Source organism: Cupriavidus sp. 2KB_3 (assembly GCF_052115685.1).
Lineage (GTDB): Bacteria > Pseudomonadota > Gammaproteobacteria > Burkholderiales > Burkholderiaceae > Cupriavidus > Cupriavidus campinensis.
Map to the genome: position 1 here is coordinate 1 of NZ_JBFRHD010000012.1, position 57671 is coordinate 57671.

The 57671-nt window shown below is 66.0% G+C and carries 49 protein-coding genes, 3 tRNA genes and 1 pseudogene (1 of these 53 running past the window's edge); 16 read left to right on the forward strand and 37 right to left on the reverse strand.

Annotated features, from left to right (window positions below):
* On the forward strand, positions 1-117 hold a 117-nt coding region (locus AB4120_RS14230), incomplete at its 5' end, for an IS3 family transposase (RefSeq protein ID WP_441641843.1).
* A gap of 68 nt (positions 118-185) precedes the next feature.
* Here AB4120_RS14230 and AB4120_RS14235 read toward each other — a convergent pair.
* The 5 genes from AB4120_RS14235 to AB4120_RS14255 form a co-directional block, all read right to left on the reverse strand.
* On the reverse strand, positions 186-872 hold the full coding sequence (locus tag AB4120_RS14235) for a C40 family peptidase (RefSeq protein ID WP_149135687.1): 687 nt from the start codon (positions 870-872) through the stop codon (positions 186-188).
* Between the two features lie 359 nt (positions 873-1231).
* Entirely contained in the window at positions 1232-2881 is a 1650-nt protein-coding gene (locus AB4120_RS14240) for an ABC transporter ATP-binding protein (protein WP_441642454.1), read from the reverse strand.
* Positions 2878-4008: an ABC transporter permease gene (locus tag AB4120_RS14245; protein ID WP_149135685.1), complete on the reverse strand. Its 1131-nt coding sequence runs from the start codon at positions 4006-4008 to the stop codon at positions 2878-2880. The genes AB4120_RS14240 and AB4120_RS14245 overlap by 4 nt, the downstream gene beginning before the upstream one ends.
* Complete coding sequence (locus tag AB4120_RS14250; RefSeq protein WP_092289763.1) at positions 4005-5054, reverse strand: microcin C ABC transporter permease YejB; 1050 nt, start codon at positions 5052-5054, stop codon at positions 4005-4007. The genes AB4120_RS14245 and AB4120_RS14250 overlap by 4 nt, the downstream gene beginning before the upstream one ends.
* A 25-nt stretch (positions 5055-5079) precedes the next feature.
* Positions 5080-6984, reverse strand: a complete 1905-nt coding sequence (locus tag AB4120_RS14255) for an extracellular solute-binding protein (protein WP_149135684.1) — start codon at positions 6982-6984, stop codon at positions 5080-5082.
* A 217-nt stretch (positions 6985-7201) separates the two neighbouring features.
* On the opposite strand from AB4120_RS14255, the gene fabI reads away from it, so the two are divergent.
* The 4 genes from fabI (at position 7202) to AB4120_RS14275 (ending at position 11962) form a co-directional block, all read left to right on the forward strand.
* A complete protein-coding gene (gene fabI, locus AB4120_RS14260; protein WP_149137490.1) occupies positions 7202-7987 on the forward strand; it encodes an enoyl-ACP reductase FabI in 786 nt (261 codons plus the stop codon).
* 160 nt (positions 7988-8147) lie between these two features.
* Positions 8148-9827 (forward strand): ABC-F family ATP-binding cassette domain-containing protein, encoded by a 1680-nt coding sequence (locus AB4120_RS14265; protein ID WP_149137489.1) that lies wholly within the window; start codon positions 8148-8150, stop codon positions 9825-9827.
* A 157-nt stretch (positions 9828-9984) separates the two neighbouring features.
* A complete protein-coding gene (locus AB4120_RS14270; RefSeq protein WP_441642455.1) occupies positions 9985-11640 on the forward strand; it encodes a M30 family zinc metallopeptidase in 1656 nt (551 codons plus the stop codon).
* A 10-nt stretch (positions 11641-11650) separates the two neighbouring features.
* Complete coding sequence (locus AB4120_RS14275; RefSeq protein ID WP_149135683.1) at positions 11651-11962, forward strand: hypothetical protein; 312 nt, start codon at positions 11651-11653, stop codon at positions 11960-11962.
* A 19-nt stretch (positions 11963-11981) separates the two neighbouring features.
* Here AB4120_RS14275 and AB4120_RS14280 read toward each other — a convergent pair.
* Together AB4120_RS14280 and AB4120_RS14285 are read right to left on the reverse strand one after the other, a co-directional pair.
* Positions 11982-12058, reverse strand: a tRNA-Arg gene (locus AB4120_RS14280).
* A 64-nt stretch (positions 12059-12122) separates the two neighbouring features.
* Complete coding sequence (locus AB4120_RS14285; protein WP_441642456.1) at positions 12123-13370, reverse strand: GGDEF domain-containing protein; 1248 nt, start codon at positions 13368-13370, stop codon at positions 12123-12125.
* A 438-nt stretch (positions 13371-13808) separates the two neighbouring features.
* Here AB4120_RS14285 and AB4120_RS14290 point away from each other — a divergent pair.
* The 4 genes from AB4120_RS14290 (at position 13809) to AB4120_RS14305 (ending at position 16237) form a co-directional block, all read left to right on the forward strand.
* Positions 13809-13885 (forward strand) — tRNA-Pro (locus AB4120_RS14290).
* 386 nt (positions 13886-14271) lie between these two features.
* Entirely contained in the window at positions 14272-14493 is a 222-nt protein-coding gene (gene infA, locus AB4120_RS14295; RefSeq protein ID WP_008641674.1) for a translation initiation factor IF-1, read from the forward strand.
* Positions 14494-14672: 179 nt separating this feature from the next.
* Positions 14673-15149 (forward strand): SixA phosphatase family protein, encoded by a 477-nt coding sequence (locus tag AB4120_RS14300; RefSeq protein ID WP_441642457.1) that lies wholly within the window; start codon positions 14673-14675, stop codon positions 15147-15149.
* 236 nt (positions 15150-15385) lie between these two features.
* Positions 15386-16237, forward strand: a complete 852-nt coding sequence (locus AB4120_RS14305; protein WP_441642458.1) for a GNAT family N-acetyltransferase — start codon at positions 15386-15388, stop codon at positions 16235-16237.
* 117 nt (positions 16238-16354) lie between these two features.
* Here AB4120_RS14305 and ppx read toward each other — a convergent pair whose 3' ends face one another.
* On the reverse strand, positions 16355-17887 hold the full coding sequence (gene ppx / locus AB4120_RS14310) for an exopolyphosphatase (protein ID WP_149135665.1): 1533 nt from the start codon (positions 17885-17887) through the stop codon (positions 16355-16357).
* Positions 17888-18019: 132 nt separating this feature from the next.
* Here ppx and ppk1 point away from each other — a divergent pair, with 132 nt between their 5' ends.
* The gene (ppk1, locus tag AB4120_RS14315; RefSeq protein ID WP_149135664.1) at positions 18020-20140 is read left to right on the forward strand and encodes a polyphosphate kinase 1; all 2121 of its coding nucleotides are present in this window, start codon (positions 18020-18022) and stop codon (positions 20138-20140) included.
* 51 nt (positions 20141-20191) lie between these two features.
* Here ppk1 and phoR read toward each other — a convergent pair whose 3' ends face one another.
* The 11 genes from phoR to AB4120_RS14370 form a co-directional block, all read right to left on the reverse strand.
* On the reverse strand, positions 20192-21538 hold the full coding sequence (gene phoR / locus AB4120_RS14320; RefSeq protein WP_149135663.1) for a phosphate regulon sensor histidine kinase PhoR: 1347 nt from the start codon (positions 21536-21538) through the stop codon (positions 20192-20194).
* A 154-nt stretch (positions 21539-21692) separates the two neighbouring features.
* Positions 21693-22400, reverse strand: coding sequence for a phosphate regulon transcriptional regulator PhoB (gene phoB, locus AB4120_RS14325; RefSeq protein WP_130389766.1), 708 nt, complete (start codon positions 22398-22400; stop codon positions 21693-21695).
* 36 nt (positions 22401-22436) lie between these two features.
* Positions 22437-23141: a phosphate signaling complex protein PhoU gene (phoU, locus tag AB4120_RS14330; protein ID WP_144201750.1), complete on the reverse strand. Its 705-nt coding sequence runs from the start codon at positions 23139-23141 to the stop codon at positions 22437-22439.
* 35 nt (positions 23142-23176) lie between these two features.
* The gene (gene pstB / locus AB4120_RS14335; RefSeq protein WP_092289789.1) at positions 23177-23965 is read right to left on the reverse strand and encodes a phosphate ABC transporter ATP-binding protein PstB; all 789 of its coding nucleotides are present in this window, start codon (positions 23963-23965) and stop codon (positions 23177-23179) included.
* A gap of 46 nt (positions 23966-24011) precedes the next feature.
* Positions 24012-24914 (reverse strand): phosphate ABC transporter permease PstA, encoded by a 903-nt coding sequence (gene pstA, locus AB4120_RS14340; protein WP_144201751.1) that lies wholly within the window; start codon positions 24912-24914, stop codon positions 24012-24014.
* Entirely contained in the window at positions 24911-25876 is a 966-nt protein-coding gene (gene pstC, locus AB4120_RS14345) for a phosphate ABC transporter permease PstC (protein ID WP_149135662.1), read from the reverse strand. Before pstC ends, pstA begins: the two co-directional genes overlap by 4 nt.
* Positions 25877-26015: 139 nt before the next feature.
* Positions 26016-27047, reverse strand: coding sequence for a phosphate ABC transporter substrate-binding protein PstS (pstS, locus tag AB4120_RS14350; RefSeq protein WP_441642459.1), 1032 nt, complete (start codon positions 27045-27047; stop codon positions 26016-26018).
* Positions 27048-27256: 209 nt separating this feature from the next.
* A complete protein-coding gene (glmM, locus tag AB4120_RS14355; RefSeq protein WP_149135660.1) occupies positions 27257-28600 on the reverse strand; it encodes a phosphoglucosamine mutase in 1344 nt (447 codons plus the stop codon).
* A gap of 5 nt (positions 28601-28605) precedes the next feature.
* Positions 28606-29484, reverse strand: coding sequence for a dihydropteroate synthase (folP, locus tag AB4120_RS14360; protein WP_149135659.1), 879 nt, complete (start codon positions 29482-29484; stop codon positions 28606-28608).
* A gap of 84 nt (positions 29485-29568) precedes the next feature.
* On the reverse strand, positions 29569-31452 hold the full coding sequence (ftsH, locus tag AB4120_RS14365) for an ATP-dependent zinc metalloprotease FtsH (protein ID WP_149135658.1): 1884 nt from the start codon (positions 31450-31452) through the stop codon (positions 29569-29571).
* A gap of 153 nt (positions 31453-31605) precedes the next feature.
* Positions 31606-32271, reverse strand: coding sequence for an RlmE family RNA methyltransferase (locus AB4120_RS14370; protein ID WP_149137486.1), 666 nt, complete (start codon positions 32269-32271; stop codon positions 31606-31608).
* Positions 32272-32344: 73 nt separating this feature from the next.
* Here AB4120_RS14370 and AB4120_RS14375 point away from each other — a divergent pair, with 73 nt between their 5' ends.
* The gene (locus tag AB4120_RS14375; protein ID WP_149135657.1) at positions 32345-32851 is read left to right on the forward strand and encodes a YhbY family RNA-binding protein; all 507 of its coding nucleotides are present in this window, start codon (positions 32345-32347) and stop codon (positions 32849-32851) included.
* Between the two features lie 56 nt (positions 32852-32907).
* On the opposite strand, the gene AB4120_RS14380 is transcribed toward AB4120_RS14375, so the two are convergent.
* From AB4120_RS14380 to gloB, 16 genes and pseudogenes are all read right to left on the reverse strand, one after another.
* A complete protein-coding gene (locus AB4120_RS14380; RefSeq protein ID WP_144201763.1) occupies positions 32908-33411 on the reverse strand; it encodes a DUF4149 domain-containing protein in 504 nt (167 codons plus the stop codon).
* A 13-nt stretch (positions 33412-33424) separates the two neighbouring features.
* Positions 33425-33901: a transcription elongation factor GreA gene (greA, locus tag AB4120_RS14385; protein WP_144201765.1), complete on the reverse strand. Its 477-nt coding sequence runs from the start codon at positions 33899-33901 to the stop codon at positions 33425-33427.
* Between the two features lie 194 nt (positions 33902-34095).
* Positions 34096-37344, reverse strand: coding sequence for a carbamoyl-phosphate synthase large subunit (gene carB, locus AB4120_RS14390; protein ID WP_149135656.1), 3249 nt, complete (start codon positions 37342-37344; stop codon positions 34096-34098).
* Between the two features lie 78 nt (positions 37345-37422).
* On the reverse strand, positions 37423-38100 hold the full coding sequence (gene leuE, locus AB4120_RS14395; protein ID WP_149135655.1) for a leucine efflux protein LeuE: 678 nt from the start codon (positions 38098-38100) through the stop codon (positions 37423-37425).
* Between the two features lie 37 nt (positions 38101-38137).
* Positions 38138-39274, reverse strand: coding sequence for a glutamine-hydrolyzing carbamoyl-phosphate synthase small subunit (gene carA, locus AB4120_RS14400; protein WP_149135654.1), 1137 nt, complete (start codon positions 39272-39274; stop codon positions 38138-38140).
* A gap of 296 nt (positions 39275-39570) precedes the next feature.
* Entirely contained in the window at positions 39571-39993 is a 423-nt protein-coding gene (locus tag AB4120_RS14405; protein ID WP_149135653.1) for a RidA family protein, read from the reverse strand.
* Positions 39994-40005: 12 nt separating this feature from the next.
* Positions 40006-40431 (reverse strand): acyl-CoA thioesterase, encoded by a 426-nt coding sequence (locus AB4120_RS14410; protein ID WP_149135652.1) that lies wholly within the window; start codon positions 40429-40431, stop codon positions 40006-40008.
* Positions 40428-42128: an AMP-binding protein gene (locus AB4120_RS14415; protein ID WP_149135651.1), complete on the reverse strand. Its 1701-nt coding sequence runs from the start codon at positions 42126-42128 to the stop codon at positions 40428-40430. The genes AB4120_RS14410 and AB4120_RS14415 overlap by 4 nt, the downstream gene beginning before the upstream one ends.
* Before the next feature lie 25 nt (positions 42129-42153).
* The gene (locus AB4120_RS14420; protein WP_149135650.1) at positions 42154-43335 is read right to left on the reverse strand and encodes an acyl-CoA dehydrogenase family protein; all 1182 of its coding nucleotides are present in this window, start codon (positions 43333-43335) and stop codon (positions 42154-42156) included.
* A gap of 24 nt (positions 43336-43359) precedes the next feature.
* The gene (locus tag AB4120_RS14425) at positions 43360-44211 is read right to left on the reverse strand and encodes an enoyl-CoA hydratase family protein (protein WP_149135649.1); all 852 of its coding nucleotides are present in this window, start codon (positions 44209-44211) and stop codon (positions 43360-43362) included.
* Positions 44212-44251: 40 nt separating this feature from the next.
* Positions 44252-45064, reverse strand: coding sequence for an SDR family NAD(P)-dependent oxidoreductase (locus tag AB4120_RS14430; protein WP_149135648.1), 813 nt, complete (start codon positions 45062-45064; stop codon positions 44252-44254).
* A 1-nt stretch (position 45065) separates the two neighbouring features.
* Entirely contained in the window at positions 45066-47444 is a 2379-nt protein-coding gene (locus tag AB4120_RS14435; RefSeq protein WP_149135647.1) for a bifunctional salicylyl-CoA 5-hydroxylase/oxidoreductase, read from the reverse strand.
* Between the two features lie 137 nt (positions 47445-47581).
* Positions 47582-49495 carry a propionate--CoA ligase gene (locus AB4120_RS14440; protein WP_441642537.1) on the reverse strand — a complete coding sequence of 638 codons (1914 nt, stop codon included), beginning with the start codon at positions 49493-49495 and terminating at the stop codon, positions 47582-47584.
* A 92-nt stretch (positions 49496-49587) separates the two neighbouring features.
* Positions 49588-50495: pseudogene (locus tag AB4120_RS14445) on the reverse strand (glycerophosphodiester phosphodiesterase family protein).
* A gap of 73 nt (positions 50496-50568) precedes the next feature.
* Positions 50569-52272, reverse strand: coding sequence for a transglycosylase SLT domain-containing protein (locus AB4120_RS14450; protein WP_149135645.1), 1704 nt, complete (start codon positions 52270-52272; stop codon positions 50569-50571).
* Positions 52273-52459: 187 nt separating this feature from the next.
* Complete coding sequence (gene gloB, locus AB4120_RS14455) at positions 52460-53260, reverse strand: hydroxyacylglutathione hydrolase (protein ID WP_149135644.1); 801 nt, start codon at positions 53258-53260, stop codon at positions 52460-52462.
* A 10-nt stretch (positions 53261-53270) separates the two neighbouring features.
* Here gloB and AB4120_RS14460 point away from each other — a divergent pair, with 10 nt between their 5' ends.
* From AB4120_RS14460 to AB4120_RS14480, 5 genes are all read left to right on the forward strand, one after another.
* Positions 53271-54065: a class I SAM-dependent methyltransferase gene (locus AB4120_RS14460; protein WP_144201792.1), complete on the forward strand. Its 795-nt coding sequence runs from the start codon at positions 53271-53273 to the stop codon at positions 54063-54065.
* Positions 54066-54081: 16 nt separating this feature from the next.
* Positions 54082-54519: a ribonuclease HI gene (rnhA, locus tag AB4120_RS14465; RefSeq protein ID WP_149135643.1), complete on the forward strand. Its 438-nt coding sequence runs from the start codon at positions 54082-54084 to the stop codon at positions 54517-54519.
* A gap of 28 nt (positions 54520-54547) precedes the next feature.
* The gene (dnaQ, locus tag AB4120_RS14470) at positions 54548-55273 is read left to right on the forward strand and encodes a DNA polymerase III subunit epsilon (protein WP_149135642.1); all 726 of its coding nucleotides are present in this window, start codon (positions 54548-54550) and stop codon (positions 55271-55273) included.
* Positions 55274-55388: 115 nt separating this feature from the next.
* A tRNA-Val gene (locus tag AB4120_RS14475) sits at positions 55389-55463 on the forward strand.
* A gap of 123 nt (positions 55464-55586) precedes the next feature.
* Positions 55587-55910, forward strand: a complete 324-nt coding sequence (locus AB4120_RS14480) for a YnfA family protein (RefSeq protein WP_149135632.1) — start codon at positions 55587-55589, stop codon at positions 55908-55910.
* Positions 55911-55917: 7 nt separating this feature from the next.
* Here the strand turns inward: AB4120_RS14480 and AB4120_RS14485 are convergent, their stop codons facing one another.
* Positions 55918-57555: a rhodanese-related sulfurtransferase gene (locus AB4120_RS14485; protein ID WP_149135631.1), complete on the reverse strand. Its 1638-nt coding sequence runs from the start codon at positions 57553-57555 to the stop codon at positions 55918-55920.
* On the reverse strand, positions 57552-57671 hold the end of the coding sequence (locus AB4120_RS14490) for a cysteine dioxygenase (RefSeq protein ID WP_149135630.1). It continues 513 nt past the right edge of the window; only the last 120 of its 633 coding nucleotides appear in the window; its start codon lies beyond the right edge, outside the window; the stop codon is at positions 57552-57554. Before AB4120_RS14490 ends, AB4120_RS14485 begins: the two co-directional genes overlap by 4 nt.

The window sequence follows — 57671 nt, forward strand, 5'->3', positions numbered from 1 at the left end:
CAGTTGCGTCGTGGCATAGCCGAATACATCCGGTACTACAATCACGACCGCATCAAGCTCAAGCTAAAAGGGCTGAGTCCTGTGCAATACAGGACCCAGCCCTTGGCCGCGGCCTAACTTACCCGTCCAACTTTAGGGGGTCAGTTCACCGAGGCAGTCCTTTTTTTGTCTGGCAAGCAGCCGGTTCAGCCGCCGTATAGCGAGCGACCCTGGGCGGCCGGATCGAAGCGCTTGAGCGTCTCGACCATGCTGCCCATGCCGTTGTCGGCGTCGCCGCGCGAGGCATCGTCGATGCGTCGCGCGCCGTTGTAGCGCGTTACCCAGTAGCTGGCGCGCATGTCGTCCACGCGGATCTTGCTGCCGGTGGACGGCGCATGCACGAACTTGTTGTCGCCAATATAGATGCCGACGTGCGAGAACGTATGGCGCATGGTGTTGAAGAACACCAGGTCACCCGGACGCAGTTCGTTGACCGCCACAGTGGTGCCAACCTTGCTGATTTCGACAGAGCGACGCGGCAACACGAAGCCGAAGGTGTCGTTGAACACGTAGCGGACGAAACCGCTGCAGTCCAGGCCGGATTCGGGGCTGTTACCGCCGAAGCGATAACGCACGCCAATCAGGCCCAGCGCGTTCATGACCAGGTCGCCAGCCTTGCTGGCAACGTTGCTGGTGGAGTTCATCACCGACGACAGCAAGCCACGCTTGCCTTCCGGATGGGCATCCGCGCTCAGTTCCGCGCGGGCATCGATCCGGGCGTCCGGGTCCTTGAACACCGTATCCGCCAGCACTCCATTCGACACAGTCGCACCGCATGCAATGGCAATTCCAATAGCGGCGCGCGCCAGGGAATGAAGTACCGTTCGTTGCATTGGTTCTCCTGATAATCGGATTTATCTGACCGGCATGTCAGACATTGCCGGACAAACGCTAGACATCAGGGCGGTATGTACGCAAGACATATGCCAGCGCACGGTGCACGATTCGGATGCGTGATTGACCTTCCCAAAGGTCAGCATGCGACCGACAGACCACCCTCAAAAATAGCCATCGCGGGATGGTAAATGACTGTCATTGTCGTGTCAAAGATGGTTACAAATTCGCCCGAAATCGCAGCCAAATCAATGAGCTAGCGTGAAAAACGTATCTTTTTTCTCGTATTCCGCATAACGGCGATGTGATACATCGCGCTGTCATGCTGGTGCGGCATGCCTGCTGCGATGCACATCACTCAGACGGCCCCCAACTGCGCGGCCGCCATCAGCTTGCGCGTATACGGATGCTGCGGTGCGCCAAGTACCGTATCCGTCTCACCTGCTTCCACCACTTCACCATTTTTCATCACGACCACGCGGTGCGCCATCGCACGAATCACCGCAAGATCATGGCTGATGAACAGATAGCTGAGGTTGTACTTGTGCTGGAGCTGGGAAAGCAGCGCCAGCACCTGCTGCTGGATCGAGACGTCAAGTGCAGAAGTCGGCTCATCGAGCACCAACACCTGCGGCTTCAGGATCAACACACGGGCAATCGCAATACGTTGCCGCTGGCCGCCCGAGAACTCGTGCGGATAGCGGCCCAGCGCCGTGCGGTCCATCCCCACCTCGCGCAGGGCCTCGATCACGCGCTCGCGCATCGCCTCGGGCGACAGCCCCGGCTGATGCAGGGCGAGGCCCTCCCCGACGATCTGCTCGATGGTCATTCTGGGCGACAGCGAGCCGAACGGGTCCTGGAATACCACCTGCATGCGCGACCGCAGCGCACTGCGCTCCTTGTGCGTGCATGCGTCGAACGCACGCCCCAGGAAGCGGATGGCCCCGCTGCTCTTGCGCTGGAGCGCCAGCACGGCGTGGGCCAGCGTGGTCTTGCCGGAGCCAGATTCGCCGACGATACCGACCGTCTCGCCCTCGCGCAGTTGCAGGTTCACGTCCTTCACGGCCACGAACTGCTCCTTCGAGAACCAGCCGGCAAACCCGGCGCGTTTCTTGGCATAGCTGACGCAGAGCGCATCGGTCTCCAGCAGCACCGGGGCCAGTGGCACCAGCGGCAGCACCTCGCGGCGCGGGCGGCTATCGATCAGCTTGCGCGTGTACGGATGGCGCGGATTGGCGAACACCTCGGCCGTCTCGCCGGACTCCACCAGCACGCCCTTCTCCATCACCCCCACCCGCTGCGCGAACGCGCGCACCAGGTTCAGGTCATGGGTGATCAGCATCACCGCCATGCCGAACTCGGCCTGGAGGTCGCGCAGCAGATCCAGGATCTGGGCGCGGATGGTCACGTCGAGCGCCGTGGTCGGCTCGTCGGCCAGCAGCAGCTTGGGCCGGCAGGCCAGGGCCATGGCGATCATCGCACGCTGGCGCTGGCCGCCCGACAACTGGTGCGGGAAGCTGTTGAACCGGTTGGCGGCGTCGCTGATGCCGGTCCGCTCGAGCAGCGCGATGGCACGGTCGCGCGCGGCGCGGCGGTCCAGGCCCTCGTGCAGCGCCAGCGTCTCCACGATCTGGTTGCCGATGGTGTAGAGCGGGTTCAGGGCCGTCATCGGCTCCTGGAAAATCATGGCGATCTCGGACCCTCGGATGCGCCGCATCTCGCGGTCGGACACGCGCAGCAGGTCCTGGCCCTCGAAGCGGATGGCACCCTGGTAGTGGGCGTCGCCAACCAGCCGCAGCATGGCCAGCGCGGTCACGGTCTTGCCCGAACCGGACTCGCCGACCAGCGCGTAGCGCTCGCCGGCACGCAGGTCGAAGCTGACCTCGCGCACGGCGCGCGTGGCGTGCTCGCCCTCGCCGAAGGTCACGGACAGCCGGTCCACACACATCAATTGCGTACCGGGCGCCAGCGGGGCCACGGCATCGGGGAACGTTGCAGCGAGGCTCATTGCACGGCCTCCGCGGCAGGGCTTCCCGCAGGTGCTTTAGGCTCCACACGACCACGCAGCTGGGCCAGCCCCAGACGTGTATCGAACGCATCGCGCAGCGCATCGCCCATGAAGGTCAGCAGCAACAGCGTGATAACGAGCACCGCGAACGTGGACAGCGAAATCCACCAGGCATCAAGGTTGCCCTTGCCTTGCGCCAGCAGCTCGCCCAGGCTCGGCGTCGTCGGCGGCACGCCCAGGCCCAGGAAATCGAGGCTGGTCAGCGCCAGGATGGCCGCGCTCATCCGGAACGGCAGGAAGGTAATCACCGGTGTCAGGCTGTTGGGCAGGATATGGCGCCACATGATCTGGACATTGGACAGGCCCAGCGCGCGTGCTGCCTTCACATAGTCGAGCGAGCGGTTGCGGTAGAACTCGGCCCGCACGTAGTCGGACAGCCCCATCCAGCCGAACAGCGACAGCAGGATGATCAGCAGCGCCAAACTTGGCTCGAAGATCGACGCGAAGATGATCAGCAGGTACAGCTCGGGCATCGAACTCCAGATCTCGATGGCGCGCTGCGAGAACAGGTCGAAACGCCCGCCAAAAAAGCCCATCAACGCGCCGGTGAGCGTGCCAACTAGTACACCGATGATCGTCAGCGCCATGCCGAACAGCACGGACACGCGGAAACCGTAGATCAGCCGCGCCAGCACGTCACGGCCGCGATCGTCGGTGCCAAGCCAGTTCTCGGACGACGGCGGCGCCGGATTCGGCTCCTTGGCGAAGTAGTTCAGCGAATCGTAGGAATACTGATTCACAGGAAAAATCGCGAAATTGCCATGCGTGGTGATCCGGTCGCGGATGAAGGGATCGAGGTAGTCGGTACGGGTCGGGAAGTCGCCGTCGAACGTGGTTTCCGGGTAGACCTTGACGATCGGGAAGTAGTATTCGCCCTTGTAGCGCACCACCAGCGGGCGGTCGCTCGACAGCACCTCGGCGCACAGGCTCAGGACGAAGATCACCACGAACAGGATCAGGCTCCAGTAGCCCAGCCGGTTGCGGCGGAAGCGTTGCCAAGCGCGCTGGCGCGGCGACGGCGAGTGTGGCAGCCCGTTGGGCACCGCACCGTGGGAGAGAATGCTCATCGGTGCATGCCCTCGAAGTGAATGCGCGGGTCGACCATTACGTAGCAGACATCCGAAATCAGGCGCGTGACGAGCCCGATCAGCGTGAACAGGTAGAGCGTGCCGAGCACGACTGGGTAGTCGCGGCGCAACACGGCTTCATAGGACAACAGGCCCAGCCCGTCGAGCGAAAACAGCGTCTCGATCAGCAGCGAACCGGTGAAGAACGCGCCGATGAACGCCGCCGGGAAGCCGGTGACGAGCGGGATCAGCGCGTTGCGGAACACGTGCTTCCAGAGCACGCGCCGCTCCGCGAGGCCCTTGGCCCGTGCAGTCAGCACGTACTGCTTGCGGATTTCCTCCAGGAACGCGTTCTTGGTCAGCATGGTGATGACGGCGAAGCTGCCCACCACCGACGCCGTGATCGGCAGCACCAGGTGCCAGAGGTAGTCCATCACCTTGCCCATCAGCGTGAGCTGGTCCCAGTTGTCTGAGGTCAGCCCGCGCAGCGGGAACCACTGGACGAACGTGCCGCCACCGAACAGCACCAGCAGCAGCACCCCGAGCACGAAGCCCGGAATCGCGTAGCCCACCAGCACGATCATGCTGCTGATGACATCGAAACGACTGCCCGCCCGGATCGCCTTCGAGATCCCGAGCGGGACCGATATCAGATAAGTCAGAAAAAACGTCCAGAGCCCGAGGCTGATCGACACCGGCAGTTTCGACTTCACCAGCTCCCAGACGCTGCGGTGCTGGAAGTAGCTCTGGCCCAGGTCGAACTGGGCGAAGCGCTTCAGCATCATGAAATAGCGCTCGATCGGCGGCTTGTCGAAGCCGTAGAGCGCCTGGATTTCCTTGATCTTGTCCGGGTCCACGCCGCGCCGGCCGCGGTATTCCGCCCCGCCGCCGCTGGCCTCCCCGCCGCCGCCACGGCCCTTGAGTTCGAGCATCATCTGCTCCACCGGGCCGCCCGGCACGAACTGGATCACGACGAAAGTCAGCGTGATGACCCCGATCAGGGTCGGAATCATCAGCAGGATGCGTTTGAGCAGGTAGGCAATCATGCGCGTCCGGGTTCCGTCAGTGCCGTCATTGGGTCTTCGGCGTCAGATCGTTCCGCCACCAGTTGGAGAGGATCCAGCCCTCCGCCGTATAGAAGTACGGCAGCCGGGTCGGGTAGGACATGGTCTTGCGATAGGCCACGCGATGCGAGGCACTGTACCAGTTTGGCACGATGTAGTACCCGTGCATCAGCACGCGGTCCAGCGCGCGGCCGGCCGTGACGAGTTCGTCGCGGGTGTGCGCGTGCAGCACGTGATCTACCAGCTTGTCGATGGCCGGCGATTTCACGCCGAACAGGTTGTCCGAGCCAGGCGTGGTCGCGGCCTCGGTCGTGAAGCGGTCGCGCAGCTCGTTGCCGGGGCTTTGCGAGTCCGGGAAGCGGATCGACACCATGTCGAAGTCGAAATCCTCCAGACGCTTCTGATACAGGGCGAAGTCGGTGGTGCGCTGGTGCACCTCGATGCCGAGCTTCTCCAGATTGCGCACATAGGTGGTGATCACCCGGCTCATCGCCCCGCCGTCATCGAGGAATTCGAACACCAGCGGCTCGCGCTTGGCGTTGCGCAGCGCGCCGTCCTCGTAGGTCCAGCCGGCCTGGGCCAGCAGGCGGCGGGCTTCGCGCAGGTTGTCGCGCAGCGAGCGCGGCGCGTTGGTGGTAGGCTGCACCACATCGAGGCCGAACACCTCCGCCGGCAACTGGGCGCGCAGCGGTTCCAGCAGCGCCAGCTCGCCCGGGCCGGGGCGGCTGTCGAACGTAGCGCTGGCGGCCAGCTCGCTATTCGAGAACCAGCTGTCCAGCCGCTTGTACGCGCCATAGAACAACTGGCGGTTCAGCCATTCGAAGTCCAGCGCCAGGATCAGCGCGCGGCGGACGCGCACGTCCTGAAACACCGGTTTGCGCAGGTTCATCACGAAACCCTGCATGCCGGCGCCGTTGCGGTGCGGGAACTCGGTCTTGATCAGCTCGCCGTTGCGAAAGTGCGTGCCGACATAGCTTTTCGCCCAGTTTTTCGAGCGATACTCGACGATGGCATCGAACTCGCCGGCCTTGAACGCCTCCAGTTTGGCCGTCTCGTCCTTATAGAGTCGGTAGACCACGCGGCCGAAGTTGAACGTGCCGCGCCGCACGGCCAGATCCTTGCCCCAATAGCTCGGATTCCGCTTGAAAATGATGCCGCGGCCGGCGTCGTAGCGTTCGATGACGTAGGGGCCGCTGGTGATGGGTTCCTCGAAGGTCAGCTTGTCGAACGACACCTTGGCGGTCCATTTCTTCGAGAACACGGGCAGAGAGCCGACGATCAGCGGCAATTCCGTGTTGCGCTGCTTGAAGTCGAAGCGCACGGTGCGCTCGCCGGTCACGACCACGGCCTTCACGTCGGTACACATGCTGCGGTAGCCAGGGCTGGCCGACTTGCTCATCAGCATGTCGTACGAGTACTTGACGTCCGAGGCCGTGACCGGATCGCCATTGGTGAAGCGCGCCTCGGGCCGGATGTGGAAGGTGACGGACAGCGCGTCGGGCGCCACGGTAACGTCATCGGCCAGCAGGCCATAGGCGCTGGCGGTTTCGTCCGCGCTGCTGATCAGCAGCGACTCGAACATCAGCGCGTTCAAGCCGGGCGCCGCGGTGCCCTTGAGCGTGAACGGATTGAACTTGTCGAAGCTCGTGCGTCGGTCGGGGTTGGCCAGCGTCAGCGTGCCGCCCTGGGGGGCATCGGGGTTGACGTAGTCGAATTGCTTGAAATCGGCCGGATACTTGAGGTCGCCATGCAGGGCAAATCCGTGCGCGGCATGCGCCAATGCGGGAAAACCCGAAGCCAGTACGAACATCCACAGCGCCAATGGCGCCAGCCCCCGCACCTTCTGCAGCAACGCGCCACGACGAAAGCACTGCCCTGCCGCCTGAAGCGGCCAACGTGCGCGAATAGGCATCCCGTTGCAGACCTCCACTCTGACCTGGACATGCCCGGCGTCTTGTGGCCGGGCGAAGTTGTGCGACAATTTTACATGCGTCCGGGTGGCCTCCAGCCATCCGGACATTCCCTCTACGCGGCGCAACAAACTGCGGGGAACTTTACCCGTCGTGCACCGGCCCCGGGGGCCGAGCATGAAACATGCCCGCCCCACCCTCACATATCTTGGAGAACTTATGGGATTTCTGGCAGGTAAGCGGATCCTGATCACCGGCTTGCTGTCCAACCGCTCGATCGCCTATGGCATCGCCTCCGCATGCAAGCGCGAGGGCGCCGAGCTGGCCTTCACTTATGTCGGCGAACGTTTCAAGGACCGCATCAGCGACTTCGCCAAGGAATTCGGCTCCGACATGATCTATGAGTGCGACGTGGGCAGCGATGAGCAGATTACCGCGACTTTCGCCGCTCTGGGGCAGCGCTGGGAAAAATTCGACGGATTGGTGCATTCGATCGGCTTCGCGCCGCGCGAAGCCATCGCCGGCAATTTCCTGGACGGGCTGTCGCGCGAAGGCTTCCGCATCGCGCATGACATCTCGGCCTACAGCTTCCCCGCACTGGCCAAGGCCGCGCTGCCCCTGCTGTCCGACAAGGCATCGCTGCTCACGCTGACCTACCTCGGCGCCGAACGCGTGGTTCCGAACTACAACACAATGGGCCTGGCCAAGGCGTCGCTCGAGGCAAGCGTGCGCTACCTGGCCGAGGCTGTGGGCGAGCGCGGGATCCGCGCCAACGGCATTTCGGCCGGCCCGATCAAGACGCTGGCCGCGTCCGGCATCAAAGACTTCGGCAAGCTTCTCAAGCATTTCGAGGAAGCCGCGCCGCTGCGCCGCAACGTGACGATCGATGAAGTGGGCAACGTGGCCGCCTTCCTGCTGTCTGATCTGTCCAGCGGCGTGACGGGCGAGATCACCTATGTCGACGGTGGCTTCAATATCGTCGGCGCGGGGGGCGTGGGGGAGTAATCCCGGCAACGGCCTGCAGCCATGGAGAGCGCCCCAGCCGGGGCGCTTTTTTTTCGTTCCTTCGTCGATTGCCTCCCGCCGTCTTTGCTGCGCCGCAACAAAAACGGGCCCCAGGTGTCCGGTCGGCTATCATGGCGATCCTCCCCGAAGTAGCTCCCCCATGATTTCCGTTCGTAATGTCACGCTGCGTCGCGGCGTCAACGTCGTGCTCGACCGCGCGTCCGTCACCTTCAACCCCGGCGAGAAGATAGGTCTCGTCGGCCGCAATGGCGCCGGCAAGTCGTCCTTTTTCGCCCTTCTCAACGGCACGCTGCACGAAGATAGCGGCGAGTTTTCGATTCCCGCCGCATGGAAGATGGGCCAGGTCGCGCAGGACATGCCGGAGACCGAGCAAAGCGCTACCGATTTCGTCGTCGAGGGTGACACCGTGCTGTTGGCCGCGCAGGCCGAAGTTGCCGCCGCCGAGGCCAGCGACGACGGCATGCGGATGGCGCACGCCTACATGGCCCTGCACGACGCTGGTGCACACGATGCCCCAGCACGTGCCCAGGCGCTGATCCTGGGCCTTGGCTTCGGTGCTGCGCAGCTTAGCCAGCCGGTCAACAGTTTCTCCGGCGGCTGGCGCATGCGGCTGCAACTGGCGCGCGCGCTCATGTGCCCGTCCGACCTGCTGCTGCTCGACGAACCCACCAATCACCTTGACCTCGACGCACTGGTCTGGCTGGAAGCCTGGCTCAAGCGCTATCAGGGGACCATGGTCGTGATCAGCCACGACCGGGAGTTCCTCGACGCCGTGACGCAGGTGACGGTGCACGTCGACAATGCCAAGCTGGTGCGTTACGGCGGTAACTACAGCAAGTTCGAAGACATGCGCGCCGAGCAGCTCGTGCTGCAGCAGGCCGCGGTGGCGAGGCAGGCAGACAAGATCGCCCACCTGCAGAAGTTCATCGACCGCTTCAAGGCCAAGGCCTCGAAGGCGAAGCAGGCGCAGAGCCGGGTCAAGGCGCTTGAACGCATGGAGAAGATCGCACCGGTGCTTGCCGATGCGGAGTTCAACTTCGAGTTCAAGGAGCCACTCAACGTCCCGAACCCACTGCTGTCGATGCTGGACGCAAGCTTCGGCTACCCGGCGCCGGCCGACGCGCTGCCGGGCACGCCGCCCACGGTCATCGTAAAGGGCATCAACCGTTCCGTGCTGGCCGGGCAGCGCATCGGCATTCTCGGCGCCAACGGCCAAGGCAAGTCCACGCTGGTGAAGACGGTGGCGCACGCGCTGGCGCCTGTCGCCGGCGAAATCAGCGAAGGCAAGGGCCTGAATATCGGCTACTTCGCGCAGCAGGAACTCGATGTGCTGCGCCCGCTCGACACGCCAATGGAGCACATGATCCGCCTGGCCAGAGACACGCCGCCGCACATGCGCGCGCCCGGCCAGAGTGGCACCGAACAATCCCTGCGCACCTTCCTCGGCACCTTCAATTTCAGTGGCGACATGGTTCATCAGGCAGTCAGCACGATGAGCGGCGGCGAAAAGGCGCGGCTCGTGTTGTGCATGATCGTGTGGCAGCGCCCCAACCTGCTGCTGCTCGACGAGCCGACCAACCACCTCGACCTGGCCACGCGCGAAGCGCTAGGCATGGCACTCAATGAATTCGAAGGCACGGTGCTGCTGGTCAGTCACGACCGGGCCCTGCTACGCGCCGTCTGCGATGAATTCTGGCTGGTCACCAAGGGCGGCGTCGAGCCCTTCGACGGCGATCTGGACGATTACCAGCAGTTCCTGCGCGACGAAGCCCGTCGCATGCGCGAGCAAGCTGCCGCGGCGCCGACGGTCATCGCCTGAGATACCCTTCATCGGACTGCAATCTTTCGCGGGGACCAGTGTGGACGCCGTTCAGATAGAACAATTGCGAATCTCTCCGGGCAACTGATCCAGATCAATCGCCCGGTAGGCGGTCCATGGAAAAAGATTCCTTTCCAACTTGAAGAGGAAAGGAATCATGATGAAGAAGCTGGTCCTGGCGTGCTGCATCGTTGGCGGGCTTGCCGGGTGCGGCGGCGATGGCGGGTCCGACCATCCCGCTGCGGCGCCCATCCCACCCACCCCACCTGCCCCGGCTTCTCCCCAGCCTTCGGCTGACCTGCTGTCGGTCGCTTGCACCGACTGTGGCACCGTCGACGCCAATACGTATGCCGGCACCAACGTGGGGGTCTGGCGGCATGTGAACGCCAGCGCCACCCCGGTCGATGTGCCGATCAACATCCGGGGACTCTCCGGGCAGGACGTCACGCTGGTCTTCACTAACCAGGGCGCCGAGCCGCAGGCTATGCCGGCCCTCCCGCTGGTGCCCAAGGCATCCGCGTCGGCGATCGGCAAGGCGTGGCGTCTCGATGGGCAGGAAGGTGCACTCATGCGCCGCATCGGCGAATTCAACGCCCATGGCTGGGCCCGGCTGGCGGCCACGCGCCCCCTGGCGGCGCTGGATGCGCGGGAGGCGCGGATCGCCCCGCGCCAAGCCACGCTCAACGAGACCCGCACCTGGCATGACGCGCAAGACCAGCCGCACACGGCGACCCTGGTGCGCCAGTCACAGGCCAGTGATGGCACGGCCGTCCACTTCTGGATCGAGAATGCCGAGCACAGCCTTGCGAAGGTCAGTGACGCCACCATCGATGCGCTTGCCGCCAGCTTCCTGGGGCCCGGGAAGGTCTACGACCTGCTGACGCAGGTGGGCGGGCCGCTCTGGGGCGCGCATGGGTACGCGGATTTGATCCCCGGTACCGGTCAACCGCTCGATATCGTCATCCTCAAGCTGACCAGCGACAACCCATCCGCGCGGCTGATGGGCTATTTCTACGCGCGCGACGTGATCCGGCGCAGTGCCGGCTTCCCCCATAGCAACGAAGCGATGGGCTTCTTCCTGAACTCGGAATCGCTGTACGTTGCGGATGACGCTGCCGTGAGGCAAGTCGCCAGCACCATGACGCATGAAGGCATGCACTTGCAGAACTTCTACCGCCGGGGCGCCGGCCACGGTCCACAATATCTGTTCGATACCTGGCTCGACGAAGCCACCGCGATGATGATGGAGGACTTCGTCGGGCACGCCATTGACCCAGCCATGAACGAGATTCGCGATATCCGGTTCCGCGACTACATCGGGATCCGCAACGGCATGTACAACTGCAGCCTGACCACGTGGGAGCCGTTCGGGGACACGTGCGAGAGCTACTCGGTGTCGGGCTCGCTGGGCGGCTTTCTCAATCGCCAGCTTGGCGCGGGGTTCTTCTCGCGGCTGCTGCGCGACGTGAGCAGCGAGAACTCCCTGGCAGTCCTTGACTCGGCGATTCGGGCGGAGAGCACCGGCGCGGGGCTCGGCGAGCAGCTCCGCCGCTTCTCGGCGACTGCCGGATCGCTGATGCGGGCCGCCGACAGCCCGGCTGGCTACGGCTTTCCGGCGCGCATCGACGGCGCGCTCCGACTGCCGTTGATCGATCCGCAGAATCTGGCCGGGATCCGCGCGCTAACGCAGACCGTCCCGACGCAACTGCAGCCGTACGCGAGCATTCCCATCGCCAGGCCAGCGCTGCATGGAATCTATAGCGAACGGGTAAGCGTGCCACCCGGCACCGCGCTTTCGGTGGTCATCCAATGAGGAGAGGAGAGTGACAAAGCGAGGCCTTCTGGCCATGGCGGCCGCCGGTTGCCTCGCGGCCTGCGTCGGATCGGCACCGCCTCCGGCGGTGGGCGCGCGCATCTCGCTCACCGGCGAGGTGCGGATCATCGGCAATGCGCCCCACCCCATGGCCGTGCTGCAGGTGGACGATCAGACGATATGGGAGTTGACCGGGATCAGCATCGCACTGGTTCGGCCACTGGTGGGCCGGCGGGCAACGGTCAGGGGGACGGTACGACGGGCGCCTGCACCCGGAACCTGGATGCCTGCCCTGGAGGTGGAAAGCACGACGCCGCCGTGAACCTTCCGCATGAAGAGCTTGGCCCGCCCTAGAGGATTCGAACCTCTGACCGCTCGCTTAGAAGGCGAGTGCTCTATCCAACTGAGCTAAGGGCGGCCGGGGTGCCACGAGCCTTGCCGTGGCGGCAAGGCCAGCATTCTACTCCACCGCGCGCGCGAAATCAGGTGGATTCGCGTTCGCGCACGCGGGGCCGGCGCGGCATGCCGACCGGCTCGCCGCTGTCGTGCGACGACACGCAGTTGCGGCCCATCTGCTTGGCGTCGTAGAGCGCGCGATCGGCACGGCGCATGACGGCATCGGCGTTCTCGCCAGCCTGCCGCTCGGCCATGCCGATACTGACGGTATAGGCAATCGGGTCCGGTTCCGAGGGGCACGGCGCGCCGCGCACGATCGCATTCAGCCGCAGGCTCACTGCACGGCCCGCTTCCATCCCGGTATCGGGCAGGACGATGGCAAATTCCTCACCACCCAGTCGCCCCAGCACCGCCCCCGGCGGCGCGGCCTTGCGCAGCAGCCCGGCGAAGTGGCGTAGCACGCTGTCGCCGGCCAGATGGCCATACAGGTCGTTGATGGCCTTGAAGTGATCGAGGTCAATGAACGCCACGGTGAACGACTGCCGAGTGCGCTCCGCCTGTTTGCAGGCCAGTTCGAGTTCCTCCCAGAACGCGCCGCGCGAGAGCACATCAGTCAGGTCGTCGTGCCGCGCGCGACGTTCCAGCATCCGGCGCAACCGGTCGTGCGCCATCAGCGCGAAGCTGACCGACAACCCCACCACCCCGAACACGAACCAGACCGTGACGCCGCCATCGGCATCGACCGGCTCGCGTGGGCGCGCCTGGCCCAGCGCCTCCAGCATCGGCAGCGCCTGCATACCTGCCAGCGCAGCGCAGGCCAGCGCCACGAAGCAGAGACACAGCGCGGCCAGCCGCCCGGTGCCACGCTTCTCCGACACGCACGGCGCCGTGATGCGGATGATCTCGAGCGACAGCAGTATTTGTATACAGGAAGCGGCCAGCGAGAGCGACACCCCGAGCGCCGCCGACTCCGGCAGCGAGGCCGGCGCAAGGTGGCTGGCCGCATGAGCCCCCACGGCGACCAGGGCCGGCAGGTTGGCGATAGCCAGCACCCTGCCCCGACCCGGCCTGCCGACGAAATGGCGTGTGCCATAGACCATCATCGACAAACCCACGCTTAGCGCCAGTTCGGGCAAGCCATGGAGCGGCCATTCGGCGCGCCACGCATGGGCCGCCACCAGCACCACCGCGAGCGTGACAATCAGGTCCCCCAACGCCCACGAGGTCAGCCCGCTACGTTCCATGCCCGGCGCGCGCCGCAATACGGCACAGACGACCGCCATCTGCAGCGCAAACAGGCCTGCGATCAGCACTACCACCTGCGACTGAAACATCTTCCTTCCCGTTCACCAAGGCATCGCCAGGTGCTCCGCACGGCACCGGGAAACCACCTTCTGTTTGCGGCCTGCGATGGCCGTCCTGTTTTGTTTCCGCAGGTTCCGGGCGCCCTGGGCAGCCGGTGGCGCAAGGGCACCGGTGGGGCGTGGCTCAGGCACTGCCGCGCCGCTCGCGTCGCTCGCGGCGGCTGGCGCACCATTGTTGTGATAGTCGGGACCGGGTCCGGATGGGAACAGCATCCCGGCGACGTGCGCCGGTCGGACCTTTGCGGTGTGCGGATTATGTCAGCGCGCGGAACCAAGTCAAGCCCAAAGCGCCCCGCTGAAGCGGGGTGTTGGGCGCAGCGCCGATTACGTCACGTTTCCAGCACCAGGAATGATCATTGCACGTCGTGATTGACCTCGCGAGCCGCCCCGGGCTAGAATCGCCGGCTTCGGAGCGTAGCGCAGCCTGGTAGCGCATCTGATTTGGGATCAGAGGGTCGTAGGTTCGAATCCTATCGCTCCGACCAGTTTTGCAAGTGTTTCAGGCAGTAGAACAAGTTGTGGAATCAAGGGCTTACGTCTTCGGCGTAGGCCCTTTTTTCATGGCGCCGCGCCAGCGGCTGCGCCATGCTGCATCGCCAGACGTGCTATAATCCCGCGTCAGTTCCGGGGTATCTGAGCATGCCCTGTAACCGGGTTCGTGCCGCCAGGCACACTGGATATTTCGGCGCCGCACCCCCAGATTCGGGGTATGTCGCGGCCGGTCAGACCCGGAAACACCTTGCCCGCCTGTCCCGAGACGCACAGGGCCGCGCCATGGCACGGTCCAGCCCGATCCATCATTCGTCGGGTGCTTCACACGCATTCCCTAAAAACTTACGCAGCTCTCGGGGCTGCCGCAAAGGAAAACAGATTGGCTAAGGAAGAACTCATTGAATTTGGCGGCGTGGTGTCGGAAGCCCTGCCCGACAACCGTTATCGCGTCACGCTGGAAAACGGCGTGGAAATCTGGGCATACGCCTCGGGCAAGATGCAGAAGCACCGTATCCGCATTCTGGCCGGTGACCGCGTGACCCTCGAAATGTCGCCCTACGACCTGACCAAGGGCCGCATCAATTTCCGCCACAAATCCTGAGTTCGCGCCGGTTGGGCGAGAGCCGCTGTCACGCGGCTGACATCGCCCCCGCCGACACTGACGGGCTGCCTTCGGGCGGCCCGTTTTGTTTCTGGCGATTCGTTTGACGACGCGCCTCTCGCGTCTTGCCTCCGGCCACCTGCTTCACCATACTCAAGGCACAACGAATACCTCCCGACATGAATCTGATCCTGTGGCGCCACGCCGAAGCCGAGGACTTGCCTGCTCCCCTCAGCCTCTCGCGCAGCGCCGACCTGCAGCGCCCCCTCACGCGGCGCGGCCGCAAGCAGGCCGAGGACTCCGCCGCATGGCTGCGGGCCCATTTGCCCGCCGACCATCGCGTGGTATGCAGCCCGGCCCTGCGCACGCGCGAGACGGCCGGCGCACTCAGTCGCAAGGTGGAAGTCATGCCGGACCTCGCGCCGGGCGCCGATGTCAGCGCCATCCTCGCCGCGATCGACTGGCCGCAGGGCCACGAGCACACCGTGGTGGTGGGCCACCAGCCATGGATTGGCCGCCTGGCCAGCCTGTTGCTGGCGGGCCACGAAATCAACTGGAGCGTGAAGAAGAGCGGCATCTGGTGGCTGTCCGCGCGCACGCGCGACACCGAGGCCCAGGTGGTCCTGCGCGCCGTCACCGGTCCCGATTTCCTCTAGGACGATACACGCGGATCCGCGACGGATCCGCCGCAATCCGGAGGCAAGGTTTTCAAACTGCAACACCAGTCCTTTTTTCGGATAACAACGATAGCGGCACGGAAGGCCGCTGGCTAGAGTCGCCGGTGCGCCTCCCTGGTAGAGGGACGTCATGGAAGCGTCATCGCTGCTTCACGGCACTGTCACCGGCCCTCTCTACATTGTTTCGAAGCCGTTTCGTCACCGAAAGGACATACATGCGCGACCTTCCGACGCCTACCCAGCCGCTGTTTGACGCTTTGCCCACTGGCCGCTCCGGTCAGTCGGCGCGGAGCCGTCTTCCTCGTCAGCCAGCACAGCACCAAACCTCTGCACAAGCTCCAGCGCCTGCTTTCAGTGTGGCGTGGGCACGTCACCAGGACGAAGTAGCCGAGGCGCAGCGCCTGCGCTACAAGGTCTTCGCCGAAGAAATGGGCGCACGGCTCCAGTCGTCGTCCAATGGCACCGATGTCGACATGTTCGACGCCTACTGCGACCACCTGATCGTGCGCGACCAGGAAACGCTGCGCGTGGTGGGCACCTACCGCGTGCTGCCCCCGCACCAGGCCAAGCGCGTCGGCTGCCTGTACGCCGAATCCGAATTCGACCTCGTGCGCCTGGCGCACCTGCGTCCCAAGATGCTGGAGCTGGGCCGCTCGTGCGTGCACCGCGACTACCGCTCGGGCAGCGTCATCATGGCGCTCTGGGCCGGGCTGGGCGAATACCTGCAACGCTACAACCTCGAGTCGATGCTCGGCTGCGCCAGCGTGCCGATGAGCGACGGCGGCCACTACGCGGCCAGCCTCCATCGTCTGTTCGCAGAGAAGTTCCTGGCACCGATCGAGTACCACGCGTTCCCGCGCACGCGCCTGCCGGTGGAAAACCTGAACCAGTCGCTCGACGTGGAACCGCCGGCACTGATCAAGGGCTATCTGCGGCTGGGCGCAAAGATCTGCGGCGAGCCGGCGTGGGACCCCGACTTCAACGTGGCCGACTTCCTGACGCTGCTGCGCGTGAGCGACATGAACCCGCGCTACGCCCGCCATTTCCTGGGCCTCAACCGCGGCTGAGTCCGCGACCGAAGCCTGTCGGCTCCCCGATCGAAACGGCACATTTCATCGGCATGAAAAAAGGCGACTCCGGAAACGGGGTCGCCTTTTTTGCTGGCTGCGCGAACGCCTGACGAATCAGACGTACACCACCTTGTAGCGCTTGCCCACGCGCTCCCATTCGTCGGACTCCTGCGCGAGGCTGTACTCGACGAGCGGGTTCGCATCGATCCACACCTTGGGCAGCCGCACCTCGAAACCTTCATCGAGCGCATCCGAGCGCTGGCTGACCTCGATCTCGGGCAGCTTCACGTCCGCACGGCGTCGGCATAGTACAAACGCCAGACGCAGGCTGAACAGCATGCGCCAGTCGACGAACTTGCCGCTGCCGGACAGCTTGCCGAGCTTGCCCGCATGGCCCAACAGCAGCGTCGCCAGCCGTGCCTGGTCGGTTTTCGAGAAGCCCGGCATGTCCGCATGCGTGGCGATATAGGCCGAGTGCTTGTGATAGCCGCTATGCGAGATCGACATGCCGATCTCGTGCAGGCTCGCGGCCCAGCCCAGCAGTGCGAGGTTGTCGTCGCGGCGCTCGTTAGGCGGATCGGGGAACTGGGCGAGCAGCTCGCGCGCGGCCTGCCCTACCCGGCTGGCCTGCGCGCGGTCCACGGCGTAGCGGCGCATGAACTGGTCGACGGTGACCGTGCGCATGTCCTCGTGGTGGCTACGGCCAAGCAGGTCGTACAGCACGCCCAGCCGCAGCGCGCCGTCGGTCACGTCCATCCGGTCCACGTCGAGTTCTGCGAACACGCCCAGCATGATCGACAGACCGCCCGGCAGTACCGGGATGCGGTCCGCCTTGAGGCCGGCAAGCTTCACGCGATTGGCGTTCTCGGCCTTGATCAGCGCGCGCTTGAGCCGCTCCAGGCCCTCGCGCGTGATGCCATGCTCGGTCGGGTTGTCGTTCATGCCGTTCAGTTCGATCAACTCGGCCAGCGCACGCGCCGTGCCGGATGATCCCACCGCCTGCTGCCAGCCCGCCGCCCGATACTGGCGCACCAGCACCTGGATCTCGCGCCGCGCGGCCAGTTCGGCCTGCTTGAACGCGTATTCATCCACGTTGCCGCTGGGAAAGAACTGGCGACTGTGCGACACGCATCCGATATAAAGGCTTTCCATCAACTTGGACTGATAGCCGCTGCCAATGATGAACTCGGTGGAACCGCCGCCGATGTCGACCACCAGCCGGTTGCCCTGGCAGGCCGGCGCATCGTGCGAGGCGCCGAGGTAGATCAGCCGCGCTTCTTCGCGCCCGGCAATCACTTCAATGGGGAAGCCCAGCGCACTTTCCGCCTCGATCAGGAATTCGGAGGCATTCTTGGCCACGCGCAGCGTGTTGGTGGCCACGGCGCGCACGTGCTCGGGCGAGAAGTCGCGCAGGCGGTCGCCAAAGCGGCGCAGCGCGTCGATGCCACGCCGCCGGGCGGGCTGGTCGAGGTATTTGTCAGGCGTGAGGCCGGCAGCAAGCCGCACGGGCTCGCGCAGGGCATCCACCTGGAAGATCTGGCTGGCGGGGCCGGAGGCCGTGGGCGTCTCGTCCACCCGCCCGATCATCAGGCGGAAGCTGTTGGAACCCATGTCGACGGCGGCCAGCAGGCGGGGATTCTGTGTCATTGCGTGCGTAAGTAGCGCAGGATCGGTGCAAGTTTGGCAAGAAACGCGCAAACCGGCCAAACGCGTAAGATTATGTCCTTGTCATGTCCACATCATGACAAAATCAAAGTGTCATCAAATTGACACGATTCTATGAAAAAGTCGCCACATCGCCAAAATAAGGTTCTACACATGATGACGACGCCGCCCGGCACGCTGCTGAACCGCGAGCTTGGCATTCTGGAATTCAATGCGCGCGTGCTGGCGCAAGCCGCCGACCCCAACGTACCGCTGCTGGAAAGGCTGAAGTTCATCTGCATCGTCTCCAGCAATCTGGACGAGTTTTTTGAAATCCGCATGGCGGGGCTGAAGGAGCAGATGCGCGATAACGCCTCGGGCCTGACGCCCGATGGTCTCTCCTTCCTCCAGACCTATCAGCTCGTCACGGAGCGCACACAGCGGCTTGTGGCCTCGCAGTATGACATGCTGCAGAACGTGATCTTCCCCGCCCTCGAGCAGGAAGGCGTGTTTTTTCACCTGACCAACACCTGGACTGACGATCAACGCCAATGGGCACGGGACTTCTTCACGCGCGAGCTGGGCCCGGTGCTGACGCCGATCGCGCTGGATCCCGCGCATCCGTTTCCGCGCGTGCTCAACAAGAGCCTGAACTTCGTGGTCGAACTGTCCGGCAAGGACGCCTTCGGCCGCGACGCCGACCTCGCCATCGTGCAGGCGCCGCGGGCGCTGCCGCGCGTGGTGCGCATGCCGGAGAAGCTGTCCGGCTATCCCTACGGCTTTGTGATGCTGTCCTCGTTCATGCAGGCGTTCGTGCATGAACTGTTCCCCGCCATCGACGTGGAGGGCTGCTATCAGTTCCGCGTCACCCGCAATTCCGACCTGTTCGTCTCCGAGGACGACATAACCGACCTGCGCGAGGCGCTCCAGGGCGAGTTGCCGGCCCGGCATTTCGGCGATACGGTGCGGCTCGAGGTCTCGTCCGATACCCCGCCCACGCTCTCGCGCCGACTGCTGCTGGAATCGGGCCTGACCGAGCAGGACCTGTACCGCGTGAGCGGCCCGGTGAACCTGGTGCGGCTGATGCAGATTCCCGATCTGGTCGACCGCCCTGCCCTCAAGTATCCGCCGCACGTGCCCGCGCCGGTCAAGGCGCTCCAGGCCGGGCTGGGCATGTTCGACGTGATCCGCCAGCAGGACGTGCTCCTGCACCATCCGTACGAGAGCTTCACCTCCGTGCTCGACCTGCTGCAACTCGCCGCGGCAGACCCGAACGTGGTGGCGATCAAGCAGACCGTGTACCGCACCGGCAACGAGTCGGCGGTCATGGAGGCGCTGATGACCGCCGCGCGCAATGGCAAGGAAGTCACGGTGGTGGTGGAGCTGCTGGCGCGCTTCGACGAGGAAACCAACATCAACTGGGCGGAGCGGCTCGAGTCTGCCGGCGCCCATGTGGTCTACGGCGTGGTGGGCCACAAGTGCCACGCCAAGATGCTGCTGATCGTGCGGCGCGAGCCAGCCGGCCCGAAGGCCAAGCAGGTGACCCTGCGCCGCTATGCCCACCTTGGCACCGGCAACTACCATCCGCGCACCGCCCGGCTGTACACGGACTTCGGCCTGCTGACCGCCAACGAGAAGGTCTGCGAGGACGTGCACCACGTGTTCCAGCTGCTCACCGGCACGGCGGGCACGATCCGGCTCAACCACCTCTGGCAGTCGCCGTTCACGATGCACAGCAACCTCGTGGAGCATATCCGCGCGGAGGCGCGCAATGCGCGGGCGGGCAAGCGGGCGCGCATCATCGCCAAGATGAACGCGCTGCTGGAGCCGTCGATCATCGACGAACTCTACAAGGCGTCGCGCGCGGGGGTGAAGATCGACCTGATCGTGCGCGGCGTGTGCGCGCTGCGGCCGGGCGTGCCGGGGATGTCGGACAACATCACCGTGCGTTCGGTGGTGGGCCGCTTCCTGGAGCACCATCGGGTCTACTACTTCCGTGCCGATGGCGAGGACGTGCTCTACCTGTCGAGTGCCGACTGGATGGATCGCAACCTGTTCCGCCGCGTGGAGGTGGCCTTCCCGGTGCTGGATCGCACGCTGAAGGCGCGAGTGATCAAGGAAAGCCTGCAGGTGCACCTGCGCGACAACGCGTCGGCATGGCTCATGCAGCCGGACGGCCAGTACGTGCGCAAGCGCTCGGTGGCCAAGCGGCAGCTCGTAAGCCAGGCGGAACTGCTGAGGATGTTCGGGAACTGAGGGATTCGCCCCTTCCCGCATGCGGGAGGGGCGATTTGCCGCGACCCTGGGTTACGCCGCGTGGCGGCGGGGGTCCGGCAGTTGCGGCGCCGTGGCCGCCGGCTCATAGCCGCTGCGGTCCGTCGGGAAGACGATCCGGAAGGTGCTGCCGCGCCCGACCTCGCTGGTCACGCGCAGGTCCGCATGGTGGCGCGACAGGACGTGCTTGACGATGGCCAGCCCCAGACCGGTACCGCCCGTGTCGCGCGAGCGGCTGCGGTCCACCCGATAGAACCGCTCGGTCAGGCGCGGGATGTGCTCAGGTGCAATGCCCAGCCCCGTATCGCTGACCGAAAACACCGAATGCCCATCGGTATAGCTCAACCGGATCGCAATCCGCCCGCCGTCCGGCGTGTAGCGCACCGCGTTCGACACCAGATTGCCCAGCGCCGACAACAGCTCGCTCTCCGCCCCGCGCAGCACCACGCCTGCGTCGATCTCCGCAGCGATCTGATGGCGGCCCTGCGACAGCGCCTCCGCATCGTGCACGAGGTGGGCCGCCAGCGCACCCACGTGTACGCGGTCCTGCGTCGGCGGCTGCACATCGCTCTCCAGCTTGGCCAGCGCCAGCAGGTCTTCGACAATGCGCTGCATGCGCATCGACTGCACCAGCATCAGGTCCACGTAGCGCCTGCGGTCTTCCTCGGACACCGGCAGGTCGCGCACCGTCTCCAGGAAGCCGGTAAGCACGGTCAGCGGCGTCTTCAATTCATGCGACACATTGGCCACGAAATCGCGCCGCATGGCTTCGGTGTTTTCCACCTTGGTGATGTCCTGCGTCAGCACGAGCTTGCGGTTCTCGCCGTAAGGAAGGATCTGGACAGAGGTGATGTTGCGCTTGTGCTCGCCCATGTCGCGCATGACCAGCGGTTCGTCGTAGCGTTCGCGGGTCAGGTACTGGATAAATTCGGGGCGGCGGATCAGGTGCGTGATGCGCTGGCGCACATCGCGCCGCGCGTTCAGGCCGAAATGCTGTTCGGCCACGCCGTTGCACCACTCGATCTGGTCGGCGTCGTCCAGCATCAGCACACCGTACGGCGATGCCTGGATGGCCTGGATAAAGCGCGTGTGCTGCTGCTCCACCGAAAGCACCTGCGTGCGCCAGCGCTTGACCAGCCGGTGCAGCCGGTAATAGACCTCGCCCCAGAGCCCCAGCGCGCTCGGGATTTCGCCATAGGCGGGGGCGTCGAGCACCTTCCACAGCCGGTTGATCTGGAACAGGTAGTAGCAAAGCTGCAGGAACAGCGCGATACAAAGGAAGGTCAGGCCGGCTACCGGCCCCACAAAGACGTACAGACCGGCGGCGATGACCGCCAGGCTGACGAGGATGGCCGCAGATCGGGCCCAGATGACATTCATGAGAGGGATGTGGAGTCAGGCGGGCGACCGGATGCCGGGTCGACCGCAGTCATTGCGACGGAGTGTGCCACGATTCCGCCGTGGCGATGGTGCCGGCGCGGCCCCTCTTACTGCTGCTCCGCGCCGGACTTGCCAGGATCTGGCGATCGGCGGATCAGTGGCTCGGCGAGCGCGCCAGCCGATACCCGCTGCCGCGTACCGTCTCGATCATATTGCTGTACCCCCCGGGCGTCAGCGCGGCGCGCAGGCGCTTGATGTGTACGTCGACAGTCCGCTCTTCCACGAACACGTGGTCGCCCCAGACCTGATCAAGTAATTGTGATCGACTGTGCACACGTTCCGGGTGCGTCATCAGGAAATGCAGCAAACGGAACTCAGTCGGACCGAGGTCGAGCTTGATCGGGCCGGTGTCGTCCTGGCCGGTTACACGGTGCGTGGCCGGGTCCAGCCGCAGGCCGTTGATGGCCACCACGTCATCGGTCAGCTGCGGCGCACGGCGGCGCAGCACGGCCTTGATGCGGGCCAGCAGTTCCTTGGGCGAGAACGGCTTGGTCACGTAGTCATCCGCGCCAGCCTCGAGCCCCATCACCTTGTCCTGCTCCTCGCTGCGGGCGGTGAGCATGATGATGGGAATCTGCTTGGTGCGGTCGTTGGTACGCAACTCCTTGGCGAAGGTCGCGCCCGACTTGCCCGGAAGCATCCAGTCCAGCAGCACGAGGTCTGGCAGGACATCGCTCATCAGCGACAGCGCCTGTTCGGCGTTATACGCTCGGATTGGATAGTGCCCCGCGTGCTGCAGGTTGACGGCGATCAGTTCCGCAATCGCCGGTTCGTCTTCGACAACGAGAATACTGCTTGGCATGTATGTTTTCTCCGCTTCTCAGTCTTGCCGCCAGGGTCAGCTCAGCGCTTCGCGCTCCATATCCTCGCGCGAGGTATGACGCACGTCCGTCCCCTTGACGATATAGATGATGAATTCTGCAATATTCTTGGCATGATCGCCGATTCGTTCGATCGCCTTGGCGATGAACAGGAAGTCCAGCGCCACCGAAATCGAGCGCGGGTCTTCCATCATGTAGGTAATCAGCTTGCGCACGAAGGCGCGAAATTCATCGTCGATGGCCTTGTCGTCCTTGACGATGCGCGCGGCCGCCACGGTGTCCAGCCGGGCGAAGGCATCCAGCGCCTGGCGCAGCAGCGTGATGGCCATCTCCCCCGACAGCTTCACCTCGGAGTAGTTGATATTGTGCGCCGCTGCGTCTTCCATGATGTGCTTGGTGCGCTTGGCCACCTTCTCCGCCTCGTCGCCGGCGCGCTCGAGGTTGGTGATGGTCTTCGAGATCGCCATCACCAGGCGCAGGTCACGCGCGGTGGGCTGGCGGCGCGCGATGATGTTGTTGCAGTCCGCGTCGATTTCCACTTCCAGCGCGTTGAGCTGCTGCTCGCGGGCGATGACCTGGTCAGCCAGATCGGCGTCGAAGTCGGCCAGCGCGCGCATGGCGAGCTCGATCTGCGACTCGACCAGCCCGCCCATCTGCAGCAGCTTGGTGTTGATCGCGTTGAGGTCGGCGTCGAACTGGGTCGACAGGTGCTTGTCAGTCATGATGTTCTCCTGGCCGGGGCGTGGAAGGTCTGCGATCAGCCGAAGCGGCCGGTGATGTAATCCTCGGTTTCCTTGCGGTGCGGCTTGATGAAGATCTTCTCGGTCTCGCCGAACTCGATCAGCTCGCCCAGGTACATGTAGGCGGTGTAGTCCGAGCAGCGCGCGGCCTGCTGCATGTTGTGGGTGACGATGACCACCGTGTACTCGTCCTTGAGTTCGGCAATCAGTTCCTCGATGCGGCCGGTGGAGATCGGGTCCAGCGCCGAGCACGGTTCGTCAAGCAGCAGCACTTCCGGACGGATGGCGATGCCGCGCGCGATGCACAGGCGCTGCTGCTGGCCGCCCGAGAGGCCGTAGCCCGACTGGTGCAGCTTGTCCTTGGCCTCGTTCCACAGCGCAGCCTTCGAGAGCGCCCACTCCACGCGGTCGTCCATTTCGGAGCGCGAGAGCTTCTCGAACAGGCGCACGCCGAAGGCGATGTTGTCATAGATCGACATCGGGAACGGCGTGGGCTTCTGGAACACCATGCCCACCTTGGCGCGCAGCAGCGCGATGTCCTGCTTGCTGGCCAGCAGGTTCTCGCCGTCCATGTTGATTTCGCCCTCGGCCCGTTGCTCGGGGTACAGCGCGAACATCTTGTTGAAGGTGCGCAGCAGCGTGGACTTGCCGCAGCCGGACGGGCCGATGAACGCGGTCACCTTGCGGTCCGGGATGGACATGTTGATGTGCTTCAGCGCATGGAACTGACCGTAGTAGAAGTTCAGGTTCCGCACGTCGATCTTGGCGCGCACGGTGTCGGGAATGTCGATGACGGTAGAGGTCATGCTCGTGTCTCGCTGGAATTCGATGATCGGGGCACGTGGCGCCGGCTTATTTCTTGAACAGCATGCGCGCGACGATATTCAGCGCGAGCACACCGATGGTAATCAGGAACACACCGGCCCAGGCCAGTTGCTGCCATTCGGTGAACGGGCTCATCGCGAAGCGGAAGATCGTCACCGGCAGGTTGGCCATCGGCTTGTTCAGGTCGCTGGTCCAGAACTGGTTGGACAGCGCGGTGAACAGCAGCGGCGCGGTCTCGCCGGCGATACGGGCCACGGCCAGCAGCACGCCGGTGACGATGCCCGCATACGACGACTTGACCGTGATCGCCATCACCATCTTCCACTTCGGCGTGCCCAGGGCCACGGCGGCCTCGCGCAGCGCGTTCGGCACCAGGTTCAGCATGTTCTCGGTGGTGCGGACCACGATGGGAATCTGCAGCAGCGCCAGCGCACAGATGCCGGCCCAGCCCGAGAAGTGCCCCATGCGCGTCACCACCAGCGCATAGACGAACAGGCCGATCACGATGGACGGCGCCGACAGCAGGATGTCGTTGATAAAGCGGATCAGGCTGGCCAGCGGGGACTTCTGGCCATACTCGGCCAGGTAGATGCCGGCCAGGATGCCCAGCGGCGTGCCGAATAGCGTAGCCACGCCCACCATCACGAAGCTGCCGAAGATGGCGTTGGCCAGGCCGCCACCGGCGGTGTTGGGCGCCGGGGTCATCTGGGTGAACAGGTCGAGCGACAGGCCGCCCACGCCCAGCGAGATGGTGGTCCAGAGAATCCACGCGAGCCAGAACAGGCCGAAGAGCATGGCCGCGAGCGACGCGGTCAGCGCGTAGACATTCATGCGCCGGCGGGACGCCTGCAGCCGGGTGCGCACGGCGTCCGCATCGGGGCGAACGGCCGGGATCTGCGTGGCAGACACGGTTTGGCTGGCTTGGTTCATTTGCCCCCCTCATTCTTGGCAAGGCGCAGCAGCAGCACTTTGGACAGCGCCAGCACCACGAAGGTAATGAAGAACAGGATCAAGCCCAGTTCCATCAGCGCGGCCGTGTGCAGGCCGGCGCCGGCTTCGGCGAACTCGTTCGCCAGCGCCGAGGTGATGGAGTTGCCGGGCGAGAACAGCGAGACGTTGTCCAGCAGGTTGGTGTTGCCGATCACGAAGGTCACGGCCATGGTCTCGCCGAGCGCGCGGCCCAGGCCGAGCATCACGCCGCCAATCACGCCAGCCCGGGTGTACGGCAGCACCACGCGCCACATCACCTCCCAGGTGGTGCAGCCCACGCCGTACGCCGATTCCTTCAGCAGCACCGGGGTCACTTCGAACACGTCGCGCATCACCGAGGCGATGTACGGGATGATCATGATCGCCAGGATCACCCCGGCGCACAGCAGGCCGATCCCCAGCGGCGCACCCTGGAACAGCTTGCCGATCACGGGCACCTGGCCAATCGTATTGGCCAGCGGCCGCTGGAAGTACTCGCCGAAGATCGGCGAGAACACGAGCAGGCCCCACATGCCGTAGACGATGGAGGGCACGGCGGCAAGCAGCTCGATGGCAGTGCCGAGCGGCCGGCGCAGCCAGGCGGGCGACAGCTCGGTCAGGAACAGGGCGATGCCGAAGCTGACCGGCACGGCGATGATGAGCGCGATGATCGAGGTGACCAGCGTGCCGTAAATGGGGACCAGGGCGCCGTAGACGTCGGCGGGCGGATCCCATTCGGCGTTCCACAGGAACGCGATGCCGAATTTCTGGATCGAGGGCCAGGCGCTGAACGCCAGGGAGACGATGATGCCGCCCAGCAGCAGCAGCGTCACGATGGCGGCGCCGCGCGTCAGGCCGCCGAACAGGATGTCGCCCATGCGGCTGGGGGGCCGGACGGCGGGGAGATCGGGCGTAGTGGCCATGGTGGGATATGGAGTGCGTGGATGCAAGCGGCACGGCCCGCCTCGGTGACATACCTGGGCGGGCCGGCCAGCCCTGCGGATGACAGGGCACGCGATCCCGTGGATCCTCGCGCCCTGCCCGTGCCGTCAGTACAGCAGCTTAGTACAGCGCCTTGCCCGACGCGTCCTTGACGCTGGTCTTCCAGGTCGTGCGGATCTGGTTCACGACCGATTCCGGCAGCGGCACGTAGTCCAGGTCAGCCGCCATGTTGGCGCCGCTCTTGTAGGCCCAGTCGAAGAACTTCAGCACTTCGGTGCCTTGCGCGGCCTTTTCCTGGTTCTTGTGCACCAGGATGAACGTGGCGCCAGCGATCGGCCAGGCGGTCTTGCCTTGCTGGTTGGTCAGGATCTGGTAGTACGTCTTGCTCCAGTCCGCACCGGCGGCGGCGGCCTTGAAGGCGTCGTCGCCCGGCTGCACCACTTCACCCGAGGCATTCTTCATGTTCAGGTGGGTCATCTTGTTCTGCTTGGCGTACGCATATTCCACGTAGCCGATGGCACCGTTCAGGCGCTGCACGAAGGCGGCCACGCCTTCGTTACCCTTGCCGCCCGTGCCGCCGCCCGGCCAGTTGACCGTGGTGCCTTCGCCCACCGAGTTCTTCCAGTCGGGGCTGACCTTCGACAGGTAGTTCGTGAAGATGAACGTGGTGCCCGAGCCATCGGCGCGACGCACCGGCAGGATGTCCTGGCTCGGCAGCTGGACCTTCGGGTTCAGGGCCTTGATCGCGGGATCGTCCCACTTCTTGATCTTGCCCAGGTAGATGTTGGCGAGCACTTCACCGGTGATGGTGAGGTCGCCCGGCTTCACGCCTTGCAGGTTGATCACCGGCACCACGCCGCCGATCACGGTCGGGAACTGCACCAGGCCTTGCTTGGCCAGTTCCTCGTCCTTCAGCGGGGCGTCCGATGCACCGAAATCGACCGTCTTGGCGCCAATCTGCTTGATGCCGCCCGACGAACCGATGGATTGATAGTTGACCTTGTTACCCGTAGCTTTTTGGTAGGCGTCTGCCCATTTGGAATACACGGGCGCCGGGAACGAAGCGCCTGCACCGGTAATTTCCGCCGCGAACGCAGTACCCACCACTACCATCGAAACGATGCCTGCCACGGCAGTCTTGACCAGCTTCATATGTCCTCCAGAGAACATGGTTGGGAATGACAAATTTTTGACATCCGAACTTTATGCTTTCTGTATGACAGATCCGTGACAACACGAGATGTTCTTAAATGGGCGCTTGTGACCGATGAACAACCCACCAAAAGTGGATAACCAGGCACAAAAAAAGACGCCAGCATCACGCTGGCGTCTTTTTTAAGTCAGGGAGGGGTCAGGTCAGGTCAGGCGCGCAGCGAGTCAGCCAGCGCCTGGGCGGCGCGTTCGGAGGTTTCGACCTGCTCGGCCTCCACCATCACACGGACCACCGGCTCGGTGCCCGAGGCCCGGATCAGCACCCGGCCGCGGCCTTCCAGTTCCGGCTCAACCTTGGCGCGCATCGCCTCCAGACCGGCATGGGTCTGCCAGTCGAAGCCTTTCTCCACACGAACGTTGATCAGCGTCTGCGGGAACAGCTTCACGCCTTCCAGCAGCTGGGCCAATGTCTTGCCGCTGCGGCGCAGCGCAGCCAGCACCTGGAGTGCCGACACGATGCCATCGCCCGTCGTGTGACGATCCAGACACAAAAGATGGCCGGAGCCCTCGCCGCCGAGCGTCCACTTGCGCTTGTTGAGTTCTTCCAGCACGTAGCGGTCGCCCACCTTCGCGCGGACGAATTCGACGCCGAGACGCTTGAGCGCCAACTCGACGGCCATGTTGGTCATCAGCGTACCCACTGCGCCATCTACCCGCTGGCCGGCGGCCTGGCGGTCACGCACGATCAGGTACAGCAATTCGTCACCGTTGTAGAGCCGGCCGTCGGCATCCACCACCTGGAGGCGGTCGGCATCGCCGTCGAAGGCCAGGCCCAGGTGCGCGCCGTGCGCCTTGACAGACTCGATCAGCTTCTCGGGCGCCGTTGCGCCGTAGCCGGCGTTGATGTTGCGGCCGTCCGGCTGGTTACCGATGGAAATCACCTCGGCACCGAGTTCATGGAAAACGTGCGGGGCGATGTGGTACGCCGCGCCGTGGGCGCAGTCCACCACAAGCTTGAGCCCGTGCAGGTCCTGCTCATACGGGAACGTGCTCTTGCAGAATTCGATGTAGCGGCCAGCCGCATCCTCGATGCGGCGCGCGCGGCCGAGGTCGTCCGAACGCACACAGGCCATCGGCTCCTCGAGCTGGGCTTCGATCTTCTGCTCCACCTCGTCCGGCAGCTTGTCGCCCGTCGACGAGAAGAACTTGATGCCGTTGTCATAGTACGGATTGTGGCTCGCGGAAATGACCACGCCCGCCGCCAGGCGCAGCGCGCGGGTCAGGTAGGCCACGCCCGGCGTGGGCAGCGGGCCGGTCAGCAGCACGTGCACGCCGGCAGCCGTGAAGCCGGCTTCCAGTGCAGCTTCGAGCATATAGCCCGAGATCCGCGTGTCCTTGCCGATCAGCACGGTCGGCCGGCCCTGGCTGGTCTTCTGGCCCAGCGCCAGCACCTTGCCGGCGGCATAGCCCAGTCGCATCACGAAATCCGGCGTGATCGGCGCTTCACCTACCCGACCCCGCACGCCATCTGTCCCGAAATACTTGCGCGTCATCTGTTTCATTCTCCCGATTGCCCTGTACCGGCAACTGATTCATGGCGAATCGCCCACCAGGTCTTGATGGCGTCCACCGTCTGTTCCACGTCGTGCACCCGCACGATAAATGCGCCCCGCTCCGCCGCGCACACGGCCGCCGCCAGGCTGGCCGCCACGCGCTGCTGCGGCGGCCTGCCGCCGAGAATGGCGCCAAGCGTCGACTTGCGCGAGAGCCCGGCCAGGATCGGCAGGCCGTCCACGGCCAGCCGCGGCATTTGGCCGAGCAGACGGAGATTATGATCCGGCGTCTTGCCAAATCCAAACCCCGGGTCGAGCGAAATACGCGCGCCGTCCACGCCCGCCGCACGCAGGGTTGACACCCGTTCGCGCAGGAATTCCTCCACCTCGGCCACTACGTCGGTGTACTGCGGGTCTTCCTGCATGGTCTGCGGATCACGCTGCATGTGCATCACGCACAGGCCCGCCTGCCCCGCCGCCGCACCGGACACGGCTTCCACCGCGCCCGGCATGCGGAAGCCCCAGATATCGTTGATCAGATCCGCTCCGCCCGCCAGTGCCGCACGCATGACTTCGGGCTTGTAGGTGTCGATCGACAACGGTTTGCCACACGCCGCCAGGGCCTCGACGATCGGCATCACGCGGGCCAGCTCCTGGTCCAGCGGCAGCGCCGCCGAACCCGGGCGGCTGGATTCCCCGCCAATGTCGATGATGTCCACGCCTTCGGCGATCATCTGCTCCGCGTGGCGCAGGGCCGCGTCGCGGCCCGCATGCTGGCCGCCGTCGGAGAACGAATCGGGCGTGACGTTGAGGATGCCCATCACCAGCGGGCGGCGGTTGCGGGCGAAGCGGTAGCGCCCGCACTGGAAGAACTCGGTCGACAAGATCTGGTGTCCTGGAATGGAAAAAGCCGGTGCGCAGGGCACCGGCTTCTGAACTGCCCGCCTGCAAAGGCAGGGCAATCGCGATCAGGCCGTGGCAGGCGCGTTGGTCGGCGCCACCGGTGAACCGCCCGAAGGCGTGTTGCCACCACCGTTCTGGCCCGACACGTTACGCGGCGGACGCGGCGGCTTGCCAGCCATGATGTCGTTCACCTGATCGGCGTCGATCGTTTCCCACTCCATCAGGGCGCTGGTCATCGCCTCGACCTTGTCGCGGTGATCTTCAAGCAGGCGCTTGGCCAGCGCGTACTGCTCGTCGATGATGCGACGGATCTCGCCGTCAACCTTCTGCTGGGTGGCCTCGGACACGGTCTTCGACGAGAGCTTGCCGAACATGCCGTCCTGCTCCGTATCGACATACACCATGGCGCCGAGCGAATCGCTCATGCCGAAACGGGTCACCATATCGCGGGCGATCTTGGTGGCGCGCTCGAAGTCGTTGGACGCCCCCGTGCTCATGGCATTGAGGAAGACCTCCTCCGCCGCACGGCCGCCGAAGAGAATCGCGATCTCGTCGAGCATGTTGTCCTTGTACTTCGAATACTTGTCATGCTCCGGCAGCTGCCAGGTCACGCCCAATGCCCAGCCGCGCGGCATGATCGTAACCTTGTGCACCGGATCGGCCTTCGGCAGCAGCTTGGCCACCACCGCGTGGCCGGACTCGTGGTAAGCCGTGGCCTTGCGCTCTTCCTCGCGCATGACCGTCGACTTGCGCTCCGGGCCCATGAAGATCTTGTCCTTGGCGTCCTCGAAGTCCTGCATGTCCACCACGCGCTTGTTGCGGCGGGCGGCGAACAGCGCGGCCTCGTTGACCAGGTTGGCCAGGTCGGCACCCGAGAAGCCCGGGGTACCGCGACCGATCACCGATGCGTCCACGTCGTTGCCGATCGGCACCTTGCGCATATGCACCTTCAGGATCTGCTCGCGGCCGCGGATGTCCGGCAGGCCCACGTAGACCTGGCGGTCGAAACGGCCCGGACGCAGCAGCGCCTTGTCCAGCACGTCGGCGCGGTTGGTCGCGGCGATCACGATGACGCCCGAGTTGGCCTCGAAGCCATCCATCTCGACCAGCATCTGGTTCAGCGTCTGCTCGCGCTCGTCGTTGCCGCCGCCCATGCCGGCGCCGCGATGGCGACCGACCGCGTCGATTTCATCGATGAACACGATGCAAGGCGCCTGCTTCTTGGCGTTCTCGAACATGTCGCGCACACGGGCCGCGCCCACGCCGACGAACATTTCAACGAAGTCCGAACCGGAAATGCTGAAGAACGGCACCTTGGCTTCGCCGGCGATGGCACGCGCCAGCAGCGTCTTGCCGGTACCCGGAGGGCCCACCAGCAGCACGCCGCGCGGAATGCGCCCGCCCAGCTTCTGGAATTTCTGCGGATCCTTGAGGAAGTCGACCAGTTCGACCACTTCCTCCTTGGCCTCGTCGCAGCCCGCGACGTCCGAGAACGTGACGGCATTCTGGTTTTCGTCGATCAGGCGCGCACGGGACTTGCCGAAGGAGAAGGCACCGCCTTTCCCGCCGCCCTGCATCTGCCGCATCATGTAGAACCAGAAGACGATGATCAGCAAGGTCGGTCCGAGGTAGTACAGGGCCTGGACCAGCACGTTCGGCTCGTCGTCGGCCTTGCCGGTTACCTGGACGCCATACTTCATCAGGTCGCCGACCATCCAGATGTCGCCCGGCGAAATGATCGTGTACTTGGCGCCCTCTTTGGGCGAGACCACGAGATTACGGCCCTGCACGTCGACGCGGCTCACCTTGCCGTTCTTGGCGTCATCCATGAACTGCGAATAGGTGACACCGTCCTGGGCGCGTGGTTTGTCGAACTGCTTGAAGACGGTGAACAATACCAGCGCGATCACGAGCCAGATTGCCGCCTTTTGAAACAGGTTGTTATTCAAGGCCGAACTCCTTTGCAATTGCCTTGCCAACGGGATAGCTGCATTGCATTGTAATGCAGCCCCCGCCCCCGCAGGGAATCTCTGAATCTATGGTCCCGATAGTGCCCGAGGCGCCCCATGCCGGCAAGCCGCCCGGGGTGTCCGGCGCACGTTTCAGTCCACCGACTTCAGGTAACGCCCAAGAATAAAGGTTTCTGAAGACTTGTCGCGCGACGCCTTGGGCTTGCGCTTGGCGACTACCTTGAATTGGCGCTTGAATTTCTCCACGATCTGGCTATATCCGCTGCCGTGGAAGCACTTTACCAGCAACGATCCCTCGGGTTTCAGGTGCGCCTGGGCGAATTCGAGGGCCAGATCGCACAAATATTCGATCCGGGCCGAATCGGCCGAAGCCACACCGGACAAATTGGGGGCCATGTCCGAGATAACAAGGTCGATCCGGGTGCCGCCGGAAGCGGCCAGGACCACCTCTTCGAATTCCCGGAATACCGCCTCCTCGCGGAAGTCACCCTGGATAAAAGTGACGTCGGCGACAGGTTCCATCGGCAGCAGGTCGATGGCGATCACCGCCCCGTCGATCTTGCCGTCCTTGGCGCGCGGCGATGCCGCCAGCCGGTTGCGGGCGTACTGGCTCCAGCTGCCCGGCGCTGCGCCCAGGTCAACGATGACGTGACCCGGCTGGATCAGCTTGTCCTGCTCGTCGATCTCCTTGAGCTTGTAGGCCGCACGGGCGCGATAGCCTTCGCGCTGGGCCATTTTCACGTAGGGATCGTTGATGTGGTCGTGCAACCACGCGTGATTAAACTTGTTCTTTGCCATTTTTTGCTGATCTTTACCGCCTGCCGGCGCCATTTTGGCGGATAATACGCGCCATTCCGCTTTGCGCCCTGACATGCCCGCACTAGAACTGATACCTGCCCAACGCTCCTCCCTCCGCGCCCGCGCCCACGGCTTGAACCCCGTGGTCATGGTTGGTGCGGAAGGCCTGACCCGCGCGGTCCTGGCCGAGATCGACCGGAGCCTGGCGGCTCACGATCTGATCAAGATCCGTGTATTCGGCGACGAGCGCGACACGCGCATCGCCATTTATGAAGCCATCTGCGACGAACTCGACGCCGCGCCCATCCAGCATATCGGCAAGCTGCTCGTGATCTGGCGTCCGGGTCCGGCCCGCCTGGAAGAGAACCGGCCCGAGGAACTGGGTCGCATGGCCCCGCGCCGTCCGACCACTGGCGCCGCGCCGCGCACCGTGACGGTCCGCAAGCCCAGCGCCGCGCCGAACCGCCGGCCTACCCGCAAGGAAGTGACCGTACTCGGCAACGAGCGCGTGACCCAGGGCGGCAACGTCAAGCGCCTGCGCGCCCGCCCCAGCAGCCAGAAGAAGAAGGCGCTGGGCTGATCCGCCCTGCCCTGCCTGTTCTGGCCTGAAGAACGCCCGCTCGCGCGGGCGTTTTTTTATTCCCCGGCCGAACGCGGCGCCGCAGCGCGCCACACCAGCACCAGCGCCAGGATGCTCTGCACGAGGTAGATGACGCTCGACACGCCGTGCAGCATGCCGAACTGGCCCTTGAACGGCGATTCGGAGACGCCCAGGTTCAGCGCCTGCGCGCGGACCTTGAGCCCTTCCATGAACGGCTGCACGCCGAAGTAGCCAGCCAGCACGCAAACCAGCATGGCCAGCACGATCCAGCGCAGCGTGCGATAGCGCTGGGCGCCACGGCGGATCATCACATTGCACAAGACCAGTTGCAGCACGCCTACCGTGATGCCGAGGATCGCCTCGGTCCGGAACAGGTGGCCGGCAATCATGCCCGCCATCTCGCGGCTCGGCAGCACCGAAAACAGCGTCGGCGCCACCATGTAGCCTACTGTCCACAAACTGCCTGCCCAGACGACGGTCAGCAGCAGGAAAATCCGGTGTGGCAGCGGCGGCAGGTTCGAATATGAGGAGGAGAACACGTGTGGGCGCCCGTCAGACGTAGCGGACGGTGATCACTTCGTATTCGCGCTCGCCACCCGGGGCCAGCACGACGGCCACGTCGCCTTCGAACTTGCCGATCAGCGCCCGGGCGATGGGCGAGCTGACCGAAATCTTGCCGCTGTCGAGGTCGGCTTCGTCGTCGCCGACGATCTGGTAGCTCACGGCCTTGCCCGATCCCAGGTCTTCCAGGTCCACAGTGGCGCCAAAGACGATGCGGCCGTCCGTGTCGAGCTGGGTCGGATCGATGACCTGGGCAGCCGACAGCTTCGACTCCACTTCCAGGATGCGGCCTTCGATAAAGGCCTGCTTTTCCTTGGCGGCGTCGTACTCGGCGTTTTCCGACAGATCGCCCTGCGCGCGGGCTTCGGAGATCGCCGTGATCACCGCGGGACGTTCGACGGCCTTGAGGCGCTGCAGTTCTTCCTTCAGGAGTTCGGCGCCACGCTTGGTAATCGGAATGGTGCTCATATCTCGTTCAACAAAAAAATGAGCCGCAGCGGAGCTGGAGCCATGCGCCCGGCAAGGTTGCTGGAGGCACTTCCGCTCGACCGCGGCTTTCGGATAGGACCGAACGGCCCTAAGGCCGTTCAATCGACGAATTCGACGTAGTGTAGGCCAGAAAGCCCGCCGGTATCAACCCGGCGGGTCTGGCAGCGCAGCAATCAGGCCAGTTGCTTGTGCAGGCTCTGCAGGTCGTAGACCTCCAGGCTTTGCATGTGCTTCAGGCCCTCCACTGCGGCGCGGGCGCCGGCAATGGTGGTGTAGTAAGGCACCCGGCCAGCCAGCGCGGCGATGCGGATCGAACGCGAATCGGCGATAGCCGTGCGCGTCTCGTCCACCGTGGTGAACACCAGCGCCAGTTCGCCGTTCTTGATCATGTCCACGATGTGCGGACGGCCGTCCTTGACCTTGTTGACCACGCGCACCGGGATGCCCGCCGCCTCGATGGCCGACGCCGTACCGCGCGTGGCGACGATCGGGTAGCCCATGTCGTGCAGCATGCGGGCCACGCCTACCGCGCGCGGCTTGTCGCTGTCCTTGACGGTGATCAGCACGGTGCCCTTCTCCGGCAGGCGCGAACCGGCAGCCAGCTGGCTCTTGAACAGTGCCTCGCCGAACACCTTGCCCACGCCCATCACTTCACCGGTGGAGCGCATCTCGGGTCCAAGCACCGGGTCCACGCCCGGGAACTTGTTGAACGGGAACACGGCTTCCTTGACGCTGAAGTACGGCGGCACCACCTCTTCGCCAATGCCCTGCGAGTCCAGCGACTGGCCGGCCATGCAGCGCGCGGCGATCTTCGCCAGCGACAGGCCGGTAGCCTTCGACACATACGGCACGGTCCGCGAGGCGCGCGGGTTCACTTCCAGCACGTACACGGTGTCTTCGCCGTTGTTCTGCTGGATCGCGAACTGCACGTTCATCAGGCCGATCACGTTCAGTGCCTTGGCCATGGCGGCGGTCTGGCGCTTCAGCTCGTCCACGGTGGCTTGCGAGAGCGAGTACGGCGGCAGCGAGCAAGCCGAGTCGCCCGAGTGCACGCCAGCCTGCTCGATGTGCTCCATCACGCCGCCGATGAACACGCGCTGGCCGTCGCACAGCGCGTCCACGTCGCATTCGATCGCGTCGTTCAGGAAGCGGTCCAGCAGCACCGGGGAGTCGTGCGACACCTTCACGGCCTCGCGCATGTAGCGCTCGAGGTCGCGCGGCTCGTGCACGATTTCCATCGCGCGGCCACCCAGCACGTACGACGGGCGCACCACCAGCGGGTAGCCGATTTCCTCGGCCAGGCGCAGCGCCTCGTCCTCGGCCCGCGCGGTGCGGTTCGGCGGCTGGCGCAGGCCCAGCTCCTGCAGCAGCTTCTGGAAGCGCTCGCGGTCTTCCGCGGCGTCGATCATGTCCGGGCTGGTGCCGATGATGGGCACGCCGTTGGCTTCCAGGTCCAGCGCCAGCTTCAGCGGGGTCTGGCCGCCGTACTGGACGATCACGCCGACCGGCTTTTCCTTGTCGACGATTTCCAGCACGTCTTCCAGCGTCAGCGGCTCGAAGTACAGGCGGTCCGAGGTGTCATAGTCGGTCGACACGGTTTCCGGGTTGCAGTTGACCATGATGGTCTCGTACCCGTCTTCGCGCAGCGCCAGCGCGGCGTGCACGCAGCAATAGTCGAACTCGATGCCCTGGCCGATCCGGTTCGGGCCACCGCCCAGCACCATGATCTTCTTGTTGGCGGTCGGCTCGGCCTCGCACTCGCCGTGTTCGGCTTCGTACGTGCCGTACATGTAGGCGGTGTTGGTGGCGAACTCGGCCGCGCAGGTGTCCACGCGCTTGTAGACCGGACGCACGTTCTGGGCGATCCGCGCCTCGCGCACCGACTTGGCGTCGGTCTTGAGCAGCTTCGCCAGGCGGCGGTCCGAGAAACCCTTCTGCTTGAGCAGGCGCAGTTCGGCCGTCGAGAGGCTGGCCAGCGTGCGGTTGCGCACGATGGACTCGGTCTTCACGATGTCTTCGATCTGGGCCAGGAACCACGGGTCGATGGCGGTCTCGGCATGCACTTCCTCGAGCGACATGCCCAGGCGGAACGCATCGCCCACGTACCAGATGCGGTCCGGGCCGGCCTCGCCGATCTCTTCCACCACCTCGTCGCGGTCGGTCGACTTCTCGTCCAGGCCGTCCACGCCCACTTCCAGGCCGCGCAGCGCCTTCTGGAACGATTCCTGGAAGGTACGGCCCATCGCCATCACCTCGCCCACGGACTTCATCTGCGTGGTCAGGTGGCTGTCGGCCTGCGGGAACTTCTCGAAGGCGAAACGCGGCACCTTGGTGACCACGTAGTCGATCGACGGCTCGAACGATGCCGGGGTCTGGCCGCCGGTAATCTCGTTCTTCAGCTCGTCCAGCGTGTAGCCCACGGCCAGCTTGGCCGCCACCTTGGCGATCGGGAAACCGGTGGCCTTCGAGGCCAATGCCGACGAACGCGACACGCGCGGGTTCATCTCGATCACGATCATGCGGCCATCGGCCGGGTTGATCGAGAACTGCACGTTCGAGCCACCCGTATCCACGCCAATCTCGCGCAGCACGGCCAGCGAGGCGTTACGCAGGATCTGGTATTCCTTGTCGGTCAGCGTCTGCGCCGGGGCCACGGTGATCGAGTCGCCGGTGTGGATGCCCATCGGGTCCAGGTTCTCGATCGAGCAGATGATGATGCAGTTGTCCGCCTTGTCGCGGACCACTTCCATCTCGTATTCCTTCCAGCCCAGCAGCGATTCCTCGATCAGCAGCTCGCGCGTCGGCGACAGGTCCAGGCCGCGCTTGCAGATTTCCTCGAATTCCTCGCGGTTGTAGGCAATGCCGCCGCCTGAGCCGCCCAGCGTGAACGACGGGCGGATCACGATCGGGTAGCCCGCCGTACCGGTATCCGCGGCGATGCGCGACTGCACGGCCACGGCCTCGTCCATCGAGTGCGCGATACCAGACTTTGCCGAACCGAGACCGATCTTGGTCATCGCATCCTTGAACTTCTGGCGGTCCTCGGCCTTGTCGATGGCTTCCGGCGACGCGCCGATCAGCTCCACCTTGTACTTGTCCAGCACGCCATGGCGATGCAGGTCCAGCGCGCAGTTCAGCGCGGTCTGGCCGCCCATGGTCGGCAGGATCGCATCGGGACGCTCGCGCTCGATGATGCGCTCGACCACTTCCCAGGTGATGGGCTCGATGTAGGTCACGTCGGCCGTATTCGGGTCCGTCATGATGGTCGCCGGGTTCGAATTGACCAGGATGACCTTGTAGCCCTCTTCGCGCAGGGCCTTGCAGGCCTGGGCGCCGGAGTAGTCGAATTCGCACGCCTGCCCGATGATGATGGGGCCCGCGCCGATGATGAGGATGCTCTTGATGTCTGTGCGTTTTGGCATTGCACGCTCTCTTTGGTGGCCGGTGCGCGAAGGTGTCGCGCGCCGCGCCGGATATTCAGGTTATTGCGACTCGCCGGATCAGTTCAGCGTGGCCGTTGCCAGCTTCGCGCCGAAGCCGATGAACATGGCCCCCACGCCGCTTGCCATGCCTGCCGACAGCCTGCGGCGCCGGCGGAACGCTTCGGCAAGCCGCGCGCCCACAAGGATGATGGTGGTCAGGTAGGCAAAGCTGCAGATCTGGCAGACCAGCCCCAGCGCCACGAACGACAGCACCGGGCGCGCGAACTGCGGGTCCACGAACTGGATAAAGAACGAGATGAAGAACAGGATGGCTTTCGGGTTCAGCAGGCTGATGACGAGCGCCTTGCGGAACGGGTCCGTGGTGCGCTCGACCGGCAGTGCCGTCGCCGCCGGCTGCCCGGGCTCGCCCCGCTGCGACCAGCTGCGCAGCGCGCCGCGCAGCATCTGGAAGCCGATCCAGGCCAGATAGGCCGCACCGATGTACTTGACCACGTAGAACAGCGCCGGGCTGGCCTTGAGCAGCGACGCCACCCCTGCAGCCGACAGCACCATCAGGATCAGGTCGCCCAGGAACACGCCGCACGCCCCCCGGTAGCCGGCGCGCACGCCACGCTGGGCGGCCACCGACAGCACGTACATCGAGTTCGGCCCCGGCAGCAGCACGATGAAGATCGTGCCGAGCACAAAGGTCCAGAAATCGGTAATGCCCAGGCTGGCGTGCATGAACGCGTTCATGGTTTCTCGCTGTGTCCTTGTTCTCGTTCGCGGCGGCTTACTGCTTCGCGTCCTTCATCAGCTTGATGAAGCGGTCGAACAGGTAAGCCACGTCATGCGGGCCGGGCGAGGCTTCCGGGTGACCCTGGAAGCAGAACGCCGGCTTGTCCGTCAGCGTGAAGCCCTGCAGCGAGCCGTCGAACAGCGACGTGTGCGTGACGCGCACGTTGGCCGGCAGCGTGGCTGCATCCACGGCGAAACCGTGATTTTGCGACGTAATCACCACACGACCATCGTCCATGTCCTTGACCGGATGGTTCGCGCCATGGTGGCCGAACTTCATCTTGAGGGTCTTGGCGCCCACGGCCAGAGCCATGATCTGGTGACCCAGGCAGATGCCGAAGGTGGGGATGCCGCGTGCGATGAACTCGCGCGTGGCGGCCACGGCGTAATCGCACGGCTCGGGGTCGCCGGGGCCGTTGGACAGGAAGATGCCGTCCGGATTCAGCGCCAGGGCGTCGGCGGCGCTGGCCTGGGCCGGCAGCACCGTGACCTTGCAGCCGCGCTCGGCCAGCATGCGCAGGATGTTGAACTTGACGCCGTAGTCATAGGCCACCACGTGGAACTGCGGCTTGTCCAGCTTGCCGTAGCCCTCGCCGAGCTTCCACTCGTTCTGGGTCCATTCGTACGGTTCCTTGACCGACACCACCTTGGCCAGGTCCATGCCGGCCAGACCGGGGAACGAGCGGGCCAGGTCGATAGCCTTCTGGACGTTGTCCTCGCCAGCCAGGATGCAGCCGTTCTGGGCACCCTTCTCGCGCAGGATACGGGTCAGCTTGCGGGTATCGATGCCGGCGATGGCCACCACCTTTTCCTGCTTGAGGTAGTGGGCGAGTGTGTGCTCCTTGCGGAAGCTCGAGGCCAGAATCGGCAGATCCTTGATGATCAGGCCGGCGGCATGGACTTTCGTGGCTTCGACGTCCTCACGATTCACCCCGACATTGCCGATATGCGGATACGTCAGCGTGACGATCTGCCGGGAATAGCTCGGGTCGGTGAGGATTTCCTGGTAACCGGTGATAGCGGTGTTGAACACCACTTCGCCGATGGTATGGCCGGAAGCGCCGATGGAATAGCCACGAAAGACCGTGCCGTCTGCAAGCGCGAGAATGGCGGACGGAAAAGACGGTAACACGGGTAGGCTCCTGCTGGACTCACCCCGTGACCGACCTGCTCAACGCCTCGTGCCCCGGGGCGGCGCCTCGCGCGCAATGGGCGAGGGACCGGCCGGCTGCGTCTCATTCGTCACTTTATGCAGTGCACGAACGGCGCGCGCGGATGGGGCGGCGGAAGGTGGAATACGGTAGGCGCTAGGGTGAAGGGTTCTGAAAGCGAAACTTTCGAATTATATCCCGCCGCGCCCAATTTCTCAAGTTTTCAAGGACTTGCGATGGCAAGTCCCGCCGTGATCGGTTATATACAGCGCGGCCGCTATTCGGCCACCCCGTCCGCCGGTACCACCGCCGTGACCTCGATCTCCACCTTGGCGCGCGGCTCCACAAGGTCCGCCACCTCCACCGCCGTCATCGCCGGGAAGTGCCGGCCGATAATGTCCCGATAGTGCTGGCCGATGGCCTTGTAGGCGCCCACGTAGGCGGCTTTGTCCTTCACGTACCAGGTCATGCGCGCGATGTGCTCGGGGCGTGCCCCGCCCGCCGCCAGCACCGCCACGATATTGCGCAGCGTCTGCGCCACCTGGAGCGCGAAGTCGTCGGTCTCGAACTCGCACTGGGCATTCCAGCCGATCTGGCCGCCGACGAAGATCAGACGGCTGCCCACCGTCATCTCGGCAAGGATGCCGTTGGCGTAGCCCCGGGGCGGTGCCCAGTCGGGCGGTTGCAGTGTTTTCAGCATATGGCGATCCGGTTATGCGTGGGAATGAAGGAAGCGCGCCATCGCGGTGCGTACCCGGTCGGGTAGCGGCGTGGGCGCCATGGTTCGGGTATCGACACAGACGAGCCGCTGCGCCACCGTCAGGCGGGTGTCGCCGTCCGGCCCGGCGAAGCGGGTGTCGATGGCGAAGCTGGTGCGGCCGATGTGCGTCACGCGCAACTCGCGCGTCAGCAACTCGCCCAGCCGGCTCGGCGCGGTGAAGCGGCATTGCAGTTCGGCGGTCGGCACGCCGGCGTGGCCGGCGAGGTGCATGGCGTCGAACGGCCAGTCGAGCCCATCGGCAAACCAGTCCTCGATCAAATCGTTCAGCATCTCGAAGTAGCGCGGATAGAACACGATGCCGGCCGTGTCGCAGTGCTTGAAGCGCACCCGCACCGTATTGCGGAATACCTCGCTCATGGCTGGCTGCCCTCCGCCCCGGCGGCCAGCTGGCGCAGCCGGAACCGTTGCAGCTTGCCCGTCTCGGTACGCGGCAGCGCGGCCACAAACTCGATCCGGCGTGGGTATTTATAAGGCGCGATCTCGCGCTTCACGTAGTCCTGCAGCGCGGCGCGCGTGGCGTCGCCCGGCTCCACGCCGGGCCGCAGCACCACATAGGCCATCACCACCTGCCCGCGCTCGGGGTCCGGCGCGCCCACCACGCCGCACTCGGCCACGGCCTCGTGGCGCATCAGCGTGCCTTCCACCTCGGGGCCGGCGATGTTGTAGCCGGCCGAGATGATCATGTCGTCCGAGCGCGCCTGATAGAAGTAGTAGCCGTCGGCGTCGGCCATGAAGGTATCGCCCGGCAGGTTCCAGCCATCCCGCACGTAGTGGGTCTGGCGCGGGTCGTCCAGGTAGCGGCAGCCCGTGGGCCCGCGCACGGCCAGCTTGCCGACCGTACCCGGCGGCACCGGCTGCATGGCTTCATCGACGATGCGGGCCTCGTAGCCCGGCACCACGCGGCCCACCGCGCCGGGGCGCACGTCGGCGCCGGCGCTGGAGATGAAGATGTGCATCATTTCGGTGCCGCCCAGCCCATCGGTCATCTCGATGCCGGTGGCCGCCTTCCACGCCTGGCGCGTGGCGTCCGGCAGCGCCTCGCCGGCGGAGACGCTCTTCCTCAGGCTGGAGAGGTCGAACTGCGGCGCCAGCGTGGCCATCTGGCGATAGAAGGTCGGCGCTGTGAAGACGATGGTCGCGCGGTGATCCTGGATCAGCTTCAGCAGCGTCTCGGGCGTGAGCTTCTCGGCCAGCGCCGTGCTCGCCCCGATCCGCAGCGGAAAGCACAGCATCCCGCCCAGCCCGAAGGTGAACGCCAGCGGCGGCGTGCCGCAGAAGATGTCGTCCGCCGTGGGCTTGAGCACGTGGCGCGGGAACAGGTCGCACATCGCCAGCACGTCGCGGTGGAAGTGCATCGTGCCCTTGGGCTGGCCGGTAGTGCCGCTGGTGAAGGCGATCAGGCAGGTGTCGTCAGCGGCCGTGTCGCAGGCAGTGAAGGCGTCGGACTTGCCGGCCAGCGCCGTCTCCAGCGCGTCGGGGCCGGTGCCATTGAAGTAGCGCACCGTCTTGAGGCTGGGGCAGAAGTGCTCGCCGCCGGCCAGCCGGTTGGCGTCGAGTTCGGCCTGGAGCCGGGCGTCGCAAAGCGCCGCGCTCACCTGCGCCTTGTCGATGACCTGCTTCAGCTCCTTCGCGCGCAGCAGCGGCATGGTCGGCACGGCAATCAGCCCGGCCTTCAGCGTGGCCAGCCAGCAGGCCGCCATCATCAGGTTGTTCGGCCCGCGCAGCAGCACGCGGTTGCCGGGCACCAGCGCCATGTCTTCCACCAGCACATGGGCGATGCGGCTGACCAGCGCGGCCAGTTCGGCATAGGTCACGGTCTCGATGCGGCCGTCGCGCTCGTGCCGAATGGCCACGCGGGCGCCCTGCCCGGCCGCCACGTGGTGGTCCACCAGCGCCTCGGCGGCGTTGAGCCGCGCCGGATAGGTGGTATCCGCGTTGAAGCGGAACGCGGGCCATTGCGCCGGCGGCGGCAGGCGGTCGCGGGCGAAGGTGTCAACCACGGTATCGCGCGTGGAAGTCGTGGAAGTGGAAGCGGCAGGGGCGGGGGCGGCCATGCTTGTCTCTCCTGTTTTCGTCGATTTACGACCGGCTGCGCTCGGCCGCGGCCAGCGTCTCGCGCGCGATGATCAGCTTCTGCACCTCGGTGGCGCCTTCATAGATCCGCAGCGAACGGATCTCGCGATACAGGCTTTCCACGCGCGTGCCGACCTTCACCCCGAGCCCGCCAAACATCTGCACGGCACGGTCGATGACCTGCTGGGCGTTCTCGGTGGCCACCATCTTGGCCATCGCCGCTTCCCGGGTGGTGCGCACGCCCCGCACGTCGCGCAGCCACGCGGCGCGGTAGGTGAGCAGCGCGGCGGCGTCCACTGCCGTAGCCATGTCGCCGATGGCGGCCTGGGTCAGTTGCAGGTCCGCCAGCACGCCGCCGAACATCGGGCGGCTGGTGGCGCGCGCCAGCGCATCGTCCAGCGCGGCCCGGCCGAAGCCCAGCGCGGCCGCCGCCACCGAGGCGCGGAAGATGTCGAGCGTCATCATCGCCACCTTGAAGCCCTGCCCCGGCTCGCCCAGCCGCTGGCCCACGGGCACGCGGCAGTTGTCGAATTGCAGCGTGGCCAGCGGGTGCGGGGCGATCACGTCGATCCGCTCGGCAATGCGCAGGCCCGGCGTGTCGGCATCCACCACGAAGGCGGTGATGCCGCGCGCGCCCGGCGCCTCGCCGGTGCGGGCGAACACGCAGTAGAAATCGGCGATGCCGCCGTTCGAAATCCACGTCTTGCTACCATTCAGCACGTAGTGGCTGCCGTCCTCGGCCAGCCGCGCGCTGCATTGCATTGCCGCCACGTCTGAGCCAGCCTCGGGCTCGGACAGCGCGAACGCGGCGATGGCCTCCCCGCGCGCCACGCGCGGCAGGTAATGGGCGCGCACGGCGTCGCTGCCGGCCAGCGTGATCGCGCCCGAGCCCAGCCCCTGCATGGCGAAGGCGAAGTCGGCCAGCCCATCGTGGCGGGCCAGCGTTTCGCGCAGCAGGCACAGCGCGCGCGAGTCCAGCGCCGGCAGCGCGCCGCCGTGGGCCGCTGGCACGCAGTAGCGCAGCCAGCCGGCGTCGCCCAGCTGCCGCACCAGCGCGCGGCAGGCGGCGTCCGCATCGGCGTGATCGACGTGGGCCAGCGCGGTGCGGCACCACGCGTCCAAGTCGCGCTCCAGCGCCCGGTGCGCATCGTCGAAAAACGGCAGGTCGAGGTAGGTCTTGTCGCTCATGGATGCTCCTGGCCTCAATCCGCCTCAATCGCCCTCGAACACCGGCTTCTGCTTCGCCACGAAGGCGTCGTAGGCGCGGCGGAAGTCCCGGGTCTGCATGCAGATGGCCTGCGCCTCGGCCTCGGCCTCGATCGCCTCGTCCAGCCCCATGTTCCATTCCTGATGCAGCAGCTTCTTGGTCACGCCATGCGCGAAGGTCGGCCCCGCCGCGATCTGGGCGGCCAGCGCCTGGGCGGCGGCCAGCACGGCGTCCGGCGCGTGCAGCGCATTGAAGAAGCCCCATTGCTGGCCTTCCTCGGCGCTCATCGCGCGGCCCGTGTAGAGCAGCTCGCTCGCCCGGCCCTGCCCGATCACGCGCGGCAGCAGCGAACACGCGCCCATGTCCGCGCCGGCCAGCCCCACGCGCACGAACAGGAAGGCCGTCTTGGCCTGCGGGGTGCCGAGCCGCATGTCTGAAGCCAGCGCCATCATCGCCCCGGCCCCGGCACAGATGCCGTCGATGGCGCTGATCACCGGCTGCGGGCAGGCGCGCATCGCCTTGACCAGATCGCCGGTCATGCGGGTGAAATCGAGCAGCTCGGGCATGCTCATCTTCGTGAGCGGGCCGATGATCTCGTGCACATCGCCGCCCGAGCAGAAATTGCCGCCCGCGCCGGTCACCACCACGGTCTTGATGTCGGTGGCGTAGCAGAGGCCGCGGAACAGGTCGCGCAGCTCAGCATAGGAATCGAAGGTCAGCGGGTTCTTGCGCTCGGGCCGGTTCAGCGTGATGGTGGCCACCTTGCCGTCACCAGATACCGACCACAGGAAGTGCCGGGGCTGGTAATCGGCAAACCGGCGCTTGTGGTGATGCATGTGCAGTGCAATCTCGCTCATGGGTTGTCTCTCTCGCTTTCGCTTTCGAATTTGTTCGATGTCAGCCGGCCATGACCTCGCCGCCGGCCACGGGCACGGCCTGCCCCGTGATGGCGGAGGCCGACGGGCGGCACAGCCACGCCACGGCATCGGCCACCTCGTCCGGCTGCACCAGCCGGCGCTGCGGGTTGCGCGCGGCCAGTTCGGCCCGCGCCTCGGCTTCCGTGCGGCCGGTCTTGCCGACGATATTGGCTACCGCGTCGCGCACGATGTCGGTTTCGGTGTAGCCCGGGCAGACCGCGTTGACGGTGATGCCCTTGGCGGCCAGCTCCAGCGCCAGCGCCCGCGTCAGGCCGATCACGCCGTGCTTGGCCGCGCAGTAGGCGCTGACATAGCCGTAGCCGATCAGCCCCGCCGTGCTCGCCACGTTGACGATGCGCCCCCAGCCCGCGTCCAGCATCGCCGGCAGCGCGGCCTGCGTACACAGGAAGGTGCCGGTCAGGTTGACGTCGAGCATGCGCTGCCACAGCGCGAGGTCGGTCTTGCCGAACGGCGCGCTGTGGGCCTGCCCGGCGTTGTTGACCAACACGGTGATGGCGCCGCGCGCCGCAGTGGCGGCGGCAAAGGCCGCTTCCACGCTGGCGGGATCGGCAATGTCGGCGCACACAGCGCCCACCGAGGCATCGCCGAGCCGGTGCGCCTGCAGCGCGGTGACGGTGGCGTCGAGCGTGGCGGCATCGCGGCCCAGCAGCGTCACGCTGGCGCCTTCGCCCAGCAGCTGGCGGGCGATGGCGGCGCCGATGCCGCGCCCGCCGCCGGTGACGAGGGCATGCCTGCCGCTCAGGGACGAGGATGGGGATGGGGATGGCGTCATGTCACTTCCCCGGCGGCACACCGGCCGTAGCCGCCGCACGCTCCAGATTGGTTTCGAGCTGGCGCTTGCCGGCCACATACTGCTTCGGCCAGGTCACGTCGCGGAAGCCGAGCCGCGCGGCCTCGTGCAGCGTCCAGGCCGGGTCGGCCAGATGCGGGCGGGCAATCGCGCACAGGTCCGCGCGGCCCGCCGCGACAATGCTGTCCACATGGTCGGCCTCGAAGATGGCGCCGACGGCAATCGTCGGGATGCCGGCCTCGTTGCGGATGCGGTCCGCGAACGGCGTCTGGTACATCCGGCCATAAACCGGCGCCTGGTCGGGGCTGACCTGCCCGGACGAGCAGTCGATCATGTCCGCGCCGGCCGCCTTGAACGCGCGCGCGATGGCCACCGCGTCGTCGGCGGTGATGCCGCCCTCCACCCAGTCGTGCGCGGAAATCCGCACCGACATCGGCCGCTCCGCCGGCCAGACCGCGCGCACGGCGGCAAACACCTCGAGCGGGAAGCGCAGCCGGTTCGCCAGCGTGCCGCCATAGGCATCGGTGCGCAGGTTGGTCAGCGGCGAGATGAAGCTGGAGAGCAGGTAGCCGTGGGCGCAGTGCAGCTCCAGCCAGTCGAAGCCCGCTTCCGCCGCGCGGCGGGCGTTGGCCACGAAGTCATCGCGCACCTGCGCCATGTCGGCGGGGGTCATCTCGCGCGGCATCTGCGAGATGCCGGGCAGGTAGGGCAGCGGCGACGCCGAGATCAGCGGCCAGTTGCCCTCGGCCAGCGGGTAGTCCATCTTCTCCCAGCCCAGTTGGGTCGAGCCCTTGCGGCCCGCATGGCCCAGCTGGATGGCGATCTTCGCGTCGCTGTTGGCGTGCACGAAATCGACGATCCGGCGCCACGCATCGCGCTGCGTGTCGTTCCACAGGCCGGGGCATCCCGGCGTGATCCGCGCGTCCGGCGACACGCAGGTCATCTCGGCCACGACCATGCCCGCCCCGCCCAGCGCCCGTGCGCCCAGGTGCACGAGGTGGAAGTCGCCCGGCACGCCATCGACCGACGAATACATCGCCATCGGGCTGACCACCACGCGGTTCTTGAGCGTGACGCCGCGCACGCGGTACGGCGTGAACATCGGCGGCAGGCCGTGTTGGGGATCGGCGGCGCGCAGTTGCAGCGTCTCGGGCACCACGCCGGCCTGGGCGGCCAGCCATTGTTCGAAGTCCGCCACGTAGCCGGCATCGCGCACGCGCAGGTTTTCGTGGGAGATGCGCTGCGAGCGGGTGAGCAGCGAGTAGGCGAATTGCTCCGGCGCGAGGCTGTCCGCGTAGCGCTCCACGTTCTCGAACCATTCCGTGGAGTTGCGCGCGGCGTTCTGGATCTTGAGCACTTCCACACTGCGGGTGGCCTCATAGTGCGTCAACGCCTCGGGCAGGCCGTCGATGCCGCCGTGCGCGCGCCCGATGGCGTTGGCGAGGTCGATGGCATCCTCCAGCGCCAACTTGGTCCCGGACCCTATCGAAAAATGTGCCGTATGCGCTGCATCGCCCATCAGCACAACCGGCACCCGGCGCCCATCGTCCAGCGTGTTCCAGTGGACCCAGCGGTGGCAGATCACGCGCGGGAAACGAATCCAGATGGCCGAGCCACGCAGATGGGTGGCGTTGCTGATGAGCTTGTGACCGTCCAGATGGCGCGCAAACAGGCGCTCGCAGAAGGCCACGCCCTCCTCCTGGCTCATCTGCTCGATGCCGGCGGCGCGCCAGACGCGCTCGGGGGCCTCGACGATGAACGTGGACGTGGTGTCGTCAAAGCGGTACGCATGGGCCTGGAACCAGCCGTGCTCGGTCTTCTCGAACGCGAACGTGAACGCATCGAACAGCTTGTGCGTACCGAGCCAGACGAAGCGGCACTGGCGGGTGTCGATATCCGGCGCGAAGGTCTCGGCGTAGCGCGTGCGGATGCGGCTGTTGATGCCATCGCACGCAATCACCAGGTCGGCGCCGCGCTGGCGCGCCAGCGCCTGGTCATCGGCCACATCGGTCTCGAACACGAGCTGCACGCCCAGCGCCTCGCAGCGCGCCTGGAGGATGTTCAGCAGCCGCTTGCGGCCGATGCCGATAAAGCCATGGCCGCCCGAGCGGATGGTGCGGCCGCCGATATGGATGTCGATGTCGTCCCAGTGGTTGAACGCGGCGTCGATCTCGCGCGCGCTCTCGGGGTCGGCCTGGCGCAGGTTTTCCAGCGTGGCGTCGGAGAACACCACGCCCCAGCCGAACGTGTCGTACGGCCGGTTGCGCTCCACCACCACCACCTCGTTGGCGGGGTCCTGCAGCTTCATCAGCAGCCCGAAATACAGGCCCGATGGGCCACCGCCTATGCAAAGCACGCGCATCGCTCGCCTCACTACATCATGGTTAAATATTTGATGCTTAAAATATTAGGCCGCATGGGAAGTCGTGGCAAGCGAAATCTGCACGGCCGAGGAATGCCCCCGAGCCGCACCGACTTCGCCCCTATATATATAGGCAGTCAGCCCGCCATGGCGGTCTTGACCTGCTCAAGTGCTGTGGGGTCCTCAATCGTGGTCAGGTCGCCCGGGTCGCGGCCCTCCGCCACAGCCTGGATCGCCCGGCGCAGCAGCTTGCCGGAGCGCGTCTTGGGCAGCGCGTTGACGAAATAGACCCGCGCCGGCCGCGCCACGGCGCCCAGTTGCTGGTCCACCGTCTTCATCAGCTCGCCCTCCAGCGCCTGGCAGTCCGCCGGCGTGGCGGTGCGTGCCGCGTCGCGGGCGATGCAGAACGCCATCGCCACCTGCCCCTTGAGCGCGTCCTGCACGCCCACCACGGCCACCTCGGCCACGCCGGGATGCGAGGACAGGCTTTCTTCGATCTCGCGCGTGCCCAGCCGGTGCCCCGCCACGTTGATCACATCGTCGGTGCGGCCCAGGATGAAGACGTAGCCGTCCTCGTCGCGCACGCCCCAGTCGAAGGTCGAGTAGCACTGGCGGTTCGGCACGGCGGACCAGTAGGTCTTGACGAACCGTTCGTCATCGCCCCAGACCGTGCTCATGCAGCCCGGCGGCAGCGGATAGTCGATGGCCACCACGCCCTTCTGGTTCGGCGGGCATTCCTCGCCGGTCACCTCATCCACGATGCGCAGGTCGTAGCCATAGGCCGGCACGCCGGGGGAGCCGAGCTTGGGCGGCAGCGCCTCCACGCCGCGCTGGATGGCGATGATCGGCCAGCCGGATTCGGTCTGCCAGTAGTTGTCCACCACGGGCTTGCCAATGCCGTCCTGGATCCAGCGCGCGGTGGGTTCGTCCAGCGGCTCGCCGGCCAGGAACAGCAGGCGCAGGCTGGACAGGTCGTGGCGCCGCAGCAGCGCCGGGTCCTGCTTCTTGAGCACGCGGATCGCCGTAGGCGCGCTGAACATGATGTTCACGCCGTACTGCGCCACGATCTGCCAGAGGATGCCGCCATCGGGCCGGATCGGCGTGCCTTCGTACATGACCGTGGCCATGCCTGCCAGCAGCGGCGCGTAGACGATATAGCTGTGCCCCACCACCCAGCCGATGTCCGACGCCGTGAACATCGTGTCGCCGGGCTTGCCGCAGAAGATGTACTCCATCGACGTGGCCAAGGCCACCGCATAGCCGCCGGTATCGCGCTGCACGCCCTTGGGCTTGCCGGTAGTGCCGGAGGTGTAGAGCACGTACGAGGGCTCGCTCGATTCCAGCCACGCGCACGGCACGGCCTGCCCGGCCACGCGCTCGCGCCAGGCGGCATAGTCCTCGTCGCGGCCGGCGGTGAGCGGCATGTCCGCGAGGCCGCGGTTGACCAGCAGCACCTTGTCGGGATGATGGCCGGCAAGGCGGATCGCTTCGTCCAGCAGCGGCTTGTAAGGCACGACCTTGCCCGCGCGGGAGCCTGCGTCGGCGCTCACGATCACGCTCGGCTTGGCATCGTCGATGCGCGCGGCAAGGCTCACCGAGGCAAACCCGCCGAAGACCACCGAATGCACGGCGCCGATGCGGGCGCAGGCCAGCATGGCGAACATCGCCTCGGGAATCATCGGCATGTACACCAGCACGCGGTCGCCCTTGCGCACGCCAAGCCCCTGGAGGATGGCGGCCATGCGCTGCACTTCGTCATGGAGCTGGGCGTAGGTGTAGACGCGCTGCTGGTCGGTCTCGGTGGACACGTAGATCAGCGCGCGCTGGTCGGCGCGGTCCGCCAGATGGCGGTCGATGGCGTTGTGGCAGAGGTTGGTGCGTCCGCCGACGAACCAGCGCGCGAAGGGCGGCCGGCTGTCATCGAGCACGGTCTCGAAGGGTGTCTCCCAGTCGATCCGCTTTGCCTGTTCCGCCCAGAACCCCGCCGGGTCGGACAGCGATCGCGCATGCAGGGCACGGCTTGCCGTCATGGTGTGTCTCCTCCGCCTGATCCGGCGTGTCTTTGGTCGAGGCCAGTGTGCCAGCGCGTGGGGCGCCGGTCTATCGGGGGAAGTATCTGGGACGATCTGGAACTGGCGGGGAACTACCGGGACCCGCCGCGGGCGCGCAGCGGGGCCATCTGGCGCGGGGAATCGACCATCACGGCGTCCATGCCGAGGCGGGCGGCATCGTTGACGCCAAATGCCACCATCCGGGCACCTGCGCCCTGGCGGAAGCAGGCCACCGAGCGGGCCGTCCACAGTGCCGCGCGCGCCGGCGAGCCGGCCTTGCCCATCGTGAAGAACTCCACGACCTCCACATTGCGGCGCATCTCGAACCCGGCCCAGGTGCCGGGTGCCTGCGGCGGGTCGCACCGGTCCGCCAGCGCCACGTTCACCAGCCGGCCGCGCGTGGCATCGCGCGACTCGAACACGCGGGCTTCCGGCCACCCCGCGAACGCCTGCTGGTAGGCCGCATCGGTCGAATACAGGTCACGCGGCCCCACGCACCCTGCTCGGCCAGCACCGCCGCCACGGCGGCTGCCTGGGGCGCTGCCGGCACGGCCTTCATGTCGAGGATGACCGGCACGGCGGGTGGAATGGCCGCGAGCGCCTCCGCCAGCGTGGGCAGCGGCTCGGGATGGGTTCGATAGGGTTGGGCGCCGGAAGCCGGATCGGTGTACCGCCAGCCCGCATTGAGCCGCCGAAGCGCTTCGAGCGGCGTGTCGGCCACGGTGCCCTGCCCGTCTGTCAGCGCGGAAAGATCGGCCGGACGATAGAGCACCGGCACGCCGTCCCGGCTCAACTGGACCGACAGCCAGATCATGTCTACGCCGTGGGATAGCGCCGACCGGATTGCCGCGAGGGTGTTTTCCGGCGCATCGGCGGTGCCGCCACGGTGGGCGATGATCCAGGGCCGCTGCGGGCCGGCCACCGGCCCCGCCGATGGGCAGGCCGCCAGCAGGCTGGCGGCGGCGAGCACCGCCGCCGTCCGGCACGTTGAAACTTTCAGGAAATTGGGAGTAACGCTCACAAAATGCCTCCGCCGGAGAAGCGGGGGCGGCTGGTAGTCTCCCGGTCTGGTCTTAGTGGACCTTGCTCTTGCTGGCGCTCGCCTTGGGGGCCGGCGACGCCTTGGTCTCGCGCACGACCTTGGCCGGGGTGGCCTTGGACGCCGGCTTGGCCGCACCCTTGCGCGGGGTGGCTTCCACCACCACGCGCTTGCGCGGCTCGGCCTTCTCGGCTTTTTCCGCCTTGGCGGACTTGTTGACCGTGTGACCCTTGGGCTCCGGCTTGCCACGGGCCGTGGCACGCGCTGGCGTGTCGTCATCGTCGTCACGCGCCGCGCGGGCGGCAGCCGGCGAGTTCGCCCGGACCATCAGCACAAGGCTCTGACCCGCCACCAGCTTGCTGCCCGACAGCTTGTTCCACGACTGCACCTGACGCGGCGAGACGCCGTAGCGGCGCGCCACCGACACCACCGTGTCGCGCCGGCTGGCCCGCACGACGATGCGCTTGGCGTCCGGCACATCCGGCTCCACGGACAGCATCGCCGTGTCCACCAGCGAGGCGCTGATGTCCTGGTCATGCCGCTCGGAGCGCGGAATCATCACCGTCGAACCCGCCTTCAGGCGCATGCCCTTGGGAATGCGGTTGATCTCGCGCAGCGTGTCCGCATCGACATTGAGCCGCGCCGCCAGCGCTTCCACGCGCTCGCGGCTGTCCACGGTCACCGCCGTCCAGCTCGACAGCCCGCCCCGGTACGTATTGAGGTTGTACTGGAAGCGCTCGGCGTTATCGAACGGCAGCAGGATCTGCGGATTGGCCGCGCCCAGGATCACCGGGCGGTTGAACGAGGGGTTCAGCGCCTTGAACTCGTCCAGCGGCATATTGGCGAGCTTGGCGGCCAGCGCCACGTCGATGTCCCGCGAGGTGGTCACCGTGACGAAGTACGGGTGATCGGGAATCTCGGGCAGCTTCACGCCGTACGCGGCCGGGTTGGCAATGATGTTCTTCACCGCCTGGAGCTTGGGCACGTAGTAGCGCGTCTCGTTCGGCATGGTCAGGCTGGCGTAGTCCGTGGGCAGCCCGCGCGCCTGGTTGCGCGCGATGGCCCGCGAGACGGCGCCCTCGCCCCAGTTGTACGCGGCCAGGGCCAGGTGCCAGTCGCCGAACATGTCGTACAGGCGCGAGAGGTAGTCGAGCGCGGCATCCGTGGAGGCCAGCACGTCGCGCCGCTCGTCGCGGAACATGTTCTGCTTGAGGTTGTAGGACTTGCCCGTGCTCGGGATGAACTGCCACATGCCGGCCGCCTTGGCCGTGGATTCCGCCTGCGGATTGAACGCGCTCTCCACGAACGGCAGCAGGGCCAGCTCCGTGGGCATCTTGCGCCGCTCCAGCTCTTCCACGATGTGGTACAGGTAGCGGCTCGACCGCCCCACCATCCGCTCCATATAGTCAGGGCGTGCCGCGTACCACTGGGTGCGGTCATCGACCAGCGTGCCCTCGAGGTCCTGCATGGCAAAGCCACGGCGGATGCGGTCCCAGATATCGTTCGACGGGCCGCGCAGCCAGTCGAGGCTGACCTGGTCCACGTTGACCACGGTGGTGCTGCCGAGCGTGCCGGGGCGGCCGGTGCTGTTGAGCGTGTTGAGCGGGTCCTTGGGCGGACCGGATTCGAGGGCGGTCGTCGTGCCGGCCATCTCGCCGGCGGGCGGAGTGGGCGTGCTGGCGCAGGCTGCAACCAGCACCGCACACGCAACTACCGCCAGAAATCGACCAAATTGCATGAATTTCTCTGAAGTGACGCCAAAAAAGGTGGCCCGATCCTATGGAAAAGCCCCGTTGGCGTCAATGAGATTTTCCCGCGATCGGCCGATCGAGCGGCCTGTTTCGGACAAATTCGATGTCCTCTTCGATGTCCTCCCCGATGTCTTCCCAGCGCCGGCCCGGGGTCAGCGGAAGCCCTGCGCCCGCTCAGCGGAAGTTGTCCTTCCAGCCGCGCAGCGCGCCAAAAGCCGCCGCGTCGGTACTTGTATCGGCGCCCTGGGCGGCCACCGCCCGGCGCACCTGCGGCTCGCGCGAGCGCAGGAAGGGATTGACCGCGCGCTCGTGCGCCACGGTGGTTGGCACGGTGGGCGTGCCGGCCTCGCGCAGCGCGTCCACGCGGGCTGCCCAGGCGGCGAGGTCCGCATTGGCCGGCTCCACGGCCTGCGCAAAGCGCACATTGCTGCGCGTGTACTCGTGGGCGCAGTAGACGCGGGTGTCGCCCGGCAGCGCGGCCAGCTTGTCCAGCGAGGCCAGCATCTGCGCCGGCGTGCCCTCGAACAGCCGGCCGCAGCCGCTGGCGAACAGGGTGTCGCCGCAGAACACCACCGGGCCGGCGCCGGGCAGGTCGCCCGCATAGGCCACATGGCCGGCGGTATGCCCGGGCACGTCGATCACGCGGAAGGTGGCGGCCGGATGGCGCAGCGTCACCGTGTCGCCCTCGCGCACCGCCTGGGTGCGGTGGCCGATACGTTCGCCGGCCGGGCCAACCACTGGCACGGGGGCGCCATCGGGCCCCCTGGGATGGGCCGCCAGCAGCTCCGCCACCCCGCCCTGGTGATCGCCATGGTGATGGGTGATTACAATAGCGCCCAGTGCCAGCCCGCGCTCGGCCAGAAACCGTGCCACGGGCGCGGCTTCGCCGGGGTCGACGATGGCGGCGCTATGCCCGTCATGGATCGCCCAGATATAGTTGTCCTGGAATGCGGGGATTGACTCCACTTTCAACATGAGTGCTCCTATGTCCAACCGACCGATTATAGATTGGGAAGAATGGCTCGCCTCGCCGCCCGGCCAGTACGTGCTGGAATGGGAGTCGCGCCAGTACGACCAGGTCGTGGCGGACATCTTCGGCTATCACGCCGTGCAGATGGGCCTGCCCGCCATTGACACCCTGCGCGAGAACCGCATGCCGTTCTCGGCACTGGCGCTGGACGGCCGCGCCGGCCCCCATGGCCCGCGCGACGCCCATCCGGATGCCCGCCAACTGCTGTGCCGCTTCGACGAACTGCCGTTCGATACCCAGAGCATCGATCTCGTCACCCTGCCGCACATCCTGGAATTCTCCGAAGACCCGCACGAAGTGCTGCGCGAGGTCTCCCGCGTACTGATGCCCGAAGGCCGCATCGTGGTGACCTGCTTCAACCCGATGAGCCTGTGGGGCGCCCGCCAGGGCCTGAACCGGCTCGGCGCGCTGCCTTTCCTGCCCAGCGACGCCCAGACCATGGGTTTCGTCCGCATCAAGGACTGGCTCAAGCTGCTCGGGTTCGATATCATTCGCGGCCGCTTTGGCTGCTACTGCCCGCCCTACCGCACCGAGCGCTGGCTGCAACGCAGCGCGTTCATGGAGAAGGCCGGCGACCGCTGGTGGCCGATCTTCGGCGCCGTCTACATGATCTCGGCGGTCAAGCGGGTGAAGAACATCCGACTCGTCGGCCCGGCCTGGAAGAATCCGAAATCCGCGCTGACGCCAGTCTCCGCCCCGGTGGCCACGCCCACCGGCACGCACGGCAAGACGCCGCGCGACCCTCGCTGAACCCATCGACCACGCCATGCAAGAAGTTACGATTTACTCCGACGGCGCCTGCAAGGGCAACCCCGGCCCCGGCGGCTGGGGCGCCGTGCTCGTCGCGGGCAACCATGAGAAAGAACTGTTCGGCGGCGAGAACCCGACCACCAACAACCGCATGGAGCTGATGGCCGTGATCGAGGCGCTGCGCTCCCTGAAGCGCCCGTGCGTGGTGCAGGTCTATACGGACTCGCAATACGTCCAGAAAGGCATCAGCGAGTGGATCACCGGCTGGAAGGCGCGCGGCTGGAAGACGGCCGACAAGAAGCCGGTGAAGAACGCCGACCTGTGGCAGCAACTCGACGAAGCCCGCCAGCCGCACACCATCTCCTGGCACTGGGTGCGCGGCCACAACGGCCACCCGGGCAACGAGCGGGCCGACGCGCTGGCGAATCGCGGCGTGGCGTCCATCGCCGTGTAACCGTCTCGTCTCCGTTAAAATGCCCGCCATGCGACAGATCGTTCTCGACACCGAAACCACCGGCCTGAACCACGCCACCGGCGATCGCCTGATCGAAATTGGCTGCGTGGAACTGGTGAACCGGCGCCTGACCGGCCGCCACCTGCACTACTACATCAACCCCGAGCGCGATATCCACGAGGACGCCATCGCCGTCCACGGCATCACGCTCGATTTCCTGGCCGACAAGCCGAAATTCGCCGAAGTGGTCCACGACATCCGCGAATTCGTGCAGGACGCCGAGCTGATCATCCACAACGCGGCGTTCGACCTGGGCTTCCTGGACATGGAATTCCAGCGACTGGGCCACCAGCCCTTCCGTACGCACGCCGCCAACGTGATCGATACGCTGCGCGAGGCCCGCCAGATGTTCCCGGGCAAGCGGAATTCGCTCGACGCACTGTGCGACCGCCTCGGCATCAGCAACGCCCACCGCACCCTGCACGGCGCCTTGCTGGATGCGGAACTGCTCGCCGAGGTCTACCTGGCCATGACGCGCGGCCAGAACTCGCTGGTCATCGACATGCTGGAAGCCGGCCCCCACGGCGCCGGCGCCCAGGCCGCGGCAGACCTCTCCGCCCTGACCCTGCCCGTGCTGCTGGCCACTGACGACGAAGTCACCGCCCACATGGGCGTGCTGAAGGAACTCGACAAGGCCAGCGGCGGCAAGACCGTCTGGCAGGAGGCCGCGGAAGCGACGCCGACGTTGCAGTAACCGCGAACTTTTTCGCGGAAAGCCGAAAAAAGGGCTTTACAAGATACTGCGACATCTGCATAATCTCGTTTCTCCACTGCACGACGTTACGCAACAACGACGCCGACGCAGCAAGGGGTGGTTAGCTCAGCGGTAGAGCACTGCCTTCACACGGCAGGGGTCACAGGTTCAATCCCTGTACCACCCACCAGAATACGGTGACCAAAAAGGATCTGAGGCGAAAGCCCAGGTCCTTTTTGCTTTGGGGCGCCGCCGAAGTGGACGCGCCGTGCCCTCTGGCACAATCCCGCCATCCCATCCCCCTCCCCTCCCCATGCTCCGCCTCACCCTCCTCTTCGCCATCACCGCCGTCGCCGAAATCGTCGGCTGCTATCTGCCATGGCTGGTGCTCAAGCAGGGCAAGAGCATGCTGCTGCTGATTCCGGCTGCGATCTCGCTGGCGCTGTTCGCCTGGCTGCTGACCCTCCACCCCACCGCTGCCGGGCGGACGTATGCCGCCTATGGCGGCATGTATATCGTCGTGGCGCTGGTGTGGTTGCGGGTGGTGGATGGGGTACGGCTGACCAGTTGGGATCTGGCCGGCGCGGTGGTGTGCCTTGCCGGCATGGCGTTGATTGCGTTGCAGCCGCGGGCTTAGCCCGTCATCAAACCACCTCGAAGAAGTGGGTGCCGTCGCGGTCGAGTTGGGCGATGAGGCCGAATTCCCAGTCGAGATAGGCTTGCATGGCCGCCGCGGCGTTGTCGGTACCTTCGTACGGGCGGCGGTAGCGGTCGGTTCTGGGCACGGCCAGCCGGGTTTCGCCGGATTCCAGCGGCAGGCCGGCGTCGATCCATGCCGTGGTGCCGCCTTCCAGCACCAATACCTGTGCCGATGTCAGCCGCCTCAGGTCCGCCGCCGCAAAACGGGCGAGCTGGCTGGTGCCGCAGGTCAGCACATAGCGTTTTGCCGAAGGAATCGCCGCCAGCGCCTGCGCCAGTTGGGCGCGGATGACGAACCAGGCGCCCGGGATATGGCGCTTCACGTAGTTGGCGCTGGCCGTCACGTCGAGCACGGCGATGTCGCCCTCGCCTGCCTGATCTAGCCATTTCGCGAGTTCGGCCGGCGAGACGGATTCAACAGCCTCCGCCTCGGGCACCGGCGCCGCTGGGGTGCCACGTTCGCTGCGGGCCTGTTCGCCCGCCGGGTCCACCACGAACACTTCCCAGCCCATCTGCGCCAGCCACGAGGCGGTCATGTCGGCGCGCACGCCCTGGTCGTCATCAGCCAGCACGATCCGTGCGCCGCGCACCGGGGCGCTGTGGTCGGTTTCCTGCACCAGTTGGCCGCCCGGCGCGCTGGCGAAGCCCGGCAGGTGGCCATCGGCATATTCCTCGGGCGTACGGACGTCGAAGCGGTACAGCGTCCGCCCCGGCTGGGCCAGCGTCGCCACGGCGTCGTGCGCAATCCGTTGCACGCCGGCCTTGTCGGCAATCGCCCGGGCGCCGCTGCGGGCTTGCGCGCGGTTGGCGGCGTCCACCGCCACCGGCGCGCGCCGGCTGGCGCCATGGTCGAGCGTCTGCCCCGCCAGGGTCCAGCCGATGGTGCCGTTGCGCAGCGCGGCCACCGGGTTCGGGAGGCCGGCATTGATCAGCGATTGCGTGCCGATGATGCTGCGCGTACGGCCTGCGCAGTTCACGATGACCCGCGTCTGCGGGTCCGGCGCCAGCTCCCGCACGCGCAGCACCAGTTCCGCGCCCGGCAGGCTGGTGGCCGTGGGGATGCTCATGGTCTGGTATTCGTCGAAGCGGCGCGCATCCACGATAACCACGTCGGCCTGTTCGTCGATGAGCGCCTGCACTTCCCGCGCGGCCAGCGACGGCGTATGGCGCTTGGCCTCCACCAGCTCGCCGAACGACTTGCTCGGCACGTTCACGTCGCGGAATACCTCGCCGCCGGCGGCGATCCAGGCCGACAGCCCGCCGTCGAGCCGCGACACATCCGTATAGCCCAACCCGTGCAGCACCGCCGCCGCGCGCGGCGCCAGATCCTCGCCCGCGTGCTCCCCATAGACCACGATCCGCGTATCGCGGCGCGGAATCCGCCGCCATGCCTCCAGTTCGAGCTTCGAGAGCGGGAAGTTGGCCGCCCAGAGCGGATGCGCCTGGGCGTACGGGTCTTCCTCGCGCACGTCGATCAGCGCGATCTCGGTACGGTCGAGCAGCGCCTGCCGCACGGCCAGGCTGGAGACGGTGGGAAACACGGAGGCAATCACGGAAGGCAACACGGAAGGCAAAGCGGTCATGACGAAACGGGTTCCTTGGATCGATCCCAGGGATTGGGCAGGGTGGAGTTGGAATAGCCGGAGATGAACGGCTTGCGCCCGCCCGCCTCCGGGTAGACGTGCCGCCGCACCGCGCC

Coding starts and splice junctions, on each gene's coding strand:
- AB4120_RS14235 (WP_149135687.1), bottom strand. CDS start 872: ATGCAACGAACGGTACTTCATTCCCTGGCGCGCGCCGCTATTGGAATT.
- AB4120_RS14240 (WP_441642454.1), bottom strand. CDS start 2,881: ATGAGCCTCGCTGCAACGTTCCCCGATGCCGTGGCCCCGCTGGCGCCC.
- AB4120_RS14245 (WP_149135685.1), bottom strand. CDS start 4,008: ATGAGCATTCTCTCCCACGGTGCGGTGCCCAACGGGCTGCCACACTCG.
- AB4120_RS14250 (WP_092289763.1), bottom strand. CDS start 5,054: ATGATTGCCTACCTGCTCAAACGCATCCTGCTGATGATTCCGACCCTG.
- AB4120_RS14255 (WP_149135684.1), bottom strand. CDS start 6,984: ATGCCTATTCGCGCACGTTGGCCGCTTCAGGCGGCAGGGCAGTGCTTT.
- fabI (WP_149137490.1), top strand. CDS start 7,202: ATGGGATTTCTGGCAGGTAAGCGGATCCTGATCACCGGCTTGCTGTCC.
- AB4120_RS14265 (WP_149137489.1), top strand. CDS start 8,148: ATGATTTCCGTTCGTAATGTCACGCTGCGTCGCGGCGTCAACGTCGTG.
- AB4120_RS14270 (WP_441642455.1), top strand. CDS start 9,985: ATGATGAAGAAGCTGGTCCTGGCGTGCTGCATCGTTGGCGGGCTTGCC.
- AB4120_RS14285 (WP_441642456.1), bottom strand. CDS start 13,370: ATGTTTCAGTCGCAGGTGGTAGTGCTGATCGCAGGCCTGTTTGCGCTG.
- AB4120_RS14300 (WP_441642457.1), top strand. CDS start 14,673: ATGAATCTGATCCTGTGGCGCCACGCCGAAGCCGAGGACTTGCCTGCT.
- AB4120_RS14305 (WP_441642458.1), top strand. CDS start 15,386: ATGCGCGACCTTCCGACGCCTACCCAGCCGCTGTTTGACGCTTTGCCC.
- ppx (WP_149135665.1), bottom strand. CDS start 17,887: ATGACACAGAATCCCCGCCTGCTGGCCGCCGTCGACATGGGTTCCAAC.
- ppk1 (WP_149135664.1), top strand. CDS start 18,020: ATGAAAAAGTCGCCACATCGCCAAAATAAGGTTCTACACATGATGACG.
- phoR (WP_149135663.1), bottom strand. CDS start 21,538: ATGAATGTCATCTGGGCCCGATCTGCGGCCATCCTCGTCAGCCTGGCG.
- phoB (WP_130389766.1), bottom strand. CDS start 22,400: ATGCCAAGCAGTATTCTCGTTGTCGAAGACGAACCGGCGATTGCGGAA.
- phoU (WP_144201750.1), bottom strand. CDS start 23,141: ATGACTGACAAGCACCTGTCGACCCAGTTCGACGCCGACCTCAACGCG.
- pstB (WP_092289789.1), bottom strand. CDS start 23,965: ATGACCTCTACCGTCATCGACATTCCCGACACCGTGCGCGCCAAGATC.
- pstA (WP_144201751.1), bottom strand. CDS start 24,914: ATGAACCAAGCCAGCCAAACCGTGTCTGCCACGCAGATCCCGGCCGTT.
- pstC (WP_149135662.1), bottom strand. CDS start 25,876: ATGGCCACTACGCCCGATCTCCCCGCCGTCCGGCCCCCCAGCCGCATG.
- pstS (WP_441642459.1), bottom strand. CDS start 27,047: ATGAAGCTGGTCAAGACTGCCGTGGCAGGCATCGTTTCGATGGTAGTG.
- glmM (WP_149135660.1), bottom strand. CDS start 28,600: ATGACGCGCAAGTATTTCGGGACAGATGGCGTGCGGGGTCGGGTAGGT.
- AB4120_RS14370 (WP_149137486.1), bottom strand. CDS start 32,271: ATGGCAAAGAACAAGTTTAATCACGCGTGGTTGCACGACCACATCAAC.
- AB4120_RS14375 (WP_149135657.1), top strand. CDS start 32,345: ATGCCCGCACTAGAACTGATACCTGCCCAACGCTCCTCCCTCCGCGCC.
- greA (WP_144201765.1), bottom strand. CDS start 33,901: ATGAGCACCATTCCGATTACCAAGCGTGGCGCCGAACTCCTGAAGGAA.
- carB (WP_149135656.1), bottom strand. CDS start 37,344: ATGCCAAAACGCACAGACATCAAGAGCATCCTCATCATCGGCGCGGGC.
- leuE (WP_149135655.1), bottom strand. CDS start 38,100: ATGAACGCGTTCATGCACGCCAGCCTGGGCATTACCGATTTCTGGACC.
- AB4120_RS14405 (WP_149135653.1), bottom strand. CDS start 39,993: ATGCTGAAAACACTGCAACCGCCCGACTGGGCACCGCCCCGGGGCTAC.
- AB4120_RS14410 (WP_149135652.1), bottom strand. CDS start 40,431: ATGAGCGAGGTATTCCGCAATACGGTGCGGGTGCGCTTCAAGCACTGC.
- AB4120_RS14415 (WP_149135651.1), bottom strand. CDS start 42,128: ATGGCCGCCCCCGCCCCTGCCGCTTCCACTTCCACGACTTCCACGCGC.
- AB4120_RS14420 (WP_149135650.1), bottom strand. CDS start 43,335: ATGAGCGACAAGACCTACCTCGACCTGCCGTTTTTCGACGATGCGCAC.
- AB4120_RS14425 (WP_149135649.1), bottom strand. CDS start 44,211: ATGAGCGAGATTGCACTGCACATGCATCACCACAAGCGCCGGTTTGCC.
- AB4120_RS14430 (WP_149135648.1), bottom strand. CDS start 45,064: ATGACGCCATCCCCATCCCCATCCTCGTCCCTGAGCGGCAGGCATGCC.
- AB4120_RS14435 (WP_149135647.1), bottom strand. CDS start 47,444: ATGCGCGTGCTTTGCATAGGCGGTGGCCCATCGGGCCTGTATTTCGGG.
- AB4120_RS14450 (WP_149135645.1), bottom strand. CDS start 52,272: ATGCAATTTGGTCGATTTCTGGCGGTAGTTGCGTGTGCGGTGCTGGTT.
- gloB (WP_149135644.1), bottom strand. CDS start 53,260: ATGTTGAAAGTGGAGTCAATCCCCGCATTCCAGGACAACTATATCTGG.
- AB4120_RS14460 (WP_144201792.1), top strand. CDS start 53,271: ATGTCCAACCGACCGATTATAGATTGGGAAGAATGGCTCGCCTCGCCG.
- rnhA (WP_149135643.1), top strand. CDS start 54,082: ATGCAAGAAGTTACGATTTACTCCGACGGCGCCTGCAAGGGCAACCCC.
- dnaQ (WP_149135642.1), top strand. CDS start 54,548: ATGCGACAGATCGTTCTCGACACCGAAACCACCGGCCTGAACCACGCC.
- AB4120_RS14480 (WP_149135632.1), top strand. CDS start 55,587: ATGCTCCGCCTCACCCTCCTCTTCGCCATCACCGCCGTCGCCGAAATC.
- AB4120_RS14485 (WP_149135631.1), bottom strand. CDS start 57,555: ATGACCGCTTTGCCTTCCGTGTTGCCTTCCGTGATTGCCTCCGTGTTT.